We start from the raw sequence: 57,671 nt of genomic DNA on the forward strand, positions 1-57,671 counted from the left end.
GGATTTGCTACAGGCGGTGGAGCGGGCTTTTATTGAGTATATTATTTAGGGTGGACGGCTATATAGCCAAACAAAAGCCCGCCATATTGGCGGGCTTTTTGCGGGCGTCGTTATGCGCTCAATAGCGACTGCGCGCCATACCGAGGACGATGAGCGATATGCCGTTGGAGAGCAGCTCGATGGCGAGGAACAGGCCGAGGATGACGTTCGCCGATTGCGGGAAATCCGCAAAAATCAGCACGGCGAGGACGAACGAGAGCAGACCGGAAACCAGCAGCGTGCCGCGAAAATAGCCGTAGAGGCGCAGCGCGGCACTGATGCGAAGGATGCCCGCGACCAGCAGCAGGCTGCCGACGGCGGCGGTGAGCGAGACCACGCCCCGCAGCGGGTCAAAGACAAGATGCACGCCAAGCGCCAGCACCAGCAGGCCGAGGAGGAACACGGCGAGATGGAAGCCAAGCGGGTGGTTGGCGGCGATGAGCATCAGTGTGCCGACGGCGATAAAGCTCCAACCGGCGAGTACGGTCGCGGTCAGGCTGGCGGCGAAGGGGTTGGCAAGCGCGAGGATGCCGCCGAGAAGCGACAATCCGCCAGCGAGGTAGCAAAAGGTGGTGTTTTTCATGGTTATCTCCTGTGATTGAAGGGACGGGCATTATGGCACGGTGGGGCAGTGCTCCGCACAGCGAAAAACCCCGCCGCAGCGGGGTTTTTGCCTTCACTTACAGCAGTGCCTCCGCCGATTCCGGCAGGATTTGCCCGCCGTCGATGATAATCGTCTGTCCGGTGATGTAGGCGGCTTCGCGGCTGGCGAGGAAGCAGGCGGCGTAGCCGATGTCTTCCGGCGTGCCGAGGGTGTGCGTCGGGATGGCAGCGCGCATCTGCGCAAGGTACGTCTCGCCTTGTGCTTTCAGCCCTTCGCTCAGCACGTTGCCCGGCATGACGGCGTTGATGGTAATGCCGAAGCGCGCGTATTCCAGCGCCGCCGAGCGCATGAAGCCCAGTTGCCCCGCCTTGCTTGCACCGTAGTGACTCCAGCCGGGGAATCCCGTCACCGGCCCGGTGATGGACGAGGTGATGACGATGCGGCCATAACCGCGCGGGCGCATCGCCTCTGCCGCCGCCTGCACCATGAAAAAGGTGCCTTTGAGGTTGATGCCGTGCGTTTCGTCCCAGTCCGCTTCCGTCATTTCAGCGAGTGTTTTTTGCGGAAAAATGCCGGTGTTGGAGCAGAGGATGTCCAGCGCGCCAAAGCGGGCGACGGCAGCGGCGATGGCAGCGCGGCAACTGTCCTGCGCGCGCACGTCCAGCGGCTGGTAATGCCCGCCCAGTACGGCGGCGGTCGCTTCGCCGTGTTCGCGGTCAATGTCGGCGATGATGACTTCCGCCCCCGCGCGGCGCAGCACGGTGGCGATGCCCTTGCCGATGCCCTTCGCGGCGCCGGTGACGAGCGCGGTTTGACCCTGTAACGAGAAAAGTTCCATGAGCGTTCTCCGGTTGAAAACTGCGGTGAGGATAGCGCAAAAAGCGCCGCCCTGCCCGGCGATTGCGCTACAATCCGCGCCCTTGTTTTCATAGCCAAAATCCCATGAGCGACATCCTTTCCAACGACTACCGCGACCGCCGCACCTTCGCCATCATCTCCCACCCCGACGCGGGCAAGACCACCCTCACCGAAAAACTGCTGCTCTTCGGCGGCGCCATCGCGCTCGCGGGCACCGTCAAAGGGCGCAAGGCGGCGCGCCACGCCACCTCCGACTGGATGAAAATGGAGCAGGAGCGCGGCATCTCCGTCACCAGCTCGGTGATGCAATTTCCGTATCAAGGCCGCGTCATCAACCTGCTCGACACCCCCGGCCACGAAGACTTCTCCGAAGACACCTACCGCACCCTGACCGCGGTGGACTCCGCGCTGATGGTCATCGACTGCGCCAAAGGCGTGGAAGAGCGCACCATCAAGCTGATGGAAGTCTGCCGCCTGCGCGACACGCCGATTTTTACCTTTATCAACAAGCTCGACCGCGAAGGACGCGAGCCGATGAGCCTGCTCGACGAAGTGGAAGACGTGCTGAAAATCCGCTGCGCGCCCGTCACCTGGCCGATCGGCATGGGGCGCACCCTGCGCGGCGTGTACCATCTCCTTGAAGACAAAGTCTATTTCTACGAGCCGGGCAAAGGCGCGCTGGTCAATAACGGCGAAGAAGTGCAGGGGCTTGATAACCCGCGCCTCGACGAATTGCTGCCGGACAGCATCGCCGCCTTCCGTGATGAAATCGAACTGCTGCGCGAAGCGGGCAACTCCTTTGACCACGACGCCTACTTGCGCGGCGAACTGACGCCGGTGTACTTCGGCTCGGCCATCGGCAACTTCGGCGTGCGCGAAATGCTGAACGGCTTTGCCGAGTACGCGCCACCGCCGCGCGCCCGCGCCACCACCGCCCGCGCCGTTACCCCAGAAGAAGGCAAATTCAGCGGCTTCGTCTTCAAAATACAAGCGAACATGGACCCGAAACACCGCGACCGCATCGCCTTCATGCGCATCAACTCCGGCACCTTCACGCCCGGCATGAAACTGCGTCAGGTGCGGCTTTCGCGCGACGTCAAAATCCCGGACGCGCTCACCTTCCTCGCCGCCGAACGCGAACACATCGACACCGCCGTCGCCGGTGACATCATCGGCATCCACAACCACGGCACCATCCGCATCGGCGACACCTTCACCGAAGGCGAAGAGCTGCAATTCACCGGCATCCCCGACTTCGCGCCGGAACTGTTCCGCCGCGTCCGCCTCAAAGACCCGCTGAAAATGAAAGCGCTGCTAAAAGGGCTGGAACAACTCTGCGAAGAAGGGGCGACCCAATTCTTCAAACCGCTGCTTGGCAACGATTTGATACTGGGTGCGGTCGGCGTGCTGCAATTTGACGTGGTGCAGGAGCGATTGAAGACGGAATACAACGTGGAATGCCAGTTTGAAGGGGTGAACGTCGCCACCGCGCGCTGGGTGGAAGCGCCGGACGACAAGGCACTGAAAGCCTTTACCGACAAAAACCAGGCGAACCTCGCCCACGACCACTACGGCCAACTGGTGTACGTCGCCCCCAGCCGCGTCAATTTGCAACTGACGCAGGAGCGCCATCCCGATATCCGCTTCGCCGCGACGCGCGACCATTTGGCGTAATGCCCATCGCGATAGCCGAAAAAAGCCGGAATCCTCCGGCTTTTTTCGCATGGCGCACGCCACCGTCCGCCCGCAGCGCTATCATGACCGCTCCATTCATCTCAAGGAAACACCATGACCCCTGCCGACCTGAAACAGCCCCTGCTCGCGCGCCTGTTGCGCTACGTCCAGGTTCATACCACCTCCGACGCGAAAAGCTCCACCGTCCCCAGCACGCCGCAGCAATGGGATTTGCTCCATCTGCTGCACAGCGAGCTGACGGCGATGGGATTGTCCGACATCACCCTGGACGACAAGGGCTACCTTTTCGCCACCCTGCCCGCCACCACCGACCGCGCCGTGCCGGTGCTGGGACTGCTCGCGCACGTCGATACCGCGCCGGATTTCAGCGGCGAGAACGTCCGCCCGCAAGTCGTCGAACACTACGACGGCGGCGACATCCGGCTTGCAGGCAGCGGCGCGGTGCTGTCGCCGCAGGACTTCCCGCAGCTCGGCGAACTGCGCGGGCACACGCTCGTCACCAGCGACGGCACAACGCTGCTCGGCGCGGACGACAAATCCGGCATCGCCATCATCCTTGCTGCCATCGAATATTTGCAGGCGCACCCGGAAATCGCGCACGGCAAAATCCGCATCGCCTTCACCCCGGACGAAGAAATTGGCCGTGGCCCGAATCACTTTGACGTCGCCGCCTTTGGCGCGGACGTCGCCTACACCATTGACGGCAGCCGCCTCGGCGAATTGCAGTACGAAAACTTCAACGCCGACGAAGCGGTCGTCACCCTCTACGGCCGCAGCGTCCACCCCGGCACGGCGAAAGGGGTGACGGTGAACGGCTGGGCGCGCGCCTGCGAATTCCAAAGCCGCCTGCCCGCGCACCCCGCGCCGGAAACCAGCGGTGGCCGCGAAGGCTTCATCTTCCTGCGCAAAATCGAAGGCTCGCTCGAAGCCTGCCGCCTGCTCTACGCGCTGCGCAGCTTTACCCGCGAAGAGCTCGCCGCCTGGGGCAAAATGCTGACCGACACCATGAGCGCGATGCAGCGCGACTACGGCGCGGACTGCGGCACGGTGGAAATCCACGAGCATTACCGCAATATGCGCGAGAAAGTCGAACCGCACCGCTACCTGATTGAAATTGCGGAAAACGTGATGCGCGCGCAGGGCATCGAGCCGGTGATTGAGCCCATTCGCGGCGGCACCGACGGCGCGCGCCTCTCCTTCATGGGACTGCCGACGCCGAACCTCTTCACCGGCGGCGCCAATTTCCACGGCCCGCTGGAATACATCTCGCTGGACGTGATGGAGCAGGCGGCGAACGTTGTCATCGGCATCGCCGCCGCCTTCGCCGAACGGGAGGGGTGAACGACTATAGCGATACTCGCAAAATGTCGGGCATAAATGCCCGACCTTATGCGGCTCTGCCGATGCAAGTAGGGTGGGGCTTGACCCACTATGATGAAACACCCGGAAGCTAACGGTGGGACAAGCCCCACCCTACAAAAAAAAATCCCGCCAGCACGGCGGGATTTTCTTTGCGCGATCTCACAGCACAAAGCGACTCAGGTCTTCGTTTTGCGACAACTCACCGAGGGCGTTTTCCACATAGGCGGCGTCAATGCGGATGCGGTCGCCGTCCGGGCGGTCGGCGGCGTCGAACGACAGGCTTTCGGTCAGCCGCTCCATCAGCGTGTGCAGGCGGCGCGCGCCGATGTTTTCTGTGGTTTTGTTGACGTGGTAGGCGATTTCCGCGATTTTTTCGATGCCGTCGTCGCTGAATTCGAGGTGCAGCGATTCGGTGGCGAGCAGCGCGGTGTACTGCTTGATCAGGCTGTGGTCCGGCTCGGTGAGGATGCGGCGGAAGTCATCCACGCCGAGTGCGTCCAGTTCGACCCGCACCGGCATCCGCCCTTGCAGCTCAGGGATGAGGTCGGACGGTTTGGCGAGGTGGAAGGCACCAGAGGCGATGAACAAGATATGGTCGGTCTTGATCATGCCGTATTTGGTGGAGACGGTGGAGCCTTCCACCAGCGGCAACAGGTCGCGCTGCACGCCTTCGCGCGAGACGTCCGCGCCGCCGACGTCGCTGCGTTTCGCCACCTTGTCAATTTCGTCGATGAAGACGATGCCGTTCTGTTCGGCATTCGCTATCGCCTGCTGTTTGATGTCCGCTTCGGAGACGAGTTTGTCCGCTTCTTCTTCGGCAAGCTGGACGAGGGCGTCGGCGATTTTGATTTTCTGCTTGCTGGTGCGCTGTTTGCCGAGGTTCTGGAACAGTTCGGAGAGCTGGCTGCTCATGTCCTCCATCCCCGGCGGCGCCATGATTTCCACGTGCGAGGCGGTGGGCATATCGCGCACTTCGATTTCGATGACCTTGTCGTTCAGCTCTTCGCGCAGGATGCGTTCGCGGTAGGTTTTGCGCGCCGGGTTGTCTTCCGGGACGTTGGCGCCGTCGTGCCAACTGCTGGCGCCTTTGGCGGGCGGGACGAGGGCATCGAGTACGCGCTCCAGCGCCGCTTCGCGCGCCTTGGTCTGCACCTGCTTGCGCGCGCGTTCGCGTTCCAGCTTGATGCTGGTTTCGACCAAATCGCGGACGATGCTGTCCACGTCGCGGCCAACGTAGCCGACTTCGGTGAATTTGGTCGCCTCAACCTTGACGAACGGCGCTTCGGCGAGTTTGGCGAGACGGCGCGCGATTTCGGTTTTGCCGACGCCGGTCGGGCCAATCATCAGGATGTTTTTCGGCGTGATTTCGCTGCGCATCGGCTCCGGGATTTGGCGGCGGCGCCAGCGGCTGCGCAGGGCGTTGGCGACGGCGCGCTTCGCCGCTTTCTGGCCGATGATGTGGCGGTCAAGTTCTTCTACGATTTCACGCGGGGTCATGTTGAGGTCGCGGTATTCGGTTTTGTTATCCATGTGGGATTCCTCAAAATTTTTGGTTGGCACCGCGTGCGCTCGTGCGCGCGGTACGGGAGGGTAAATGGCGGTCGTGCATGATTCAGTAATGCAGACGGCTTGGGATGGTCAAACCGATACCGCGCGCCCTCGTGTCACTTGGGGTCATGTTGAGGTCGCGGTATTCGGTTTTGTTATCCATTTTGGGTGTCCTTTTGCGAGGTCGGTGTTAATTTCTCCCTCCCCTGCAGGGCGAAGCCCGCAGCGGGGGAGGGCCGGGGTGGGGGTAGCAATAGGGTTCGCAAATGTGAATTTTCTGTTGTTCACGTTTGCTCTCCTCTCCCCAACCCTTTCTTGCTTCGCAAGCAATGCTTGTCGCTGCGCGAGTTGTTCCAGTCCCACAGTGAGAGGGAGCAGCATTTAGCCCTTCAATTCGTCGGTAATGATGTTGTGGTTGGTATAGACGCAGATGTCGCTGGCGATTTCCAGGCTCTTGCGGGCGATGGTGAGCGCGTCCATCTCGGTGTTGTGATACAGCGCGCGCGCGGCGGACAGCGCAAACATCCCGCCGGAGCCAATGGCGGCGATGCTGTCTTCCGGCTCGACCACGTCGCCGTTGCCGGAAAGAATCAGCGTGCTGGTTTCATCGGCGACAATCAGCATCGCCTCCAGCCGCCGCAGCATCCGGTCGGTGCGCCAGTCTTTGGCGAGTTCGACCGCCGCGCGCAGCAGTTGCCCGTCCTGCTCCTCCAGCTTGCCCTCGAAGCGCTCAAAGAGTGTAAAGGCGTCCGCCGTGCCCCCGGCGAAGCCGGCGAGGATGCGGTTCTTGTACAGGCGGCGAATTTTGCGGGCGTTGCCCTTCATGATGGTATTGCCGAGCGAGACCTGGCCGTCGCCGGCGATGGCAACGTGCCGCCCACGGCGCACGGAAAGGATGGTAGTGGAGTGTGCGTCAAACATGATGGTTCCTGTAGGGTGAAGATGTTTGACGAATTGGGGGCGCGGCGGGGGGATTCAAGGGCGACGCGGCGCATTGCCGCGCTTCGCGCCCGCGCCTATACTCGCAGGCACACCGTAGCGGCATCTCAATCCTTGTGCCGCTCAAGACAAAACAGCAAAACCGTAGCGCTGAAAAAGATGAAAAATCTCACACACACCATACTGCTTGCCTTGCTCGCCCTTGCTGCCAACAGCCATGCGCAAGAATCCCTCTACCCGCGCATCACATACCAAACCCACCGCGCAGCCACCGCACCGCCGCCCAGCACCATCGCGCAAACTGGTGAATTACACGTCCAGACACCGCGCTATACATTCCATTTTGATGACGCTTCAGAACTTGCCCAGGAATTTGCGGAACAGGCAGAACGGAAAAACCTGGAACGCGCCAAAGAATACATCGAAAAAATACAGTGGAATACCTACAACCGACTTTATGACGAAAGTGCCAATGAAATGGGCGACGAAAGCGACATAGACGTCGAAAAAGAATCCTCGCCTGCGCAGCGTGTCGCCGAACATCTGCTTCGTGATAGCCGCTGGCAGGGATTATTCCTGCAACCTGTAGCGCAAATACAATGGCATCGCGCCAATAAAAATTGGCCTGTCCCTTACCATCATCTAAAAACATATGTCTGGCTTTGGCGCCACCTGGATATTCATTTCATCGAAGGCAAAAGCCGCCTGATTGGATTTCCCAAATTCAAAAAACGTCCGCTGACGCAAGCGGGCAAAAAATTTCCCGCTATCGGTGGCGATGCGGGCAAAGGCAACTTTAGCGCATGGACAAAAAACAAAGAAGACATCAAAAGCGCCAGCTTCACCATATTTTATGCCTGCCGTAGCCATAAAGAATGCGAAACCATACTGCGCCGCCAATTCAAAAAAGAGGTTGTCATCACACCCATCACTGGCTATTGCGACGAAGGCGCAGACTTTCCGTATCCTGCTTTGCTCCGTTATTATCGCCTTGCTCTTGGCAGACATTATTTATTCCTGAAACTCTATGCCGAGCTGGATGGCAGTCAGGGAATGGGCGAATGGGGTTATACCGAACTGGAGTTTTATCCCAAACTGGACAGCCGGAATCTCGATAATATAAAAAAAGAATGCCCGCTGTTGCCGCTAATCAAAAAATATCCGCACGTCCACTAAACACCCAAAATCACCATGCACAAAATCCTGTATATTACCGCCTTGCTCGCCCTTGCCATTCATGCTGCGGCATACCCTGTAAAATTCTCTTTCCCGCAGGATGCCGGTGAAGACCAAACATCCAGGCTGGGGCGTATCCATTTTTTTCATTCTGACCCGGAGCAGGAAAAAAGAGACAAGGAATACCAGGCAAAACTGGAACGCGCCGAAGACTTTATCCGCAAAGTAGAGTTTGATACCTTTGAGCGGCTGCGCATTGCGGGCGCGGATGAAATCGGTGACGAAAGCGATATTGACGTCGAAAAAGAATCCTCGTCCATGCAGCGCGTCGCCGAATGGATGGCAAAGCGTAGCCACTGGCATGATTTGGCGGATATAAAAGGCATTGTCTGGGAAATAGACAATAAACCGGTAGCGCATAAAGCGCGCAAGAAATTGCGCAAAGCGTTTGACCATACGAACGAATTTGACGGGCGCAGCCGTCTGGTTGGCTTTCCCAAATATAAGCGGCGGCTTACCGTGCAGCTCGGTTATCCAACCCCTTCCATCGGTGGCGATACCGGGAATGCCTGGATAAAGGCATTCGCGGATAATCATCAACGGATTGCCCGGATATGGTTTGAAAGCTTTCATCATTGCGAAACCCTGGCGCTGTGCGAGAAATATCTGCGCCGCCAGTTCAAGGCATCCACCATTATGGAACCCATCACCGAACCCTGCCCCAAAGATGAACCCGACATGATTGTGAGCCGCTATTATCAGCTGGACATTCAGGGAAAACCGCTATTCCTGTCGCTTTATGCCAATGAATCCCCGCAAGGCTCATTCAAAGCCCCGGATGGAATCACCGTCATCACGCTATACACAGACTATCCCGCAGATAGCATTGGCGACAGTCAATGTGCCCTGCTTCCCGCCGCCAAATCCTGGCAAAAACGGCATTAAACTTGTTTATCAAAACTGGAATTACTCATGCTCGTTTTAATTAAACGGGCGGTTACGGCTTTGCCTAACCGCCCCTACGCGCTGTGGTAATTACGCGCGTATAAAAACCGCCCCGAAGGGCGGTTTTTTTTCATTAGCACGCGCCTCAATCTTCTGGCGGAAACGGAATTGGCTCGCCGTAATGGCGCGCTTCTTTGCCGGAAACCACGTCCCACACCGCGCGCATTCGTGCGCCGATTTCGCGTACCTGCGTTTTCAGGCGATAGCGCAACTGCATCGGGTCGGCGGCGTTGAGCGCAATCACCGCCTGGCCGTGGTGGCGGGCGAGGAATACCGCGCGCGCGTTGTGAAAGGGCTGGCTGACGATGATGTAGTCGCGGTTGCCAAAGACGCGGTCGGCGCGCAAGACGCTGTCGAGCGTGCGCAGTCCGGCGTAATCGGGCTGGATGCGCGCGGCGGGAATGCCGGCGGCGATGAGGTCGGCGCGCATCTGCGCCGGTTCGTTATAGGAAAGGCTGCGGTTGTCGCCGCTGACGATGAAGTATTGCGCCTTGCCGCTGCGGTAGAGCGCCGCCGCCGCGTCAATGCGGGCGCGGTAATAGAGATTGACGCGGCCATCGGTGGTGTATTTCGCCGTGCCGAGTACCAGCGCCAGCGGTCGCGCCGGGATTTCTGCCACGCTGTCATAGAGATAGCTGCGGCTGCTCCAGGAAATCCAGGCATAGCATCCCGCCGGCACCGCGAGCGCCAGCGCCAGCAACAACAATCCCCAGTAAATCAATCGACGTAACACAGGCTCCTCCAAACAAGCGCTCATGTTAGCGCGAAACCGCCGCAAAGTCCGCCATGATGCGGTTTCCGCCCGCCTCAGGACGTCCGCGTTGCTAAGGTAGGCCGCCCGTCATGCCGTTTGGCGCTATCATGCGCGCAGATTTTTTTATGAAGGAGAGCGTTATGTCCTGGCTGTTTTTTGCTTTGTTATCAGCGGTGTTCGCCGCGCTGACCGCCATTTTTGCCAAAATCGGGCTGGAGGGGCTGGACAGCGATTTTGCGACGTTTATCCGCACGGTGTTCATCGTCGGCATTGTCGCGCTGTGGGTCAGTTTTCTCGGCAAGTGGCAGTCGCCCGCCACTGTCGGCGGCAAGCAGTGGCTGTTTCTCGCGCTGTCGGCGACGGCGACAGGGTTGTCGTGGCTCTTTTATTTCAAGGCGTTGCAACTGGGGCAGGCGGCGCACGTCGCCCCGGTGGACAAGCTGTCGGTGGTGTTCGTCGCCTTTTTCGCCGTTGCTTTCCTCGGTGAGCGGCTGAGCGCGCGCGAGTGGTTTGGCATCGCGCTGATCGTCTGCGGGGTGGTGTGTCTGACGCTGAAGCCGTCTGCACCCGCGCCCGTGTCTTCTTTGGTTCAGGTGGAGCAGGGTCATGAGTAAGTGTTTGCAATTATTGGTGATTGGCAACGAGATTTTGAGCGGGCGGCGGCAGGACGTGCATTTTGCCAACACGCGGGCGGCGTGCGAGGCGCGCGGGCTGCGTCTTGCCGCAGCGCATTTTTTGGGCGATGACGCGGCGGCGCTGGTCGCCCATTACCGCCGCGCGCTGGAAGCGGGCGAGGTGGTCTTGAGTTTTGGCGGCATCGGCGCGACGCCGGATGACCGCACGCGGCAGGCGGTCGCCGAGGCCTGCGGCGTGCCGCTCGAATTTCACCCGGAGGGCGAGGCGCTGCTGCTCGCCAAATATGGCGCGGCGGATTTCACCCCGGCGCGGCGCGAGCTGATTCATTTTCCGCAGGGCGCCAGCCTGATTCCCAATCCGGTCAATGGCATTCCGGGCTTCTCGCTGCGCGGCATTCACTGCGTGCCGGGCTTTCCGCAGATGGCGCAGCCGATGATGGACTGGGTGCTGGATACGTTTTACCGCGCCGATGGCCGCGCGCGGCACTATGCGGCACTGGATGTGTTCGCGCCGGAAAGCCAGCTGGCGCCGGTGATGAGTGCGCTGGAAGCGCGTTTCCCGCAGGTGGCGGTGTCCAGCCTGCCGAAGCTGCATTTTGAAAGCGAGCTGGGTTTTGACGGCGAACCGGCGGCGGTGGAATCCGCGCTTGCCGCCGCGCGGGAGTTGCTGGATGCGGCACAGCTCAAGTGGCAGGCGCATTCTGCATGATGACGGCAGGCGGGTGACGGGGCAGGCGGCATTCAGAAGTCTTGCAGTCCGCTTTACGTCTATAATGGCTTGACATTTCCCCGCCAGCAGGTGCCGCCATGACTGATGTCTTTGAAAAACATTACCTTCTTTCCCCGCTGTCGCCGGAAGACCGCCAGCGTCTGACCCGGCACCAGCACCGTCGCCGTTATTCGGCAGGTAGCATGATTTTCTCCAAAAATCAGAAGACTACCGATTTTTTCCTCGTCCTTTCCGGCACGGTGCGCCTTTATTTTTCCGCGCCGGATGGCAAGGAGAAGACGATCAAGCTGTTCAGCCGTGGCCAGAGTTTTGGCGAAGCGCTGATGTTCATGCGTCATGACACCTACCCCGCCAACGCCATCGCCACCGAAGACACCGAGCTGCTGGTCATCAATAACCGCGAGTTCCGCGAGATTCTTTTGAAAAACGCGGAGCTGTGTCTCGCCATCATGGGCGCGTTGTCGGAATATGTGCAGATTTTGAGTACGCAAATCGAGATGCTGAGCGTGTTCGATGCGCGCACCCGCCTTTTGCATTATCTGCGCGACCATATGCAGGGCGAGCGCAAGAACGGCGCGCTGTATCCGCTCGACATCAACAAGAAAGACCTCGCCGAATACCTCGCCATCCGCGCGGAGACGCTGTCGCGCCTGCTCAAGCAACTGGAGCAGGAAGCAGTGCTGACTTGGGATCAGCGCGGGGTGACGGTGCATGACTGGGCGAAGCTGAAGGACGCCTGATTTCGCCGCGACTGTCCCCGTTCGCGATAAAATACCGTTTTTTAATATCGCCCGCGAGGACTGTCCATGCACTGGCTCACCCAGCTATTCACCCAACACGAGAGCGTCGCTTACACCGCCGTCATCTACGCCCTCACCATCTTCAGCGGCGCCGCACTTGGCCGCCTGCGCATTTTCGGCATCACCTTCGGCGTGACGCTGGTGCTGTTCACCGGCATCATCCTCTCCTACCTCGGCTTTACCATCAATGAACATATCGCCCATTTCGTCAAAGAGTTTGGGCTGATTCTCTTCGTTTACACCATCGGTTTGCAGGTCGGCCCCGGCTTCTTCGCCTCGTTCCATCGCGAAGGGCTGAAGCTGAACGCGCTGATGCTCGTCGTGGTGCTGTTTGACGTGCTGATTGTCCTCGCCTTTTACCAGATGGGCAGCGGCGACCTGCCCATCCTCGTCGGCATCATGCAGGGCGCAGTTACCAACACCCCCGGCCTCGGCGCGGCGCAGCAGACGCTGACCAACCTCGTCGGTGACGGCAGCCAAGCGATGCAAATGGCCGCTGGTTACGCCGCAGCCTATCCGGGCGGGGTGATGGGGCTGATTGCCGCCATCTTCCTCGTCAAATACGGCTTCCGCATCAACGTACAGGCCGAAAAACGCCTGACCCTGCGCCGCCTGCGCGCGGGAACCGCCTCCGTCACCCGCATCGCGCTGCAAGTCGAAAACCCGATGCTGGCGGGCAAAACCGTCGCCGCCGTGCGGCAGATCCTGCCGACCAGCTTCGCCGTCTCGCGCCTCGCCCGCAATGGCGAAATCACCCTCGCCGACGACAGCAAACACATCCAGCAGGGCGACATCCTCCTCGTCATCGCCCGCGACGACGAAACCGACCGGCTGATGACCCTCATCGGCGGTCAGGTCAGCACCAGCATCTTCAGCGAAAACCCGCGCACCACCTCGCCCGCCTACATCAACTCGATGCGGGTGAACGTCACCCAAAGCGGCGTTTGCAACAAAAAACTCTCCAGCCTCAACATCCACGAACGCTACGGCGTGAACATCAGCCGCGTCCGCCGCGCCGGGATTGAATTTGTCCCCGACCGCAACACCCGCCTGCAATTCGGCGACTCCATCACCCTCATCGGCGACGACAGCCACCTCCGCCACGCCGTCAGCGCCTTCGGCAACTCCAAGCGCGACCTGCAAATCCCGCACATTGCCGAACTCTTCCTCGGCATCACCCTCGGCATCGTCTTGGGCGCCATCCCCATCCCGATTCCCGGCGTGCCGGTGCCGGTCAAACTGGGGCTTGCCGGAGGGCCGCTGATTGTCGCCATTCTGATTAGCCGCTACGGCGGACGCTTCTCCGTCACCCACTACGTCTCGCAAAGCGCCAACCTGATGGTGCGCGAACTCGGCCTCGCGCTTTTCCTCGCCAGCGTCGGCTTAAGCGTTGGCCCGGCCTTCTTCGCCGCGCTCAAAGATGGCGACGGCCTCTACTGGATGGTGCTCGGCATCGCCATCACCACCGTGCCGCTCGTCGTCACCGCCATCACCGCCCGCCTCTGGGGCAAACTGACCTTCCCGGAAATCTGCGGCCTGCTCACCGGCTCGCACACCGGCGCGCCGGTACTGCCGTTTGCGACAGAAATCTCCCAATCCGACCAGACCGCGCTCAAATACGCCGCCGTCTATCCGCTTACCACCTTCATGCGCATCATGGTCGGTCAGGTGCTGATCGTGTTGTTTTACCACGCGCCGGTCGGCTGATACTGCTCCACTTAGAACCTGTTTAAAATCCCCCTCCCCTGCAGGGCGAAGCCCGCAGCGGGGGAGGGTCGGGGAGAGGGTGGAGGGATGTTGTTCATGAATCGAAATTCCGGTTTTTTCAATCGTTTGCTGCCCTCATCCCGGCCCTCTCTCGCTGCGCGAGCTGTTCCAGTCCCACAGGGAGAGGGGCATATTGGCTGTTTTCCCGGTTTTCAGTTTCCTACACAAGCACACGGAAAAATGCAGTTCTCCAAGATTTTAAACAGGCTCTTATACATACACGATCCCCGCTACCCTGTATGTATAGCCATCCACCGAAAGCCTCATACTGTGTTGCACCGCTTCGCCGTACAACCGCGTACTGTCTTCGCCTTGCCTGAAACTTTCGGTGGATGGCTATAAACCGGAAATAAAATATCGCCCTTCGGGGCGGTATCTGCGCTATCTATACGGGTAAATTGAGCCGCCGCCACACAAAAACGCAACGCGCGCGCAAGAAACGATGCGCTATAATCCGCGCCCTTTCCCCACAACAGAGAAAAATATGAAAAAAACCATAGCCCTGACCCTGCTAGCCCTGGCTGCCAGCGCGCACGCCGATGACGCCATCATCAGCAAAAAACTGCACGACTTCGGCCTGAAAAGCGTGGAAATCGGCGACAGCCCCATCCCCGGAATGCGCAGCGTCATCACCGAACAGGGCATTTTCTATGCCACCGAAGACGGCAAATACTACCTGCAAGGCGACCTGGTCGAACTGGGCGACAAGGGGCCGGTTGACCTCAGCAACCGCCCGCTTTTGCCCAAACTGGAAGCGCTGAAAGACGAGATGATCCTCTTCCCGGCGAAAAACGAAAAATACGCCATCACCGTTTTCTTCGACACCTCCTGCCACTACTGCCAACTGCTGCACAAGGACATCGGTGCGCTGAACGAGCGCGGCATCACCGTGCGCTACCTCGCCTTCCCGCGCAGCGGCGTCGGCAGCAAAATCGCACGGCAGATGGAAACCGTCTTTTCCGCCAAAGAAAACCGCGCGCAACTGCTCGCCGACCTCGAAAACGGCAAGGACATTGTCGAAACCCGCGCCGACAAGGTGAAAAAGCACTACCAGCTCGGCCACCAGTTTGGCGTGCAGGGTACCCCCGCCATCATTACCCCGAAAGGCACGCTTATTCCCGGCTATTACAAGCCGGACGATTTGCTGAAAATGTTGCAAAACGAGGCATCGTCCTGAAACCTGCCCAAAACAGGCGCCCGCAAGGGCGCTTTTTCGTTGTTGCGCGGTACCCGGCGACGCCTTGCACGGGCGGGCGCGAAAGGTGAAGCAGGTTCATGAAAGAGTGGAAATGTTTTATACTCGCCTGCGGTCATTGACCACCGGTTTATCAAGCAAAAAGGAGTGAATACATGAGTTCTGATGACAATTTGTACCGCGCGCCGCAGTCTTCCCTGCAGACAATTGCGCCGGACGGGGAGCTGACCCCGGCGATGGTGGAGTATTTGTCCAAGGGCGCTTTTTGGGCGCGGGTGCAAAGCGTGGGGTATTTTCTCGGTATTATCGCTGTTCCGGTAGGCATTGTGCTGTTGATAAAATCTGGTTCAGCCATTCTTGGAAGTCTGAAAGGAGAGGAGGCAGGGAAACTGCTGTTGATAGGGTTAATCGTGGGATTGCCCGCCATGATTATTTTTGGGGTGCTGGGGATGCGGATGCGGCGTTATGCCGATGCCAGCAAGGCGTTGCAGACAGACGGCAACATGGATGATGCGGAGCAGTGTTTTATCAGCAGCACTTCTTTTTTCAAGATAAGTGCCATCTTGACTATTATTGGCTTTGTTTTTGGTTTGCTGGGCGGGATACTTTCGTAACTGCCCTTCGCTTTTTTGTATTTGGGACAAGGAATTTTTATGAACAATATTTCGGAACATTTGCCTGCGGCCGCCCGCTGGAGCTTTGCCATGTTTGTTGTGATGATTATCAACGTCTTTTTTACACTGCTGTTGTTTTTTAGCAATAATGGCAAGGATCTTCTTTGGAATCTTTATTCGCTGGCGATGGGGATTTGGCAGATTGTTCTTTTTCGTGCTTATTACAAGGCGTGTACGGTGGCGATGGATAGCGGTGAGGCAGGCGATATTGAGCGCGCCTGCGAGGCACAGATGAAGATTATCCGCCTGCTCGGTGTGCTGATGTTGATCGCTATTATTTTTGGCACTATCGCCCTGTTTGGGTGGCTTGCCATGCTGGCAACGGCAGGCCGTTAATGCTCCTCGACGACGCGCTTTATGTGGAAACCCCGGAGGGGGTGCAACTGGTCGCGGTGCTGGCCGATCCGCTGTCGCGGGCGCAGGCGCTGTTGTGCGATGTGTTGTTGATTGTGGTCTGTGTTTTTGTGCTGGCTTTTTTGTCGGTGCGGCTCTTTGGCGGCAGCGCGGCGGCGCACGGCATTTTTCTCGCGCTCACTTTTGTCCTCATTTGGGGGTATTTCTTTTTGTTTGAGTGGTTGTGTGCCGGGGTAACACCGGGCAAGCGCTGGTGCAATTTGCAGGTGATTGGCGCGGATTTGATGCCGCTTTCGGCGGCGCAGGCGGCGTGGCGCAATGTGTTGCGTTATTTGGACTGGCTGCCCGCGTTTTTTGCTGTCGGCACGCTCGCCTTGTTGGTGAGCCCGAAGAATCAGCGCCTCGGCGACTGGATGGCGGGGACGGTGGTGATTTTCAGGAAGGCGCCCGCGCCCGCCGCGCGGGTGTTGCAGCCGGGCGAGGTGTTGCCGCCGCCGTGGCGGCTGTCGCGGCAGGAGCAGCGGGTGTTGATGGATTTTGCCGCGTATGCGGACGCGCACCGTGAGGAGCGGCTGGTCGAGTTGAGCGCGCCGCTCGCGGCGAAGTTGCCCGATTGTGACGGGCGCGAGCGGGTGCGGCTGTTGCGCGCCTGGGGGCGGTTTTTGCGCGGGATGCGTGCGGCATGAAGGAGCAGCAGTTTGTCGAGGTGCATGAGTCGCAGTGGCAGGCGCTGGAGCATTTTTTTTGGCAACGCGAACGCGGCACGCGCCAGCAGGCGTTGTTGACGGATTTTCCGCCCGCCTACCGCGCCTTGTGCGAGCAGCTTGTTTATGCGGAGAATGCCGGGTTTTCGCCCGCGCTCCTGGCGCGTTTGCAGCGTCTCGCCATGCAGGGGCATCAGTTGTTGTACCGCCGTCAGCGCGGCAGCGGCGCGAAGGTTGCCGCTTATTTTTTGTATGAGTTGCCGCAGGCGGTGCGGCGCGAGTGGCGCTATGTAGCGCTGGCGACGGCGCTGTTTGTGTTGCCGATGTTGGCCGCGCTTGGCGTCGGCCTGCTGTTGCCGGAGGTGGCGGCGGAGCAGGCGCAGGAATACGCGGAGATGTACAAGCCGGATGAGGGCAAGCGTATCGGCGAGAGTCGCGGCGCGGACAGCGATGTGCTGATGTTCGGCCATTATTTGAGCAATAACACCGGCATCGGCCTGCGCACGGTGGCAGGCGGCGCGTTGCTCGGCATCGGCGTCTTTGTCGCGCTGATTTATAACGGCTGGCTCTTCGGCATCGTCAGCGCACACATGATTACCCTCGGCTATGCCGGGGTGACGTTTTTTCCCTTTGTGATTACTCACGCGGCGTTTGAGCTGACGGCGATTGTTTTTTCCGGTGCCTGCGGGCTGGCGCTGGCGCGCGGGTTGTTTATGCCCGGCCGGCAGCGGCGCGGCGATGCGGTGCGCGCGTTGTTGCAGCGCTTTTTCCCGATTTTGGTGGCGCTGGTGTTGCTCTTTTTTGTCGCGGCGCTGGTAGAGGCGTTCTGGTCGGCGATTTGGCTGCCGCCGGCGCTGAAGTATTTGAGCGGTGCGGTCTGCTGGGCGCTGGTCATCGCGTATTTTTCGCTGGCGGGTCGCGGTTATGCGCCAATTGTCGATTAAGGTGCGTGCCCGCACGCCGAAGGAGGCGCTCAATCTCGGTTTTATGGTGGCGCGGCTGTATGGTTTCAGCCTGCTGCGCACGCTGTTGCCGCTGTGGGGCGTGGCGGTTTTGCTCGCGCTCGTGGTGTGGGCGGCAAGCGGCGATCCGCTGTGGGCGATTGTGGTGGTGTGGTGGCTGAAGCCGCTGTATGAGCGCCCGCCGCTCGTGCGCCTGAGCCGTCTGGTTTTTCATGAGGAGGCGGATTTTTGGCGCGAGCAGAAATCTGCCTTTGCCCCCGGCATTGTCGCCGAGCTGACGCTGCTGCGTTTCTCGCGGGCAATGGCACCGGTGCGTCATGCGCTACGCCTGCTGGAAGAAGTTGATGGCCGCGCCTACCGCGAGCGGCTGCGTTTTTTCCGCGGTAGCGGCGCAAGTAACGGGCTGCTGTTTTTGTTGATGTTGCTGGAGGCGGTGTGGCTGCTCGCCATGTTGTATGTGTTGCCGCCGTTTGAGATTGACTGGTCGCTGTATCTGCAGGACTACGCCGCCTTTCATGAAGCGGCCTACTGGCTCTATGCCAGTCTCGCCGTGCTCTATTTTCCGCTGGCGGCGCTGACGACGCTGCTCTATGTCGCCTGCGGTTTCATGTTTTATCTGAATCGCCGCATTATCAGCGAGGGCTGGGCGCTGGCGCTGGATTTGCAGGCGTTGGCGGCGCGGCTACCCGCGCTGTTGCTCGCCGCCGGGCTGGCGTTTGCCGTGCTGCACGCGCCCCCGGCGCAGGCGGTGGACGCACAGGCGGACAAGGCCTGGGTGGAGGCGCGGGTCAATGACGCGCAGCAGGGCCCGTATGAAATGCGCGTCGTCCCCCGGCGTGCGGCTTCCGGCGGCGGTAATGGCAATAGTGGTGGAAGCTGGTCGGGTCATCTGCCGCGCAGTAGCGGCTTCGGCGAACTGTCGCGCATCCTCCTCATTGGCGGGGCGCTGGCGCTCGCGGCGTGGCTGTTTGTCATCATCGCCCCCTACAGCGGCGACGGCAGGCGGAAGCAGGCGAAAGCGGCGGCAGGCGACACCGCCGATTTGCACGTCTGGCACGACGGCAAGGCACCGCCGCGCGATGCCGCGCTGGAACAATGGCATTCCGGCAACATGATTGCCGCGCTCGCCGTCCTCTATGCGCGCCTCGTTGCCGCGCCCGAACGGCACCGCCTGCCCGCTTTCATCCGTGGCGAGAGCGAAAGCGAATACCTGCAACGCGCGCAGCCGGGGCTTCCCGCCGCGCAGCAACAATTCCTGCGCGAGCTGTTCGCGCTGTGGCAACGCGGCGTTTACGGCCACGAGACGCTGGCGCGTGAAGCAGTACGCGGCGTGATTGAGCGCTATCTGGCGCTGTGGCAGGGCGTATGAAACCGCGCGCCGGAATCATCGCGGCCGCGCTCATCGTCGCGCTGCTATTGCTGGCAACCTTCCTGCCCGCACACGATGGCAGCGGCACGCGGGAACAAGTCTGGCGCGGCTGGCCGGGTACGGCGGCACACCGCCCCTACGCGCTGGCGCAAGACTTCCTGCGCGAACGCGGCACCGAACTGGAACTGGCCGACCGCCCGCGTGGCGCCTTCCCCCCGCCAGACAAAGACGCGCTGCTGCTGGAAAACAACGGCGCGGATTTGCCAAAATCCCAACAAACCCGCCTGCGCGAATGGGTGACAGCGGGCGGCCTCTTGGTGCTGGAAAGCGGCCACGCGGCGGGTGAAGCCTTCGGTCTGAAATGGCAGACGCTGGAAGAAAAAAGCGACGGCTTCACCTGGCGCACGCGCGACGGCAGCGCCCTGCACATCATCGCCCCGGTCGCGCGCCGCATTGACTACAGCGGCACCGCCACCACACACAAAGATGCGGACGGCAACACCGTAGCGTTGGAGCTCACCGTGGGCCGTGGCCGCGTCGTCGCCCTCGGCCACGACTTCGGCCTGTGGGCGAACCGCGCCGCCTTCGCCTACCCCGGCCAGACCGCCAAAGACGCCCCGGTACCGCTGGCGCAGGGTGACAACGCCGCCTACCTGCACGACCTGCTGCAACAGCACAAACAGGCGCTGCTTATCCAAGGCGGCCTGCCTGGCGAACGCCCGCCGTGGCACTGGCCGGGCGCGCGCTGGTGGCCGCTGCTGGCGACCGCCGCCCTCGCCCTCATCGCGTTGCTCTACTACCACGGGCGGCGCTTCGGCACATTGCTGTTGCCCCCGGCGGGTGCGGCGCGCGACATCGCCCGCCACCTCCGCGCGGCAGGCGGCTACTGGGCGGACAACCGCGACGGCTACACCTTCCTCGGCGAACAAGTGCAAATGCGCCTTGCCGCCGACCTCGCCGCCGGACAACACCACTACCCCGACCGCGCGGCACAACTGGCCGACCTTGCCGACAAAAGCGGCATCAGCGCCGCCACCATCGAAACCCTGCTGACGGCACAAGTGCCGTCGGACGAATCCGAATTTACCGCATACATGACCGCCATCGCGCGGCTAAGGAGCACAATGTGAATGCAGCCCTGGAAGAACTCTGCGCCACCGGAGCCGCCCTGCGCGAAGCCGTGCAGCGCGTCATCATCGGCCAGGAACAAGTCGTCGAAGAAGCGCTGATTGCGCTGCTCTGCGGCGGCCACGTCCTCATCGAAGGCGTGCCGGGACTGGGCAAAACCCTGCTCGTCGAAAGCCTTGCCAAAGCCATCAACGGCCAGTTCCAGCGCATCCAGTTCACCCCCGACCTGCTGCCCGCCGACATCACCGGCAGCATGATTTACGACCCCGGCGAAAGCCGCTTCAAATTCCGCCGCGGCCCGGTCTTCACCAACCTGCTGCTCGCCGACGAAATCAACCGCGCCCCGGCCAAAACCCAGGCGGCGCTGCTCGAAGTCATGCAAGAGCGGCAAGTCACCATCGAAGGCAAAACCCTGCCGCTCGCCGCGCCGTTCATGGTACTCGCCACACAAAACCCCTTCGAGCAGGAAGGCACCTACCACCTGCCCGAAGCGCAGCTTGACCGCTTCCTCCTCAACAGCCGCATCGACTACCCCGCAGAAGCGCAAGAAAAAGCACTGCTCGCCCGCCTGCTCGGCTTTGACACCCCGCTCGCCAACAACACCAGCGCCATCACCCCGCTCCTGGACGCCGCCGCCCTGCCTGCCCTGCAAAAAGCGCTGCTGGAAGTACAAGTGGACGAACGCATCATTGACTACGCGCTGGCGCTGGTGCGCAAAACCCGCGCCATGCCGCAATTCTCCGCGGGCGCCGGGCCGCGCGCGGGCATCGCCCTGCTCGTCACCGCCCGCGCCCGCGCCGTCCTGCAAAAACGCGGCTACGTCATCCCCGAAGACATCAAGGCGCTCGCCCCCGCCGTACTGCGCCACCGCGTGCAGCGTTCGGCAGAAGCCGAAATCGACGACATCAGCACCGACAGCCTGCTGGCACAACTGCTGCAAACCGTGCCCGTGCCACGACAATAACATAAAAGCCCCTCGCCCTTTGGGAGAGAGGACAGGGATGGATCTCGACCCACCATCACAAAACAACCGGCGATATAGCGATACTCACAAAGTTCTGTACAAGGCGCGCCGCCGAAGGCAGTACAGTTTAGTACGGCGAGGCGGCGCAACGCTGTACAGGGCTTTGTGAGGATTGCTATAACGGTGGGGCAAGCCCCACCCTACGGATACGGCAACCGTCGCCCAAACACCCGTCGAAACACTCCCCCCAGGGGAAGCCCGCAGCCCCGCCGCCGATTCGCCAATCCTGTTTACAGATACCTTCTCCGCTCCCCTGAAAGTATAGCCATCCACCGAAAGTTTCAGACAAGGCGCATCGCCGAAGACAGTACGCGGTTGTACGGCGAGGTGATGCAACACCGTATGAGGCTTTTGGTGGATGGCTATAATGGCAGCAGGGTAGGGCAGGGCGATGGCATCCCGTTGCGGTGCGGTATGGCGCCGATTTTGTCATCGCGCCGCGTGGGCGCTGGTGTAGAATTGCCTTCTTTCTTTTTGGGAGTTTCCGGTGGATGCTGTTCCTGCGCTGCAAGCGGTTGATATTCATAAGTCCTTTGGCGATGTCGAGGTGTTGAAAGGGATTTCCCTGACCGCGCACAAGGGCGATGTGGTCTCGATTCTCGGCTCGTCCGGTTCGGGCAAGAGTACTTTTCTGCGCTGCCTCAATTTTCTCGAAATGCCCGATCGCGGCGAGGTCCGCGTTGCCGGCGAGGTGGTGCAAATCAAGGAAAAGCGCCGCGGTCGCCGCGAGGCAGGCAGTCTGCGCCAGATTCAGCGGGTGCGCTCGAAGCTGGCGATGGTCTTCCAGAATTTCAACCTGTGGCAGCACAAGACGGTGTTGCAGAATCTGATTGAGGCGCCGGTGCACGTTTTGAAAGTGCCGAAGGCGGAAGCGACGGAACGCGCAGCGGCGCTGTTGCACAAGGTCGGTCTCTATGACCGGCGCGATTATTATCCGAACAGGCTTTCCGGCGGCCAGCAGCAGCGGGTAGCGATTGCCCGCGCGCTGGCGATGGAGCCCGACGCCTTGCTGTTTGATGAACCGACTTCGGCGCTCGACCCGGAACTGGTCGGCGATGTGCTGCGCTTGATGCAGGAACTGGCAGCCGAGGGGCGAACAATGGTCGTGGTCACGCACGAGATGGGGTTCGCCCGCGAGGTGTCCACCCATGTGATGTTTTTGCATCAGGGGCAGATCGAAGAAGAAGGGCGACCGGAAAAGCTGTTTTTCCACAGCGATTCTGAACGGGTTCGCCAATTCTTGTCCAACAGCCTTAAAGGCTGAACTTCCAAAAGGGGATACATTATGAAAAAAACACTCGTCCTTGCTCTCGCAGCAGGCTTTGCCGCCCAAACGTTCGCCGCTGGTGATGTCCTCATCCTCGCTGCTGAAGGCACTTACCCGCCCTTTTCCGAAATCAAAGACGGGAAAATGACCGGCTTCGATATCGACATTGGCCTCGCCCTCTGTGCAGAAATGAAGCGCGAATGCCGCTTCGAGCAAATCGACTGGGAAGGCCTGATTCCGGCGCTGAAAACCAACAAAATCGACGCCATCGTCGCCTCCATGAACGACACCCCGGAACGCCGCGAAAGCGTCGCCTTCACCGACCCGTATTACACCAACCCCGGCCTATTTGTCCGCGCCAAAGGCAGCAGTATTGAGCCAACTCCAGAGGGCGTAAAGGGCAAAAACGTCGGTGTCTTGCGCGCCTCCATCTTCGACAACTACGTCACCGATAAATTCCCCGAAGCGAATATCCTGCGCTATACCGGGCAGGAAGAAGCCAACCTTGATGCCGTCGCCGGACGCGTTGACCTGCTCTTCGCCGATAAAGTCGTGATGGAAGAAGGCTTCCTGCAACGCGACGAAGGCAAAGACTTCGAAGCCGTCGGCCCCGAAGAAAACGACAAAAAATACTTTGGCGAAGGCATCTCCATCGCCGTGCGCAAAGAAGACGACAAACTGCGCGAAGCCTTCAATACTGCGTTGAAAGCCATCAAAGAAAATGGTGAGTACAAAAAAATCAACGACAAATACTTCAAGTACGACATCTCCGGCGGTACCGCCAAATAACGCCTTTCCCTTTTATCCCACAGACATCAAGGTGCAAACATGAAAAAAATCCTGGCTCTCGCCCTCACTGCTGCCTTCGCCGCTCCGGCTTTCGCCGCTGACGACGTCCTGGTCTTCTCCACTGACGGCACCTATCCGCCATTCTCCGAAACCGGCAGCGACGGCAAAATGACCGGCTTTGACATAGACATCGGCCTCGCCCTCTGTGCCCAAATGAAGCGCGAATGCCGCTACGAACAAATGGACTGGGAAGGCCTGATTCCGGCGCTGAAAACGCACAAAATCGACGCCATCGTCGCCTCCATGAACGACACCCCGGAACGCCGCGAAAGCGTCGCCTTCACCGACCCGTATTACACCAATCCTGGCATCTTCGTCCGCGCCAAAGGCAGCAGCATTGAGCCAACCCCGGCAGGTGTGAAAGGCAAAACCGTAGGCGTACTGCGCGCCTCCATCTTCGACACCTACGTCACCGACAACTTCCCTGATGCCAACATCCAGCGCTACACCTCGCAAGAAGACGCCAACCAGGACGCCCTGGCCGGACGTGTTGACCTGCTCTTCGCCGACAAAATCGTGATGGAAGACGGCTTCCTGCAACGCGACGAAGGTAAAGAGTTCGAACAGGCAGGCGCCGACGTGGACGACAAAAAATACTTCGGCGCGGGCATCTCCATCGGCGTACGCAAAGACGACGACAAACTGCGCGAAGACCTGAATACCGCACTCAAAGCCATCAAAGAAAACGGCGAATACAAAAAAGTGAACGACAAATACTTCAAGTACGACATCTCCGGCGGGACAGCGAAATAAACCGCCCCAACCCCCCAACCCGCAACCACAAAGGTGGACCCATGAAAAAAATCCTGACCCTTGCCCTCGCGGTAGCCTTCACCGCCCCGGTCCTTGCCGCCGAGGACGTCCTCATCCTCGCCACCAACGGCACCTACCCGCCATTCTCTGAAATCGACAGCAGCGGCAAAATGATCGGTTTCGACATTGACATCGGCCTCGCCCTCTGCGCCCAGATGAAGCGCGAATGCCGTTACGAACAAATGGACTGGGAAAGCCTGATCCCGGCGCTGAAAGGCAAAAAAGTTGACGCCCTCGTCACCTCCATGAACGACACCCCCAAACGTCGCGAAAGCGTCTCCTTCACCGATCCGTATTACGCGAACCCCGGTCTCTTCGTCCGCGCCAAAGGTAGCAACATCGAGCCGACCCCGGAAGGCGTCAAGGGCAAAGTCATCGGCGTCTTGCGCGCCTCCATCTTCGACAACTACGTCACCGACAAATTCCCCGACGCCAATATCCAGCGCTACACCTCGCAAGAAGAAGCCAACCTTGATGCCGTCGCCGGACGCGTTGACCTGCTTTTTGCCGACAAAATCGTGATGGAAGACGGCTTCCTGCAACGCGAAGCCGGCAAAGACTTCGAACAGGCGGGCGCCGACGTGGACGACAAAACCTACTTCGGTGAAGGTATCTCCATTGCCGTGCGCAAAGAAGACGACAAACTGCGCGAAGACCTGAACGCCGCACTCAAAGCCATCAAAGAAAACGGTGTGTACAAAAAAGTAAACGACAAATACTTCAAGTACGACATCTCCGGCGGCACGGCGAAATAACCATGCACGGCTACACCATCCTGCTTGAATACAAAGAGCAACTGCTCAAGGGTGCGCTTGTCACCCTTGAGCTCGCCCTCTCCGGCCTCCTCGTCTCGCTCATCTTCGGCATCCTCGCCTGCCTCGGCAGCATGCACAAAAACCCGTGGCTGCGCCTGCCCGCTATCGCCTACACCACCCTCGTGCGCGGCGTGCCCGACCTCATCCAGCTCTTCCTCATCTACTACGGCGGCCAATACCTGCTGAACGCACTCACCACCCGCCTCGGCTGGTCGCATATCGATATCGACCCGCTCTACACCGGCATCTTCGTCATCGGCTTCGTCATGGGTGCCTACATGGCCGAATCCTTCCGTGGCGGCTTCCTTGCCATTCCCAAAGGGCAAATCGAAGCCGCGCGCGCCTACGGCTTCCCGCGTCGTACCATCTTCTGGCGTATCTCCTGGCCGCAAATGCTGCGCTATTCCCTGCCGTCCCTCGGCAACAACTGGCTGGTGCTGATGAAAAATACCGCGCTCGTCTCCATCATCGGCCTGCAAGACATCGTGCGCATCGCCAACGCTGCCGCGCGCACCGCCCAAAAAAAAGACCTCTACGCCGGCTTCTGGTTCTACGGCGCCATGGCGGGCTACTTCCTCCTCCTCACCACACTCTCCATCGCCATCCTCTGGTGGCTGCGGCGGCGCTACTCCGTGGGCTTTGAAGTACAAGGACAATAAATGGACAACACCCAACTCCTCATGTGGCTCGGCGGGCTGTGGCAGACCCTGTGGCTGGTCGGCCTCTCGCTCGCCATCGGCCTTACCATCGCTATCCCCTGCGGCGTCCTGCTCGCCGCGCGCTGCTCAATCATCTGGAAACTGCCCGTCCACATCTTCAGCTACATCTTTCGCGGCACCCCGATGCTTGTGCAGCTTTACGTCTTCTACTACGGCATCGGCCTCGTTATCGGCCGCATCCCCGGCGTGCGCGAGCTTGCCCTGTGGCCGCTCATGCGTCAGGCCTGGCCGTGGGTCATGCTCTCCTTCATATTGAACACCGCCGCCTACACCGCCGAAATCGTGCGCGGCGCGATTGAGACTACCCCGCGCGGCGAAATCGAAGCCGCCAAATCCCTCGGCATGAGCCGCAACCAAATCCGCACCCGCATCATCCTGCCGGGCGCCCTGCGCCGCGCACTGCCCGCCTACGGCAACGAAATCATCTTCATGCTGCACGGCTCGGCGATTGCCAGCACCGCGACCCTGCTTGATATCACCGGCGTCGCCAATACCCTCTTCACCAAAACCTACGAACCCTTCCAACCCTTCCTCATCGCCGCTGGCATCTACCTTGCCATCACCCTGTGCATCGTCGGTTGCTTCCGCCTCATCGAAAAACGGTTGAGCGCCTCATCCTGACCTGATAGCCCGCCAAAAGAGACAACAGCGGGCTTCTTAACATATAAAAACCGTAATCCCGACAGCGCATACAAATACATACATTAGGATGCGCAATCCTGCACAAATCCATTTGGGAGACCACAATGAAACGTACCCTGCTCGCCGCATTCTTCAGCACCAGCATTCTGCTCACCACACCGCAAGTCCAGGCACAAATACTTTACGATTGGAGCGATACCTTCTGGATTGACAAGGTAGTAAACGAGAACATCGAACGCAACAAAAAAGCCCTAGAAAAATTAAAAAGTGAAAATAGCCATTCAACCAGCAGCGAATCTGCCAAACAGGCTACGACCACACAAAACGTCCACAAATACAAACATAGCGACAGCACGACGCACGAAGTCAATGAAGCCATGTTCGCCGCACTCGCGCAGCAACTCAAAAACAAGGGCAGTTATAACGATCAAAGCGAACAGCAACTCACCGCCCTGAAAAACGCCAATCTCATCAAACAGGTCCGGCAGGCTCTCGAATCTGATGGCTACGACACAACCAGCATTGCCACTGCAACCGCCTATGCGATTACTATCAGCTACGGCATCGCCAACAACCTCGATCTCAGCCAGCTCAAAGCCCACGGGCTGGTGCACCAGTTGCAGGAAGTCATGGAAGAAGACAGCACCATGCAAAGCCTGTCCAATACCGACAAACAGAAAATGGCCGACACCCTGTACTGGATAGGCAGCCTGGAAATGGCGATGTACATGGAAGCCCAAAAAAATGGCGACAGCCAGGCGCTTGGCATCATTGCCAACGATGCCCGCTCGATACTCTCCATGCTGGGCGTATCCGGCGACCAGATTACCCAAGGCAGCAACGGCCTGGAAATCCGCTGATGGCCTGAACAGACTGCCTCGCACGGCGGGCCCAAACCCGCCGTCTTGCGTTACCACCATAAACGCCAACACCCGCCAAGCGGGATAACTACGCGGTTTTTACCCAAACAACCAAGAGAAACACATGCGCCATATCCTGCCCACAACCCTCACCGCCTGCCTGCTCGTCGCCTGTGCCACAGGATTTTGCATCGGCAACCGCGTGCGTGCCTGCGGCACACACCCTACGCGCAGCGGAGCTATAGCGATACACTCAAAGTTCTGTACAAGGCGCACCGCTGAAGACTTACGCGGTTGTACGGCGCAAAATGGTTTCGCCATTTTTTTAGGGTGCTCGGTCAGGCGACGCAACACAGTTATGGGGCTTTCGGTGGATGACTATAAATTCCGATAACGGTTAATGCGGCTGCCGCTGAACGGCTCCCTCCCCCTGTGGGGGAGGGCTGGGGTGGGGTTTATTAATCCGCGCGCCGATGGGCTGTAGCGAGTGTAGGGTGGGGCTTGCCCCACCATTAAACTCCAGCGTTCCGGCACGGTGGGGCAAGCCCCACCTTGTATGTTTCCCCGATATATGATGTCAACCAAACAGGTCGCCCGCCTCGGTCCCCACCCTTGGATTAACCACATCCGCATCGTAGTCCACGAGCGGGCGGCCACCCATCAACACAACCGAACAGTTGAAAACTACAACCGAATGCAAGGAAGGTTTATTGATGAGCAACAAAAACTACGGCGGCATTGATGTCGCCAAACAAAACGTCGTTATCGGCATCTTTGGCTACCCAAAAACCAAAACCGAAGCGAACAACCCAAACGGCCACACCAATACCGTCGAATACCTGAAAAAACATAACGTTAACCTTGTCGTACTCGAAAGCACGGGTGGTCTGGAAGTGCCGTTGGCCAATGCGTTGTATGCGGCTGGTATGCGCGTCGTCATCGCCAATCCGCAGCGTACTCACAAATATGCTGAAAGTTTCTCGTTGGGCAAGACCGATCATCTCGACGCCAAAATGCTCGCCGATTACGCGCAGGCGCTGGATGCGAGAAAGATGGTTGACGACATACTTTACGTCCCGCCAAGTGCGGAAATCCAGGAGCTGGAGGCGTTGGTGAAGCGCCGCAGCCAGTTGGTGGAGATGCGCAAGATGGAGAAGAACCGCCTTGAGCAGACCCATGCCAGCCAGAAGGCCAGCGTGACGGCGCTGATTGCGCATTTGGGCGAACTGATTGCCGCGCTGGACAAAGACATCGACAGGTACAACAAGAACGGCTTCGACGGCAAAGGCGAAATTCTCAGCGAGACGAAGGGAGTAGGAAACACGACCTGCGCCACCCTACTGTCGATGATGCCGGAGCTGGGCAAGGTGTCGCACAAACGCGCGGCGGCGTTGGCAGGCGTTGTGCCGCTACCGCACCAGAGCGGCGACAAGGAGAAAAAGACCGGCTGCATCGGCGGGCGCAAGATAGTGCGCAACGCGTTGTACATGGCGGCGCTGACGGCGACGCGCTTTGAGCCGAAAATCAAGGAGTTTTACGAGCGGCTGATGAACCGTGGCAAGCCGTTCAAGGTGGCGATAAATGCGTGTATGCACAAACTGCTGCGGATTTTGAACGCGCGGATGCGGGACTATCTCGCAAGCCTTGAACAGACGGAGGAATCCGGGCCGTAAACCGCATAATTACCGGGTTTGGTTTCCCCAACCGACGGGTTGGGGAACACAGTTGACTACAGATTTATAGCCATCACCGAAAGTTTCAGACAAGGCGCGTCGCCGAAGACAGTACGCGGTGTACGACGCGGGTTTTCCCGCCCTTTTGGTGTTGGCTCGTCTAGCCGGTATTGCGCAGGCCGGCGGCGAGTGCGTTGATGGAGCGAATCAGCGGGTCGTTGATGTCCGCGTCTTCGTTGTTTTTCGCGCGGCTGCGGCGCAAGAGTTCGATCTGGATGTGGTTGATCGGGTCGAGGTAGGGGTCGCGCCAGCGCAGGGATTCGGCGAGGCGCGGCTGGTGCTCCAGCAGGTGGCGCTGTTTGAGGATGGTGTTGAGGCCGGCGAGGGTTTTTTGGTATTCGTCGCCGATGGCGGCCATTACCGTTTGCCGCAGGGTTTCGTCGGCACAGAGGTGGCTGTAGGCGTCGGCGGTCGCCAGTTCGGTTTTGGCAAATGCCATTTCGATGTTGCTGATGAAGGCGTCGAAGAATGGCCATTGTTCGAGCATTTCGTCGATGAGCGGCAGGTCTTCGGCGCGGATGGCGGCGAGCGCGCTGCCGACGCCGTACCACGCGGGCAGGGTGAAGCGGGCGAGCGACCAGCCGAACACCCACGGGATGGCGCGGATGGTTTGTTTGGTCGGTGTGCCTTTGCGGCGGTGCGCCGGGCGCGAGCCGATGTTGAGCAGGCTGATTTCGCGTACCGGGGTGGTATCGGCAAAGAATTGGTAGAGGCCTTCGGTGCGGTCGGTGAGGTCGCGGTAGCGTTGTTCGCAGGCATCGGCGAGGCGTTCGGCCAGTTGTTCGTATTGGGCGAGTTTGACCGGGGTTTTGGCAAAGCGGGTGCTGCTGGCTTTCAGCGCGCCGGTGATGCCCATGGTGAGTTCGTACACCGCGGTTTCGGGGTTGGCGTATTTGGCGTAGAGGACTTCGCCTTGTTCGGTGAATTTGATTTCGCCTTGCAGGGTGCCGGGCGGTTGTGCGGCGATGGCGTGGTGGGTGGAGCCGCCACCGCGGCTGACCGAGCCGCCGCGCCCGTGGAAGAGGCGGGTTTTGATGTGGTAACGGCGGGCGATGTCGAGGATGGTTTGTTGGGCGCGGTAGAGTTGCCAGGCGCTGGTGAGGATGCCGCCGTCTTTGCTGCTGTCGGAGTAGCCGAGCATGATTTCCTGGGTGTCGTTTTGGCTTTTGAGCAGGGCGCGATAGGTGGGGTTGTCGAGCAGTTGTGGCAGTACGGTGTCGATGTTTTTCAGGTCTTCGATGGTTTCAAAGAGTGGCGCGATGGGCAGCGCGGCGTAGGGGCGGCCTTCGCTGTCGATGCCGGAGAGGCCGGCGAAGCGCATCAGGAACAGCACTTCGAGGATGTGGCTGGCGCGGTTGGTCATCGAGATGTTGTAGCTGCCGAAGGTGCGCGCGCCGACGAGTTCGCGCAGGCGGGCGATGGTGCGCATTAGCGCCAGTTGTTCTTCGGTTTCGGGCGAGAGGTTTTGTTCGTAGAGCAGCGGCGCGCCGGGGGCGGCGATGAGCTGGCTGAGGATGGCAAGGCGGCCGGCTTCATCCAGCGCGTTATAGTCGGGCAGGTTGGGCGCGTGGGCGAAGAGGTCGGCGACGACGTTGGTGTGCCAGGTGGATTCTTGGCGGATGTCGAGTGATGCCATGTGGAAGCCGCAGCTGCGCACAAGGCGGATTAAATCCTGGATGTCGCCGCGTGCCTGGTCGGGGTCGTGTTGTTTTAAGGAATTGCGGATGAGGATGAGGTCGTCGAGGAAGGCTTCGGCGTTGGGGTAGGCGTGTTCGGCAGCGGCCTGGTCGGCGCCCATGCTCTGGATGTAGCGGTTGGTGTGCTGGATTTTGGCACGCATCAGTGCGAGCAGGCGGCGGTAGGGTTCGTTGTTGTAGTCTTCGGGGTTGTAGTCGAAGACGGTGACGCCGAGGCGGGCGTAGTGTTCGTTGCGTGCTTCGATGGCGGGGTCGATGGCGACGATGCTGGCGCAGTGCAGCAGGCGTTTGCGCAGGTGTTTGAGTTGTTTGCTGTAGTAGCGCAGCACGTTGTCGGCGTGCATCAGCACCGCCTGTTCGGTGGTTTCGTGGGTGACAAAGGGGTTGCCGTCGCGGTCGCCGCCTATCCAGGAGCCGAAGCGCAGCAGCGGCGGCAGCACGGTATGTTGCAGTTCTGGGTAGATGTCGTTCAGCGCGCTGCGCAGGTTGCGGTAAACCTGCGGGATGGCCTGAAAGAGGCTGACGTTGAAGTAGTGCAGGCCGTTGTTGATTTCGTCGTAAACCAGCGTCTTGCGGGTGCGTACTTCGTCGGATGACCACAAGAGGTCTATCAGGTCGGCGATTTCTTTTTCGGCATGGATTCGCGCCGGGCTGTTGGCGGCGGTGTGGTCAAGTGCCTCACACTGGCGGTAGATTTCCTGCAGGACGCTCATGGTGGTGCGGCGGCGCGCTTCGGTCGGGTGTGCGGTGAAGACGGGGATGAAGCGCAGTTGTGCGATGAGTTCGCCGAGCTGTTCCGGGGAGAGGTCGTTGTCGCGGCATTGTTGCAGGGTGTGGCGGAAGGAGCCTTCCCAAAGGGCGCCGCCACGCGCGCGCAGGTCGGCGCGCTCCTGCCGCAGCAGGTCTTCTTCGGCGAGGTTGGCAAGCGCGAAGTAGAGGCTGAAGCCACGGATGACGTTTTTCAGGCGGTCGTTGTCGAGCGCGGCGATGGTGCGCATCAGCGCGGCGCGGCGCTCCGGGTCGGGGTTGTTGCGCTCTTCGATAAAGCCCTGGCGCAGGTATTCGATGGTTTGCAGGGTGTCGCTGCCTGCCTGGCGTTCGATGACTTTGCCGAGCAGGTTGCCGAGCAGGCGGATGCGTTCACGCAGTTGGTCGGGGTTGGGGGCGGTGGGCATCATGATGATTCTCCTCTGTTACTGAAATGTCCGGCACGGGATATTAAACTTTTTTTATAACGTTCTCACGGTTTTTTGGCGGAGCGGGGCAGGGAAGGGCGCGGATGGTGGGCGGAAATCGGCGTGCGCGGTTTTTCGCGTCATTTCGCGGCGGTTGGCGGGGATTTTGTCGCGCCTGGCGGCACGTTCGCCGTGGTTCAGTTAGGTGTGCGCGTCCGCGTAAAAATATAAATTCAAACAAGATTGACTATTATTAAAGGCGCTCTTTATGCTGCGCGCGTTTTCCGCTTCTCCCTGTTTTTTATGCTTTCTCTCGATAGCGTCTCTTTTCGCTCTGGCGACCGCGTTTTGCTTGACGCGGTTTCTTTTTCTCTGCCGTCCGGCCAGCTTTATGGCGTGATTGGCCACAATGGCGCGGGCAAGTCCACCCTTATCCGTCTGCTCGGCGGCGAGTTGTTGCCGTCAAGTGGCGCGGTGTTGCTCGATGGCACGGCGGTACACACGCTGCCGCCGAAGGCGCGGGCGCGGCGCATTGCCGCGTTGCCGCGTTGCCGCAGAAGTTGCCGGATGCGGCGGATTTTCTCGTGCGCGAGTTGGTGATGCTGGGGCGCTTTCCCTGGCAGGGCAGGTTGCAGCGGCCGTCGCCGGAGGATGTCGCTCATGTGGAGGCGGCGATGGTGCAGACGGATGTGGCGCGTTTTGCCGAGCAGCCGGTGCATACGCTGTCCGGCGGCGAGCGGCAGCGCGCCTGGCTGGCGATGTGTCTGGCGCAGCAGAGCGAGGTGCTGCTGCTCGATGAGCCGCTGGCGGCGCTGGATATTGTTTATTAGGTGGAGGTGCTGCAATTGGTGCGGCAGCTCATCGCCGCGCGCGGGCTGACGGTGGTGGTGATTATTCATGACATCAATCTGGCGGCGCGTTTTTGTGATGCGTTGATTGCGCTGAAGGGCGGGCGGCTGTGCCGTTTTGCCCCGGTCGGCGAGGTGATGTCGGCAGCGGCGTTGCAGGAGGTCTTCGGCGTGCGGTTGCATTTGCTGGATCATCCCGACGGCAAGCACCGGGTGGCGGTGGTATGAGGGCGGTTCTGGCGCTGTTGTGCGCGTTTGCCCTGCCGCTGTTTGCTGCGGAACGGGTGATTACGCCGGACTGGTCGCTGGCGTCCAGTCTGACCGCGATGGGTTTTCCGCCGCTGGCGATGGGCGACAAGCGGATTTATCCGGTGTGGATGAGCGACCCGGTGCAACCGCCGTCGGTGGTGGATTTGGGCGAGCGCTATCGCCCGAACCGCAAGTTGCTGGCGCAGTTGCCGTTTTCACGGGTGGTGGACAATTTTTTCTACGCGCATTTGCGCGAGGTCTATCCGCCGAGCGTGCCGGTGGTTGATGTGCTGTTTGACGGCGGCAATGAGGCGCCGCAGCAAAGCTGGGCGACGTATGTCGCGGCGACGCAAAAGCTGGGCGATGCCATCGGCGAACGCGCGGCGGCGGAGGGTTATTTGCAACGGGTGGAGGCGGCGCTCGCGGGTTATGGGCGCGAGATTCGCGCGGCGGCGCCGGAGGTGAAGCGTTATGCGGTGGTGCAGTTTGTCGATGCGCGCCAGTTGCGGATTTTCGCGCCGAACAGTTTGTTCCGCGTCGCTTTTGCGTTGATGGGGCTGGAGCAGGCGGATTTGGGCGCGGGCAACCGCTGGGGCAGCCGCCTCATCGCTCTGCCGGAGCTGGCGCAGTTGCCGGAGGATACGTGTCTCATCATCGTCGGCCCGTTCCCGCAGATGACCGAGGCGGAGCTTTCGCGCAGTTATTTGTGGCGGCGCATCGGGTTTGGCCGCGAGCGCTGTTTGCGCAAGGTGCCTGCGGTGTGGCTGTTCGGCGGGCCGGAGTCGGTGGAGCTGTTTGGCCGCTATTTGCGCGGGGCGATGGTGGGGGATGGCGGTGAGTGAAGGGGTGATTGTAGGTCGGGCATTGATGCCCGACATAAAAGCGTCGGCCATAAATGGCCGACCTACGGCGCTATCCTGCATCGGCGGCGACTTCAAGGACGCTACCCCCTCCCCAACCCTTTCTCGCACTTCGCGCGAGCTGTTCCAGTCCCGCTGCGGACGCTGGCGCGTCCTGCGAGGGAGGGGGCGTTTCGGCGGGGAAGCGGAGTTTGGCGCACTATCCAGGTGCATTGCATTGTGCGAAAGATTCGCCAACCGTTACCGCGACTGCAACCTGTCTGCCCCCTCCCCCGCTGCGGGCTTCGCCCTGCAGGGGAGGGGGTAGTTCGGCGCATTTCGCCACACCCGTTCACTGATTCATTTACATACACCTGAGCGCTCAACCTGTATGTAAATGACCCGACACCCTAACCCTTCCTGATTTATGACCCCCAGCAAAACCCTTTCTCTCTTTTCCCTGCTCGCCCTCGTCCTCGCCGCCGTTTGGCTGGCGCTGGTCTGGTACTGGCCGTGGGCGGATTTGTTGCGCGACCCGGACACGCTCCCCATCGCCGAAGCGGCGGTGCAAATGGCGGTGTTGCCGGAAATCGTCGCCGCGTTTCTCGCCGGTGGCCTGCTCGCGCTCGCCAGTAGCGCCTTGCAGCAAATCGTGCATAACCCGCTCGCCTCGGACAGCACCCTCGCCGTCGCGGGCGGTGCGCAGTTGTCGCTGATGCTGGTCACGCTCTTTTTCCCGGCGGCGGGGCTGTTCGGCAGCTTTTGGGTCGCCTTTGCCGGGGCGGTCGCCGCCATCGCGCTGGTGCTGCTGGTCGCGGACGCGGGCGGGATGAATGCGTTGTCGCTGATTCTCGCCGGGTTGATTGCCAATATGGTCTTCGCCGCTGTCGCCGCCGTCATCGTCCAGTTTTATCACGACGTGCTGCTGGGGGTGATGGTCTGGGGCGCGGGCTCGCTGTTGCAGGACGGCTGGGCGACGGTCGCCGCACTGTGCTGGACGACGCTTGCCGCCGCTGTCGCCTTCGCCCTGTTGCAGCGCCCCTTGACCCTGCTCGCGCTGGATGATGAGCAGGCGCGCCGCCTCGGCGTCCCGGTCGGACTGTTGCGGTTGCTGGTATTGCTGTTGGCGGCAGGGATTACCGCGCAGGTGGTGAGCCGCGTCGGCGTTATCGGTTTTGCCGGACTGGCCGGGGCGAGCGTCGCCCACCTGCTGCGGCTGCGCGCGACCGGGGCGCGGCTGGCGGTGTCATTCGCGAGCGGTGGCCTGCTGCTGCTCATCGTCGATAGCCTGCTCAATGTCATCGGCCATTACAGCGGCACCCTGCTGCCCGCAGGCGCCATGACCGGCGTCCTCGGCGCGCCGTTCCTGATTTATCTGGTACTGCGCCAGCGCAAAAGCCAGGGCATCGCGCGCGAGGCGCCGCCATCCGCGCCCGCGCCGCGCCTCACCTCGTGGCAAAAACCGCTGCTCGGCCTCGCCGCGCTGGCCGCGCTCGCCATCCTGCTACAAGGATTTACCGCCGGGGCGGACGGCTGGGGCTGGCACTGGCAGGGCGACATCATCCTTGAACACCGCCTGCCGCGCAGCCTGAGCGCCGTTGCCGTCGGCATCCTGCTCGCCAGCGCGGGCGTACTGCTGCAAACGCTGACGCGCAACCCGATGGCCAGCCCGGAAGTGCTCGGCATCAGCTCCGGCGTGGCGCTGGCGGTACTCGCCGCCTTCATCGCCTTCCCCGCGCTCGGCAGCGGCGGCCTGCTGCTCGCGGGCGCGGGCGGGGCGCTCATCGTCGCCGTGCTTATCCTCTGGCTGTCGCGCCGCCTGCAACCGGCGTGGTTGCTGATAACCGGCGTCGCCATTGCCGCGCTGATGCACGGCGTGATGACGCTGATACAGGTCAGCGGCAACCCGCAACTGCAAAGCGTCCTGAGCTGGCTTTCCGGCAGCACTTACTACGCCCGCCCCTACACCGCGCCGCTGCTGGTACTGCTCGCGCTCGGCCTGCTTGCAGGCGCGCTGCTCTGCCTCAAACCGCTGCGCCTGCTGGCGCTGGGCGAAACCGTCGCCGGCAGCCTCGGCCTCGCCGTGCGCCGCAGCCACAGCGTGCTGCTCGTCCTCGTCGCGCTGATGAGCACCGCCGCCACCCTTGCCGTTGGCCCGCTCAGCTTCATCGGCCTGATGACCCCGCATCTGGCGCGGCGCAGCGGCGCGGTCAGCATCGACAAACAACTGCCGGTCGCCGCCCTCTACGGCGCGACGCTAATGCTCGTCGCCGACTGGCTTGGCCGCTACCTCATCTTCCCCTACGAGCTCGGCGCGGGCGTACTCGCCTCGCTCCTCGGCGGCGGATACTTCCTGCTGCACCTGCGGCAACCCCAACCATAAGGAAACCCCATGACATTACAACAAGCGATCCGCCTCGCCCTCTGTGGCGCGGCCAGCGTCAGCGTCGCCCACGCCGCCGACAACACCACCCTCGCGCCCGTCACCATCGCCGCCGACAAAAGCCGCGTCGCCAGCGAAGACACGCGCGACTACACCGTGCCCACCATGACGAGCGCCACCGGCATGGCGCTCTCCGCACAAGAAACCCCGCAAACCGTCAGCGTCGTCACCCAACAACAAATGCGCGACCAGAACCTCACCACCCTCGCCAAAACCCTGGAAAGCACGCCCGGCGTCTCCGTGCGCAAATTTGACCGGGGACGCAACACCTTCAGCGCGCGCGGCTTTGCCATCGACAAATACCAAATTGATGGCATGAATGTGAACTGGGCAGGCGCTTGGGTCGCGGGCGAAAGCGTCATTGACACCAGCATCTACGACCGCGTCGAAATCGTGCGCGGCGCGACCGGCCTCATGACCGGCGCGGGCAACCCGTCAGCCAGCGTCAATCTCGTGCGCAAACACGCCGACAGCAGCGAACGCAAAACCGCGCTGGAAGCAGGCGTCGGCCGCTACGGCGACCTCAAACTCAGCGCCGACCACAGCCAGCCGCTCACCGCCTCCGGTAACCTGCGCGGACGCATCATCGCCAACCACCAGGGCGGCAAAACCTTCGTTGACCGCGAAAAAGACAAAAGCAGCACCCTCTACGGCGTGCTGGATGCCGACATCACCCCGACCACCAGCGCCAGCCTCGGCATCAGCCACCAGCGCAACGACAAAGACGGCGCCATGTGGGGCGGCCTGCCCGTCACCTACACCGACGGCAGCTTCACCAACTGGAAACGCGGCAAAAGCGACAGCACCAACTGGTCATACTGGGACAGCCGCACCACCAACATCTTCCTCGAAGGCAAACAAGCGCTGAATGACAACTGGAACGTGAGCCTCAAAGCCGACCACCGCAACGCCACCGGCGACTCCGAACTCTTCTACTTCAGCGGCAGCAGCGTCAACCGCAACGGCCTTGACTGGACACCGTGGCCGGGCAAATTCCACACCGACGCCAAACAAAACACCATCCAGCTGCAAACCGACGGCAAAATCCAGGCCTGGGGACAAGAACACGACCTCATCGCCGGTATCCAATACAACCGCCACCACCGCAGCTCCTACAGCTGGGACAAAGGCGACATCGCCCCGGTCAGCGACTTCAACACCTGGAACGGCAACTACCCGCGGCCAAACTGGGGCGCGCGCAGCCTGAGCCACGACCAGACCGACACCGAAACCGCACTCTACGCCGCCACCCGCCTGCGCATCACCGACCAACTCAGCACCATCATCGGCACCCGCGTCTCCAACTGGAAAAGCACGGGCGAAAGCTACAACAAGCCATTTGCACAAAAAAACAGCGCCATCTGGACCCCGTACGCGGGCATCACCTACGACATCACCCCGAACCAAACCGTGTACGCCAGCTACGCCGACATCTACAAACCGCAGACCGAGCGCGACCGCAACAACAACCTGCTTGACCCCATCCGGGGCAGCACCTACGAACTGGGCTGGAAAGCCAACTGGCTCGACGGCCGCCTGAACACCCAAGCGAGCGCCTACCGCACCCGCCAGGACAACCTCGCGCAAAGCAGCGGCGAAAACATCATAGGCGTCACCCCGCCGACCACCGCCTACTACGCCGCCAAAGGCGCGAAAGTCAACGGCTTCGAGCTGGAAGCGAGCGGCAACATCGGCGAAAACCTACGCCTTGGCGCGGGCTACACCCAATGGAGCGGCAAAGACGCCAAAGGCAAAAAACTGAACACCACCCACCCGCGCAAACAACTCAAACTGTTCGCCACCTACGACGTCCCCGCCGTCAGCGGCCTGACCGTCGGCGGCGGCGTCGCCTGGCAAAGCCGCACCTGGACCGAGACCAAAAACCCGGCCACCGGCGCCAACATGGACTACGGCCAGAACAGCTACGCCGTGGTCAACCTGATGGGGCGCTACCAAATCACCGACCACTTCTCCGCGCAAATCAACGTCGACAACCTCTTCGACAAAAAATACCGCAACCAGCTCAGCTTCAACCAGTACGGCTACGGCGACCCGCGCTACATCAGCGCCAGCTTCAAATACGAATTCTGAAGCCGCCGCCTGCGCATAAAAAACCCCGCGAAAGCGGGGTTTTTCATTGCCAGCATCTCTGTAGGGTGGGGCTTGCCCCACCGTTATAGCCGTCCACCGAAAGCCTCATACGGTGTTGCGTCGCCTCGCCGTACAACCGCGTACTGTCTTCGGCGACGCGCCTTGTCTGAAACTTTCGGTGGATGGCTATACGACGGGTTTCTGCCGCAGTGCGTAGGGGCGGTTAGGACGAAGTCCGTAACCGCCCGTTTCGGCAACCCGTAGCGTGCGTGTCGGCTGCGCCGCCACACGCCCTACGATGAATGTGAAAACAGCGCCCGGAGGCGCTGTTGTTTTATGCGGTGCGGCATCATCTGGCCGGATGGATGCGGGCGGTTACGGCTTCGCCTAACCGCCCTACGGGTTATCGGTTTACCCGGCAAAGCCGTGGATGCCTTCCAGGTTCGGCGCGTCGTTCTGGCGGTAATCCACTTTGAGCCAGCCGCTTTTGCCGTCGGCGGTTTTGATGAGCAGCCAGGCGCTGTCGTCGCAGTCCGCCGGGGCGTTGTCGTAGCCGCAGAGTTGTTGTTTGCCCAGAATCAGCGCAACTTTGCCCTCCGGTGCAATTTCTGCGACGACCTTGTTGCCGTCAATACGGTCAAGCAGTTTGGCGGGGACGGCGCGGTTTTCGGCGGGCTTGTCGCCCTCTTCATGCCACTGGCTGTGATAGGTGCTGTCGAGGCCGAGGTAGTAGAAGGGCTGTGCGGCGGCTTCTTTGTCGCCGTTCTCCTTGATGCGCCATTTTTCACGCACCGGGAAGTAGTGGGTGCTGGCATCGTCGTCGTAGCTGTAAAGGTAGCCATTGCCGGGGATGGTGAGGTCGGTGGGCAGACCCTGGGTGCTGTCGTAGGCGGGCAGGGCGTCGCTTTTTTTGCTGAGGCTGAGGTAGCTGAGGTCGTTCGCGCCAATGTCGGCGTAAGCGAGGTTGTAGGCGGTGCCGCCCGGTTTGAGCGCGGTTTCGAGCAGGAAGTGGTAGTCGAAGGCGCCGTCGCCCGCATCTGCCGGGGCTTTGCCGGCGACGGCCTTGTTATTGGCGTCGTAGTGGTAGTAGCTGTCCTGTTTTTTGCCAAGCTGAGGGTTGTAGTGGATGCTGGCGAGGGTGTCGCCGTTGAAGGTTTCTGTGAGTGTCTCCAGCGCCGGGAAGGCCTCGCTGCCCGCCTCAAGTTTTTCGCCTTTTTGCGCCCAGCCGGTGATGCCGTAGTCGGTGCGCACCAGATGGTTGCCGTGGTCGTCGGCGAGCAGCACATGGACGCTGCTGTCCTGGGGCAGGTAGCCGATGGCATCGCCGCCGTCCGGTTTGGCGGTCAGGGTCAGAGCGGTGGCGGCGCGGGTGTCTTTGCCGATGTAGGCGAGCGGGATGCCTTCTGCCTTGGCGGGGATGCTGTCGGTGAAGGCATCGGCGGCGGCGTGGGCGCTACCTGTGGCGACAGCGAGGAGGAGGGCGAGGGTGTTGCGGTTCATGGTTTTCTTTATTTTGGGGAAGCGGAGGGGGTTGTGCGAATGCCCGGACGGCCAGCGCGCCATCCGGGCGGTGTACGGCGGCTTAGCCGGCGAAGCCGTGCAGTCCTTCGATATTGGGGAAGCCGTCGCCTGCGCCGATGTTGAACCAGCCGGTTTTGCCGTCGGCGGTTTTTACCAGAATCCAGGCGGGGATGCGGTCTTCGTAGTCGAGTTCTTCGCCTGCGCGTTCAACGAAGCGCTGCTGGACGAGGACGAGGGTAATTTTGCTGCCGGGCGCGACTTCGGCGACGGTTTTGTCGCCGCCGATGCGGTCGGTGAGCTTCAGCGATTCGGCGCGGTTTTCTGGCTCTTTTTCGCCGCTTTCGTCCTGGTACCAGCGCCCCTGGTAGGTGGTGTCCGCACCGAGGTAGTAGTAGGGCTGTTCGATGTTTTCGCGGTCGTTGCCCTTGATGCGCCATTTTTCGCGGGCGCGGAAGTAGCGGTTGCCGTCGTCTGCATCGCTATAGATGTAGCCGTTGCCGGGCAGGGTCAGGTTTTCGGGGAAACCGATGCCGTCTTCGCTTTTCGGCAGGGCTTTAGCCACCGGGATGAGGACGCAGTAAGGCCCGCCTTCAACGCCGGGGCTGCAATCAACGTTGTAGCGCGCGCCGTCGGGCTTGAGCGCGGTCTCAAGCAGGCGGTGGCGGGTCTCGGTGTAGTCGTCTTCGTCAGTTTTTTTCGGTTTGGGCGTTCCGGCGACGGCGGGATTGTCGTCGCTGTCGTTATTGTAGTAGTAGCGCTCGTCGCGTTTTTCCGCCAGTTGCGGGTTATAGTGGACGGTGGCGTAAGCGTCCTTGTCTTCGACGGTGGCGAGTGCGGGGAAGCTCTCGTCGCCCGCGTCCTTGCTCTCGCGCGCCTGCGCCCAGCCGACAATGCCGTATGCGCTGGCGACCAGATGGTTGCCTTTGTCATCGGCGAGCAGCACTTGCACTTTGCCGCCTTGGGGAATGGCACCGATGTCGTGGCCGCCATCGGGCTTGAAGGTCAGCGTCAAGGCGGTGGCGGCGGTGGTGTCCTTGCCGATGTAGGCGAGTGGCACGCCGTCAGCCTTTTCGGGAACGCTGTCGGCGAAGGACGTCGCGGCGGCGTGAGCGCTGCCCGCAGCGAGAGCGACGAGGATGGCGGGGATGTTGCGGTTCATGGAGGTTCCTTGCAGGTTGAAAAAATCGGCGCAAATTATATAGCGCGACACGGGGTACCACACAACGCCTGCACAAAAGCACCGCAACAGGAGCTTTTTCTTTTATGATGTACACGCTCATCGCGCCACAAACCCTGTATGGCTTCATCCATTACGGATAATGGTGAACTCCGGAATATTCATCCATCAAGGACATACGTCATTTTTTGTATTTGTCATTACCGGTATGGGCAATTCCAGTTATTTCTTCATGAGCGCAACCCGTTTCGTCTGCCGATATTTTATCAACAATCCTTTATAACCGGAGCAACTCCATGACCCCAAAAAGCCGCCTCTGGCTCATTATTGCTGCCCTTGTTTTTGTTGCCATCCTCGCCGCCCTGTTTATGAGCGGCGTCTTGCATGGCGCGGTAAATTTCATCCTCCATATTGACCGCCATTTGACCGAACTGAGCGCACAATACGGCGGCTGGATTTATGCCATTCTCTTTGTCATCGTCTTTTGCGAAACGGGGCTGGTCGTCACCCCTTTCTTGCCCGGTGATTCATTGCTCTTTGCCGCAGGCAGCATTGCTGCGCTGGGCAGCATGAATATTCATGCAATGGCTTTGGTACTGATGCTCGCCGCCATTCTTGGCGATGCGGTCAATTTTGCGATGGGCAAATACTTCGGCGAGCAGCTCTTTGCCAATCCCGATTCGCGCATTTTCCGCCGCAGCTATTTGCAGCGTACTGAAGCATTTTATGCCAAACATGGCGGCAAGACGATTATCCTCGCCCGCTTTGTCCCCATCGTCCGCACTTTCGCTCCCTTTGTCGCGGGCATGGGGCATATGCGCTATGGCCGCTTTTTCCGTTTTAACGTCATCGGCGGTATCGCCTGGGTGGCGCTGTTTTCTTATGCGGGATTCTGGTTTGGCCAGCAGCCAGTTGTCAAAGAGAACCTGACGCTGATTCTGCTCGCCATTATTGTCATTTCCATCCTTCCCGCCATGATTGAAATTATCCGGGCGCGTCGCCATTGACGCGCCACTTTATTGAAGGAGTTTATTTATGTCTGATGCCAAACAATGGCGCGCCCTTGATCCTTTTTACGCGCGCGAACAACAAAAATATGGCGACAATCCCCTGCCCAGCCGTGAATTTATTTTGAGCTGGCTGGAAGCGCAGGGCAAATTACTGACTTTCGCGCAAATTGCCCGTGCCTTTGGCATGGACAAGGCCGAAGGCGAAAAGCTGCAATTCCGCCTGAAGGCAATGCTGGGCGCGGGGCAACTCATGTGCAACCGTCAGGGACGGTTTGGCGTCGCCCGCAAAATGGATTTGGAGGCCGGATTCGTCGTTGCCCATCAGGAAGGCTATGGTTTCTTTAGTCCGGAGAATGGCGAAGCGGATGGCTTTATTCCGCCCAAATATATGGCGGAATTGATGCACGGCGACAAAATCCTCGCCCGCGTCAAGGATGTCGATGAACGCGGCCGCAAGGATTATGCGCCGGTGGAAATTCTGGAGCGCGCGCAAAAGCGCATTGTCGGCAAATTGACGGTGCAGCAGGGCGTGTGGTCGCTCATTCCCGATAACCGCCGCCTGACCCACCGCCTGATTATTCCGGCAGGCGCACTTGGCGGCGGCAAGGCGGGGCAGGTCGTCATTGGCGAAATTACCGCCTATCCGTCGCGCTACCAGCAGCCGATTGGCAAGGTGGTCGCAGTATTGGGCGAGGCAATGGCGGCGGGGATGGAAGTCGATATTGCCATTGAAAACCACAATATCCCGGCGGAATTTCCCGAAGCGGTGCGGGCGCAATGCGAGACCATTCCCGATGCCTTGCGCGACAGCGATTACGAAGGGCGGCTCGATTTGCGTCATTTGCCTTTTGTCACCATTGACGGCATTACCGCGCGCGATTTCGATGACGCCGTTTATGCGGAAAAGCGCGGCGAGAATTACCGCCTTTATGTCGCCATTGCCGATGTCGCCCATTATGTGCAGCCGGACAGCCCGCTCGATATTGAGGCTTACAATCGCGGCACTTCCGTTTATTTCCCCGACCGCGTCATTCCGATGTTGCCGGAAAAATTATCGAACGGCTTATGCTCGCTCAATCCCGAAGTCGATCGGCTGGCAATGGTGTGCGAAATGACCCTTGCCCCCGATGGCACTATCAAACGCAGCGCCTTTCACGATGCCGTCATTCATTCACACGCGCGCCTGACTTATGAAACGGTCGAAGAAATATTATTCCGCGACAATACCCTGTTGCGCGAATCTTTTTCCCATTTACAGCGCCCACTGGACAATCTGCAAGCCGTTTACCGTATTTTGCGGACGGCACGCTTGTCGCGCAGCGTCATTGATTTCCATGCGAGCGAGCCGGAATTTATTTACGACAGCGAAGGCAAGATTGAAACCATCAAGGCGCGCGACCGCCTCGAATCGCACCGCCTGATTGAAGAATGTATGATTGTCGCCAATATCTGCGCCGCCAAATATATTGGCCGCCACAAATTGCCAGCGCTTTACCGCGTGCATGATCATCCCAGCGCCGAACGCCTCGGCAAGCTGATTGATTTTCTCGGCAAGCGCGGCATTAAATGGCAGGGTTCGCTGGATAATGCCACGCCGGAACAATTTTCCGCCTTATTGGCGCAATGCAGCGACCGCCCCGATTTCGCACAAATAGAAATCATGGTCTTGCGCAGCATGAGTCAGGCAATCTACATCCCGGAAAACCGGGGGCATTTCGGCCTCGCCCTTGAGCACTATGCGCATTTCACCTCGCCCATCCGCCGCTATCCCGATTTGTTGGTGCATCGCGCCATCCGCCACCAATTACACGGCGGCAGCCGCGACAATTATCGCTATAGCGCGGAAAGCATGGTGGAGAAAGGCAAGCATTGCTCGATGACCGAACGCCGTGCCGATGAAGCAACACGCGATGCGATGGATTTCCTCAAATGCGAATTTATGAGCCACCGCATTGGCGAAACCTTCAGCGGGCGCATTGCCAACATTACCAATTTTGGTTTGTTCATTACGCTGGACGATATTTACATTGACGGACTGGTACACGTTTCGGCGCTGACCAACGATTATTATCACTACAACGCCGAAACCTTTACCCTGAACGGCGAACGCAGTGGCTACCGCTTCGCGCTGATGGATGCGGTAGAAATCCAGGTAGCGAAAGTCGATATTGACGACCGCAAAATCGATTTTGAATTGCTGTCGCATAAAGGCAAGGCGCTGCACGAAAGCGGCAAAAGCAAAAAGACAGCGAAAAAAGTGGCAAAAGCGGTTGTCGCCAAGGCAGAAAAAGCGGCAGATAAAAAAGCGACCAAAACCACGGTGAAAAAAACGGCCACCCCGCCGACCAAGGCAGAAAAACGGGAACAGGCGGCGAAAAAAACAGAGAAAACGGCGAAACCCGTCAAAACGGCTAAAGCCAAATCGACAAAAGCGAAAAAAACTACTGCAATCAAAACACAAAAGCGCAAACCGTAGGGGCGGTTAGCGCAGCGTAACCGCCCGCAACAATGCATCGGCCAGTTACAAAAATAACCACCCCACACATTCGGAGTATTTATGAAACGCGAAAAAATCAGCGGTGGCATTCACACCGTGCAGCAATTATTGGCAGACGGCAAGGCATTGCGCCTTTATGTCGCCGACAACAAAAAATCGAAAAATCTCGCCGCGCTGGTCGCCGAGGCGCAGGCGCGCGGCGTGCCGGTGGAGACGGTCGCGCTTTATGAGCTGGAAATGATGCTGCCCGGCGTGCGTCATCAGGGCGTGGCGGCGCTGAGCGAGGCGCGCGGGCAGGCGGCAGACTGGACAGACGCCATCGCCGGGGTGGAAAAGCCGCTGCTACTCGTGCTGGACAGCATCCAGGACCCGCACAATCTCGGCGCCTGCCTGCGCAGCGCGGCGGCGGCGGGGGCGCACGCGGTGCTGATTCCCAACAGCCGCGCGGCGGATGTGACGCCGGTGGTGGAAAAAGTCGCCTGCGGCGCGACGGAAATCCTGCCGCTGTTCCGTGTCAGCAATTTGCGGCGCGAGGTGGAGCGGATGCAGCGCCAGGGCATCTGGGTCGTCGGCGGTGCGGGCGGCGCGGCGCAATCGCTCTATGCGACGGATTTGACCGTACCGCTGGCGGTCATCGTCGGCAACGAAGGCGAGGGCATCCGCCACGGCCTGCGCGAGCAGTGCGATTTCCTCGTGCAGATTCCGATGGCGGACGGCATGGAAAGCCTCAATGTCTCGGTCGCCTGCGGCGTGATGCTGTTTGAGGCGCGGCGGCAGCGGCTGTTTGCCTGAAGGCTGTTTACAGACGCCTTCCCGCTATCCTGTATGTAAACGCCCGTCGCAGTGCGCTTTGGCGGCAAAAACCGACACCCGTGTTTGTGGCTTTCTGTTAAACTTACGCGACTTTTTCGTAACCCTTTGGAGATTTCAACATGAGCGATTCTTTGAAAGAAGAAGCCCTGCGTTATCACAGCTTTCCGACCGCAGGCAAGGTTTCCGTCACCCCGACCAAGGCGCTGGACAACCAGCGCGATTTGTCGCTCGCCTATTCTCCGGGGGTTGCCTATGCCTGTCAGGCGATTGAAGCCGACCCGCTGCAAGCCGATTACCTCACCTCCCGCGCCAATTTGGTCGCGGTGATTTCCAACGGCTCTGCCGTGCTGGGGCTGGGCAATATCGGCGCGCTCGCCGGTAAACCCGTCATGGAAGGCAAGGGCGTGCTCTTCAAAAAATTCGCCGGGATTGATGTCTTTGATATTGAAGTAAACCAGGCCGACCCGGAGAAGTTCATCGAGGCGGTCGCCGCGCTGGAGCCGACGTTTGGCGGCATCAACCTCGAAGACATCAAGGCGCCGGAGTGTTTTGAAATTGAAAACCGCCTGAAGGAGCGGATGAACATCCCGGTTTTCCACGACGACCAGCACGGCACCGCGATTATCGCCTCTGCCGCGCTGATTAACGCGCTGCGCTTGCAGGATAAGGACATTGGCAAGGTGCGTGTTGTTGCGTCCGGTGCGGGCGCGGCGGGGATGGCGTGCCTGGATATGTTTGTCAATTTGGGCGTGAAGAAGGAAAACATCATCGTCTGCGACTCCAAAGGGCCGATTTATGAAGGCCGCCCCGGCAAGCTCGACGGGCGCAAGGCGGAGTTTGTCGCCAAGACGGACGCGCGCAGTCTCGCTGAAGCGCTCGCTGGCGCGGATGTGTTCCTCGGTGTGTCGCAGGCGGGGCTGCTTACCGGCGAGATGATTAAAACGATGGCAGCGAAACCGCTGGTGCTGGCGCTCGCCAACCCGGTGCCGGAAATCATGCCGGAAGAAGTGCACGCGGTGCGTGATGACGCGATTGTCGCCACTGGCCGTTCCGATTATCCGAACCAGGTCAATAACGTCCTTTGCTTCCCCTATCTCTTCCGTGGCGCGCTGGACGTCGGCGCGACCACGATTAACGAAGCGATGAAAATGGCGGCGGTTTATGCCATCGCTGACCTCGCCAAATCCCCCGCCGGTGAAGAAGTGATGGCCGCTTATGGCGGTCAGGCGCTGGTTTATGGCAAGGATTACGTCATCCCGAAACCGTTTGACCCGCGCCTGATTTCGACGATTCCGGTCGCGGTCGCCAAGGCGGCGATGGAAAGCGGCGTCGCCCGCCGTCCGCTGGAAAATCTGGCGGAGTATCAGGAAAAACTGGCGCTGCTCTTCAACAAGAGTGGCTTTGCGATGAAGCCGATTGTGGATCGCGCCCGTGCCAACCCGCTGCGTGTTGCCTTTGCCGAAGGCGAGGATGTGCGCGTCATCCGTGCCGCCATTGCCTGCGTGCAGGAAGGCATCGCCAAACCGATTCTGATTGGCCGCCGCAAACGCATCGAGGAGCGCCTCGCCGAAGGCCATATGCAGCTTGACCTGGATCGCGACGTGCAGCTCATCGAGCCGATGAACAACCCGCATTACGAAGAATGCTGGCGCAAATACCACGAACTGCGGGCGCGCGAAGGCATTGATCCGGCGGAAGCGCGGGTACAGATGAACACCCGCCCGACCACCCTCGCCGCAATGCTGGTCAAACTGGGCTACGCTGACACCATGCTCTGCGGCGTCATTGGCCGCTACGAACGCCACCTGCGGCGCGTCTGCGGCGTCTTCGGCCTCCACGACGACATGAGCCAACCGGCCGCGCTCAGCCTGATGCTGACACCGAAAGGCCCGATATTCATCACCGACACCCAGGTGCATGAAAACCCGAACGCTGACGAACTCACCGCCATCACCCTGCACGCGGTGAAGATGATGGAAATGTTCGGCATCACCCCGAAAATCGCGCTGCTCTCCGCCTCCAACTTCGGCACCCGCGCCTACCTGCCGAGCGCACGCCATATGCGCGATGCGCTGGCGCGAATCCGCGCGCGCCGCCCCGACCTTGAAATCGAAGGCGAAATGAAGGCCGACTGCGCGCTGATTGAACAACTGCGTCAGGAAGCCTTCCCCGACAACCGCCTGCAAGGCATGGCGAACCTGCTCATCATGCCGAACATCGACGCGGGCAACATCAGCCTCAACCTGCTGAAAGCGGCGACCGATGCCACCATGATCGGGCCGATGCTGATTGGCGTGGACGCACCGGTACACGTGCTGTCCAACAACGCGACCACGCGCCGCATCATCAACATGGCGGCCATCGCCGTCGTGGAAGCGCAGACGAGCAAAAACCAGACCCACTAACCCCACCCATCACGGACGGAGCGAGATGACGGCACTGAAAACCATCCGGCTGGCGGACTACCGCCCGCCAGCCTTCACGGTCAAACACCACGAACTCAAATTTGACCTGCAAAACAGCGGAGAAGTCCTGGTCAGCCACAGCCAGCACATCGTGCGCAACCAGCCGAGCCACGACGAAAACGGCTGGGAACTGCCGCAGGACAAACACCTCGCGCTCAATGCCGAACACCTCGCCTTCGACGTGATAGAAATCGACGGCACAGCGCTCACCGCCGGACAATACGACTACGACGGCGAGCTGCTGCTGCTGAAAAACGTCGCCGACGACTTCACCCTGCACACCGTGGTGCGGCTGAAGCCGGACGACAACAAAGAACTCTCCGGCCTCTACCGCTCCAACGGCATCTACTGCACCCAATGCGAAGCCGAAGGCTTCCGCCGCATCACACCGACACTGGACCGCCCGGACGTACTCGCCACCTACCGCGTGCGCATCGAAGCCGACCAAAACACCTGCCCGGTGCTGCTCTCCAACGGCGACCCGGACGGCCAGGGCGAACTGCCCGGCGGCCGCCACTACGCGCAGTGGTACGACCCGCACCCCAAACCGAGCTACCTCTTCGCCCTCGTCGCCGGCAACCTCGCCCACATCAGCCGCCGTATCACCACGCCCAAAGGCAAAAAAATCAGCCTCAACATCTACACCGAACCGGCCTATATCAACCAGACCGACTTCGCGATGCAATCGCTGACAGACGCCATCCACTGGGACGAAGAACGCTTCGGTCTCTGCTACGACCTCAAACAATTCAACATCGTTGCCATCAGCGACTTCAACATGGGCGCGATGGAAAACAAATCCCTCAACATCTTCAACACCCGCTTCGTCCTCGCCGACACCGACACCGCGACCGACGAAGACTACCACGGCATCCGCTCGGTCATCGGCCACGAATACTTCCACAACTGGACGGGCAACCGCGTCACCTGCCGCGACTGGTTCCAGCTCTCGCTCAAAGAAGGCCTTACCGTCTTCCGCGACCAGGAATTTTCCGCCGACATGGGCGAACGCGCGCTGGAACGCATCGGCGACGTCATCCGCCTGCGCGCCATGCAATTCCCTGAAGACGCCGGGCCGATGAGCCACCCGGTACAACCGCAAGAATACGCCGCCATCGACAACTTCTACACCGCCACCGTGTACGAAAAAGGCGCGGAAATCATCAGGATGTACCACACCATCCTCGGCGAAGCCGCCTTCCAGCGCGGCATGAAACGCTACATCGAACGCCACGACGGCCAGGCCGTGCGCATCGAAGACTTCGCCCGCGCCATGAGCGACGGCGGCGAATACGACTTCACCGGCGAATACTTCAACTGGTACACCACGCGCGGCACCCCAAAAATCACCTTCACCTCCTCCTGGAACCAGCACGAACGCAGCTTCACTGTCGCCGCCATGCAAGACACGAGCGCCGTTACCCCGCCGCGCCCGCTGGTCATCCCCATCCGCCTCGCCCTCATCAGCCGCAACGGCCGCCTCTACCGCTTCGCCGACGGCAACTACGAACAAACCCTGCTCCTCGAAAAAAACAGCGCCACCTGGACCTTCGAGCGTGCCGAACCGGAACTCATCCCGGTACTCATGCAAAACTACTCCGCGCCGGTGTACTACCAGCACCGCTACGACAACGACGAACTCGCCGCCATCGTCGCGCACGCGCCGGACGGCTTTGCCCGCTTCGAGGCGATGCAAATCCTCTACCGCCGCCTCTTCGAGCAGGCACTCAAAAAACCGCGCGAACTGCGCGAACACAGCGCCGCCTTGAGCGACATCATGCAGAGTATCCTCGCCCACGACAAACGCAGCGAAGCCGAAAAAGCCCTGCTGCTCGAAATCCCGGCGCTGAACACCCTGCTCAATACCCTGCCCGACCCGGTGAACATGAGCGCGGCCATCGCCGCCCACGACCGCGTCGTCCGCATCCTGGCGCTGAAAATGCGGCGCGACTGGGTGGACTGGCTCGAAAACGCGCCCGAACCCGCCTCCGGCAAATACAGCATCAAAGACGCAGGCATCCGCAAACTGCGCGGCCTTGCCGCCCGCACCCTCGCCCTCTTTGAAGACGAACCCTACCGCCAACAACTGCTCGAACGGCACAACCGCGCCGACAACATGACCACGCGCATGAACGTCCTGCACGCGCTCAACCGCCGCCACGACCACTACCGCGAACAGGCGCTCGCCACCTACTACGCCAAATACCGCGACCAGCCGCTCGTCCTCGACAAATGGTTTGCGGTACAGGCACAAGAGCACAGCGAAGGCGCGCTGGCGCGCATCACCGCACTCGCCGAACACCCCGACTTCCACCCGGACAACCCCAACCGCTTCCGCGCGCTGGTCAGCACCCTGATGCAACAAAACCCCGCCATCTTCCACGCCGAAGACGGCAGCGGCTACCGCTTCGCCGCCAGCCAAATCCGCCGCATCCTCCTCAGCAACCCGCAAGTCGCGGCGAGAATGCTCAACGGCTACGCCATCGTCAGCCGCATGGACAACGAACGCAAAGCGCTGGTACGCGCCGAACTGGAAACACTCGCTGCCGTGGACGGCATCAGCGTGGACGTGCGCGAAAACCTCGAACGACTACAACGCGGCCTGCAATAACCCCACACAAACAAGGTGCGCCCCGGCGCACCTTTTTCATATAGTCATCCTCACAAAGCCCTGTACAGTGTTGCGTCGCCTCGCCGTACAACTGCGTACTGTCTTCGGCGACGCGCCTTGTCTGAGACTTTCGGTGGATGGCTATAAACCCCAATAACGCGACCGCATCTAACCCCCGGCATCACCATGTTTGCACCAATCCTCACCCTTGCCATATTGATTGGCACGCTCTCCGCGCCGCACCCTGCCGACGTCGCGCTGTTGCAAAACGCGTGTGCGCCGGTCAGCGGTGCCAGCGGTTACGCCGCATTGGCGGTGACGCTGGAGGCTACGGCACCGTTACCGAGGGAAATCCCACGGATGGAGCGGGATGAAGCGGCGCCGCTCGCCGTTGCGCGAAAAAACTTGCTATTGTGGCAGGCGCTGCCTGCGGTGGAGCGTGCCGCGTTGCTGCCGGATTTGCCGCCGTTGCTGCGCTTTGCCCATTTCCGCCGCGCGGCAAGCATTGAAGATTTGCCGAAATTTACGCGCCTCTTTGCCCTGAGCGAGGTTAACGCCTTCCGCTTTGTCAGCGGCGAACAAGAAGCAGCGCTGCAATCGGCGTGTGATGTGGCGGTTATCGGGCGGCGTTTGCTCCTGAGCGACAACCTGCTGCTGGATGCCATGGTGGGCGTGGCGCTGCTTGAGCAGAACGTACGCCCGCTGGCGGCGATGCGGGCGGAGCTGCCTGCGGATGCGCCACTGCCCGCAACGTGCGACGAATTGCAGCCACTGGCAAACGTGCAACTGGCGCTGGCGGCGCAGATGTATGGTGAGTGGCGCTTTTTCATGTCGGGCGAGGCGGAGGCGGTTGGCGACTGGATGACGGTCGCCTATTCCTTCGTACTGCGGCATCTGCCCCGCTATTCCATTCGCGGCTTTACCCGCTACGCCGCGCCGGAAGTATTGACAGCGGTCGCACGCGGCGAAGTGGCCGTGCCGCCCCGGCATCCCGTGTTTGATTTCTGCGCACCACGCGACGGATTGTGCAGGCTCACAACCATGGACGACTACCAGGCGCGCCTGTTGAACGTGAACCGCTATCTCGCCGCTTTTGCCACTCTGCGTGACCCGGTGCATTTGCCGAAAGGGATGCGCCGCGATGGCGCATTTCTGTATCTGGAGCTGCTGCCAACGCAGCGAGGCGTGCAGACGCTGGTCTTGCCACTACCGGGCAGTCAGGCGCGTTGAAAGCGCTATACTTCACACCTTGAATATGACTCGCTACTCTGCAAGCAAACCAATCGCCCGGAAAACCACGAATGAACACCGCCACCCACCCCGCCTGGCTCACCGCCGCCCAGGAACACTACACCGACACCGCCGCGCGCGAGCTCATTGCCGCCGCGTGGGAACTCGCCTCCCGCACCCCGACCCCGCCGGACGAACGCAGCCAGATGCTGCTTGACCTCCTGCTCGACCTGCGCGGCGATGCCAGCCTGCTTGCCGCCGGACTGCTCGTCGCGCCGTGGCGGAAAAAGCATCTCGACGCCGAAGCGCTCGCCGAAAGCCCCTGCAAGGCCGTCACCCCGCTGTTGCAAGCGCTGGACGACCTCTCCCTCATCGACCACCTGCACGAGCAGGAGCAAAGCGACCTTGAGCGCCTGCGCAAAATGCTGTTGGCGATGGCGAGCGATATGCGCGCCGTTATCTTGAAACTCGCGCTGCAAGTCGTGCTGATGCGCCACATGAACCAGTACAGCGCCGCCGAGCAACAGCGTCTCGCCCTGCAAACCCGCGACCTGCTGGCGCCGCTGGCGAACCGTCTCGGCATCGCCCAGCTCAAATGGGAGCTGGAAGACCGCGCGCTGCGCACCCTTGAACCGGATATTTATCAGGAAATATCGGGCGAACTCGAAGGCAAGCGCGTTGATCGCGAGCGCTACATCGCCCGCATCATCGACCTCTTGCGCTACCGCCTCACCGACGCGGGCGTCACCGTCAAACGCCTCTATGGTCGCGTCAAACACATCAACAGCATCTACCTGAAAATGAAGCGCAAAGGCCTGCGCTTCGAGCAGTTGAACGACATTCGCGCGGTGCGCGTCGAAGTGGAGACCGAAGCCGACTGCTACCACACCCTGTCGGTGGTGAACGAACTGTGGCAGCCCATCGCCGAAGAATTTGACGACTACATCGCCCACCCCAAGGCGAACGGCTACCAGTCGCTGCACACCTCGCTCATCGGCCCGGAAAACCGCGTCATCGAAGTGCAAATCCGCACCAGCAAAATGCACGAACACGCCGAGCTTGGCGTTGCCGCGCACTGGCTCTACAAAGAAAAAGGCATCCGCCACAGCAAACAGTTCGAGCAGCAAATCGAATGGCTGCGGCGGATGATCGAAAGCGGCGACCACAACCGGGGCGACGTCGTCTTTGACCAGTTCAAAAACGAAGCCTTCCGCGACCGCGTTTACGCCGTCTCGCCGCAAGGCCGCGTCGTCGATTTGCCCGAAGGCGCGACGCCGCTCGACTTCGCCTACCACATCCACACCCAGCTCGGCCACTGCTGCCGGGGCGCCAAAGTAAACGGGCAAATCGTGCCGCTGACCACCGCGCTGAAAAACGGCGACAGCGTCGAAATCCTCACCCAAAAAGAAGCCAACCCCAGCCGCGACTGGCTCAACGACCACCTCGGCTACCTGCAAAGCGCGCGCGCCAAAGCCAAAGTACGCAGCTACTTCAAAAAACTGGAAAAAGAAAAAAGCGTCCAGGCCGGACAAGAAATGTTGGAGCGCGAAAGCCGCCGCTTCGGCATCACCCCGGACAACAAACTGCTGAACGACCTCGCGCAACACTTCAACACCCACAGCATCACCGACCTCTACGCAGGCATCGGCTTCGGCGACATCGGCGTCTTGAGCGTTATCCACGAACTCTCGCTGCGCCAACAAAAAAACGCCGAACAACCGACGCTGGACGAACGTCTCGCCCGCATCCCGGTGAAAGCGCCACGCAAACAAAGCCGGCAAAACATCGACGTCGCCGGCGTGGACAACCTGCTGGTGAACTTCGCCACCTGCTGCCAGCCGGTGCCGCCGGTGCCAATACGCGGCTTCATCAGCCAGGGGCGGGGGGTGAACATCCACCGCGCCGACTGCCCCAACCTGCAACACCTCGCCAAGGCGCACCCGGCGCGCATCATGGACGTGCACTGGAACGAAAACGCGGGCGGGCAGTTCGCGGTGGACATCGCGATAGAGGCCTTCGACCGCCCGCACCTGCTGCGCGACGTCAGTCAAATACTCGCCAACGAAAAAATTCCCATCCTTGACATCAAAATGCAACAGGACGACCGTAACCGCATCTACGGCAGCTTCAGCCTGGAAATCACCGACATGGAGCAGCTCTCGCGCGTCATTGACCGCATCGCGCAAGTCAAAGACATCGCGAGCGTCAGACGGGTGCAGAAATAACCCCATAACACAATGGATGGCCAAATCTTTACAGACACCAACCCGCCTGCGGAATTTGAATTGATATAGCCATCCACCGAAAGCCTCATACGGTGTTGCGCCGCTTCGCCGTACAACCGCGTACTGTCTTCAGCGGCGCGCCTTGTCTGAAACTTTCGGTGAACGGCTATAAATACGGGGCGGTTTAGTGGGGCGAACTTTGATTTTATAGCCATCCACCGAAAGTTTCAGACAAGGCGCGTCGCCGAAGACAGTACGCTTTTGTACGGCGAGGCGACGCAACACAGTATGAGGCTTTCGGTGGATGGCTATATAGTCTGGATGTCCCACAGATTGCGTGGGATACAATGGGACGCGGCGGGATGATATGGCAATCCGCAAAACAAAAAACCGCCGTAAATACAGCGGTTTTTTTGGGAGATACGAGACGCTATGGTAAAGCGTGATGGGGTGGATGATGGGAATCGAACCCACGACCTCCGGAATCACAATCCGGCGCTCTAACCATCTGAGCTACACCCACCATTGAAAAGAAATCCTGCTTGGCGCACCCGACAGGACTCGAACCTGTAACCTACGGCTTAGAAGGCCGTTGCTCTATCCGGTTGAGCTACGGGCACGTTTCGGGTTGCTGGTCGGAGTAGAGGGATTTGAACCCCCGACCCCCTGGTCCCAAACCAGATGCGCTACCAGACTGCGCTATACTCCGCCAAAGGATGAGGCGCGCATTTTAGTGAGCGCCTCCGGTGCCGTCAAGCGGTTTTCGTGGTTTTTCTGCGCGCGTGTTTAATCCGGCAAATTGGCGATATCGTCCTTGTTCTCGACATGGAATGCTTCCGCCGGTTTTTCTGGGACGGTGGCGGTATGGCGCGTTTTTTCTTCGGCGCGGTGGCGTATATGCAATGGCGGTGCGTTGCCGTCCTTGTCCTGGCCAAAATAGATTTCCATATGCGGGAATGGCATTTCAATGCCCGCCGCATCGAAATAGATTTTCACCAGACGGTTATAGGCGCGACCAACCACCCATTGGTCGCCCGGCGTGGTTTTGATGGAAACGCGCAGCATCACCGCGCTATCTGCCAATTGCGATACGCCCTGAATGTTAATCGGCTCCAGAATGTAGCGCTTCATGTCGCCCTTGACCAGTTCGTTGAATGCCGCACGTAATTGTTCCATCGCTTCGTCGATATTTTCGCGGTAGGCAATGCCGTATTCGGCGATATGGTTGGCGTGGCCGCGCATATAATTAGAAACGCGGGTGACGTTGGAAAAGGGAATCAAGTGATAGGTGCCGGAGCTGTCGCGGATGCCAACCGAGCGGATGCCAACGTGTTCGGCGCGGCCGGTAATGCCATCGACGGTGACAATATCACCGGTGTTAATCGCGTTTTCAATCTGGAAAAATATCCCGGTAATAACATCTTTTACCAATGTTTGCGCGCCGAAACCGACCGCCAAACCGAATACCCCGGCACCGGCAATCAGCGGGCCAATGTTGATACCGATTTCGGTAAGAATCATGATAACGGTGCTGGTAAATATCACCACCGCCCAGGCGCTGCGAAAGAGCGACAACAGCGTTTGTGTGCGCACGCTTGGCGCGACACCGATTTCCGCGCTCAAATAGCGTTCGATGAAGACCACCGACACCAGCCACATCATGATGGCGACCAGCAGGATAATAAAGATATTCCAGAATTTTCCCATTAACAGCATTCCGCGCGGCGATGCTGCCCAGGCATCCAAATCAATGACTTCCCAGGCACCGAGCAGGTTGAAAAAGACCAGCCAGATGAGGATAAAGCGCAACAGGCGCAATGCAAGCGGTACATAGAAATTCAGCCGTCGCTCAATGCCCGGCAAACGTCGTGCTGTTTCCGGAGAAAAGCGAATGGTGCGGTGAATGTATTGCGTCATCAGCGCGGATAATAGCAAGCCGCTGCCGACCCAAAGAATGGTATAAGAAGTCGCGCGCAAGACAAACGGCAATTCTTTTTCACCGCTGAGCAGGTTCAGAATGAGCAGCATGAAGAAATAGGCAATTGCCAGCAAATGCCAAATGGAGGCAAAGATACGCAATGCGCCGGCATAAATGACGCTATTGGTTTCTTCCGCATAATGGCGTAATGCTAACCGCACCGCACTGCGCTGGCGAATAACGACCACCATGCCGTAAATAAAAGCGGTCAGTGCCAATAGTGCGGAAAAGACCATGCCCAATGATGGCGACAAATTGATTTTAATCAGCGGGAATGCCACCAGATAGCCATAGCCCAGCAAATGCAGCAAATTGGCAAACCAGCGGTTCCAATAGGCGGCGACATTATCGGTGCAAGGCAGAAGGCGTAATCCCGGATAGCGCGGATAGAAAACGGTACGGATACCAATCTTCAATAATTCAATGGAAACAAAAGCGCGCATAAAAAAGGCCGCCTGCGTACTCAACACGCCGCCTTCGCCGACGACAAACAGCGCGACGACGTTGCCGAATACCAGCGACAGCAGCAATACCAGGCCGTCAAACAGCGCCACGCCAACCACGCCAATCAGCCGCCGCACCAGCGGCGCCAGGCGTCCCTCGCGCAGCGCCCGCTCCTGCAAGCGCCGCTTGACCGGGCGGCTCGCCAACTGTAACCCGCGCAAAAACAACAGGGTAGCGCCGATAATCAGCGCCAGATTAAGCGTCGCCTGCGCGAAGGTATCGAAATTGACGGTGCGCAGCATCACGTCGCGCCCGGAAAACGCGCCGACCAGCGCATCCCAACTGTCGCTGATGCGCGTGCCGACCTCGCGCAGCACCTGCACGCCCGCCTCGGCCACCTTTTTCGGCCACGCCGCCGCCGAAACCACCGCCGCGCGCGCGTTTTCCGCCACCGATTTCAGCGCCTCCGCCTCGGCCTGTTTCTCGTCCTTGGGCGCATCACCCTTGTCCGGCGCGGCTTCCTCCGCTTTTGCCGCATCATCGCCGGCAGGCGTGTCGTCCGCCGCTGCGGCGGGCGCCTCTGCCTTGTCCTTGCCGTCCGCCGCCGGGGTTTCCGCCTTTGTGGCGGCTTTCTCCGGCGCGTTCAACTGCCGCAGTTGCGCAATCAGCGCCTTGCGCTGCGCCGGATTTTCCAGCACATCCGCCAGCGCGGCGAGCGCCGCGTTGTCATCCGCCTTCGCCGCCTCATTTCCCGCCGCGAAAGCCGTCACCCCAAACAATACCAGTAAAAAAAGGCAGAAACGCCGCATGGTCTTCTCCTGTCAAAAGCCGTTTACATACACAATAGCGGGAAACGTGTATGTATAAATCTATGCCTGCGCCAGCGCGCACAGGCGCAGCGGGAATAGCCGCCCGTCGCGCCCCTCGCCGACACCGAAAAACTGCGCGCCGTCGTACAGCGCCACCTCGCCGCGTGGGGCGTCGCAGGCGATGTCGTTGCCGTTGCGGATAAAGCGCAGCTTCTCCGGCGGCACCACCACGCGCGGCAAATGGGCGACGCAGCAATCGAGCGGCAACAGCACCGCCTGCAACGCAGCGACGTCGCCCGCTTCCTGCCAGCCGCGCAGCATCGCCAGCGGTGTCATCGAGTGCAGTCCGGCGACTTCCATCCGCCGCAACGCGCGCGTATGCCCGGCGCTGCCGAGTGCCGCCGCCATGTCGCGCAGCAGGCTGCGGATGTACGTCCCCTTGCCACAGCGCACGAAAAAGCGCGCGCTGTCGCCGTTCACACCGAGCAAACGCAATTCGTGAATGACCACTTCGCGCGCTTCCAACTGC

At 60.3% G+C, this 57,671-nt stretch carries 47 protein-coding genes and 3 tRNA genes (1 of these 50 running past the window's edge); 37 read left to right on the forward strand and 13 right to left on the reverse strand.

The features are described 5' to 3' along the window. Window positions 1–118: 118 nt before the first annotated feature. The gene (locus tag ACO54Z_RS03150) at window positions 119–622 is read right to left on the reverse strand and encodes an HdeD family acid-resistance protein (protein WP_485995712.1); all 504 of its coding nucleotides are present in this window, start codon (window positions 620–622) and stop codon (window positions 119–121) included. 97 nt (window positions 623–719) lie between these two features. After that, window positions 720–1,481 (reverse strand): 3-oxoacyl-ACP reductase FabG, encoded by a 762-nt coding sequence (fabG, locus tag ACO54Z_RS03155; protein ID WP_485995713.1) that lies wholly within the window; start codon window positions 1,479–1,481, stop codon window positions 720–722. A 104-nt stretch (window positions 1,482–1,585) separates the two neighbouring features. Between fabG and ACO54Z_RS03160 the strand changes: the two genes are divergently transcribed. Beyond that, the gene (locus ACO54Z_RS03160; protein WP_485995714.1) at window positions 1,586–3,175 is read left to right on the forward strand and encodes a peptide chain release factor 3; all 1,590 of its coding nucleotides are present in this window, start codon (window positions 1,586–1,588) and stop codon (window positions 3,173–3,175) included. A gap of 129 nt (window positions 3,176–3,304) precedes the next feature. After that, the gene (gene pepT / locus ACO54Z_RS03165) at window positions 3,305–4,537 is read left to right on the forward strand and encodes a peptidase T (RefSeq protein WP_485995790.1); all 1,233 of its coding nucleotides are present in this window, start codon (window positions 3,305–3,307) and stop codon (window positions 4,535–4,537) included. A gap of 180 nt (window positions 4,538–4,717) precedes the next feature. Here pepT and hslU read toward each other — a convergent pair whose 3' ends face one another. Together hslU and hslV are read right to left on the reverse strand one after the other, a co-directional pair. Next, the gene (gene hslU / locus ACO54Z_RS03170; protein WP_485995715.1) at window positions 4,718–6,088 is read right to left on the reverse strand and encodes an ATP-dependent protease ATPase subunit HslU; all 1,371 of its coding nucleotides are present in this window, start codon (window positions 6,086–6,088) and stop codon (window positions 4,718–4,720) included. Between the two features lie 399 nt (window positions 6,089–6,487). Further along, window positions 6,488–7,027, reverse strand: coding sequence for an ATP-dependent protease subunit HslV (gene hslV, locus ACO54Z_RS03175; RefSeq protein WP_006985110.1), 540 nt, complete (start codon window positions 7,025–7,027; stop codon window positions 6,488–6,490). Between hslV and ACO54Z_RS03180 the strand changes: the two genes are divergently transcribed. Both ACO54Z_RS03180 and ACO54Z_RS03185 read left to right on the forward strand, forming a co-directional pair. Next, the gene (locus tag ACO54Z_RS03180) at window positions 6,977–8,221 is read left to right on the forward strand and encodes a hypothetical protein (RefSeq protein ID WP_485995716.1); all 1,245 of its coding nucleotides are present in this window, start codon (window positions 6,977–6,979) and stop codon (window positions 8,219–8,221) included. The genes hslV and ACO54Z_RS03180 overlap by 51 nt on opposite strands. A gap of 15 nt (window positions 8,222–8,236) precedes the next feature. Continuing rightward, a complete protein-coding gene (locus ACO54Z_RS03185) occupies window positions 8,237–9,166 on the forward strand; it encodes a hypothetical protein (RefSeq protein WP_485995717.1) in 930 nt (309 codons plus the stop codon). Window positions 9,167–9,311: 145 nt separating this feature from the next. Here ACO54Z_RS03185 and ACO54Z_RS03190 read toward each other — a convergent pair whose 3' ends face one another. Next, window positions 9,312–9,959: a SanA/YdcF family protein gene (locus tag ACO54Z_RS03190; protein WP_485995718.1), complete on the reverse strand. Its 648-nt coding sequence runs from the start codon at window positions 9,957–9,959 to the stop codon at window positions 9,312–9,314. A gap of 146 nt (window positions 9,960–10,105) precedes the next feature. Here ACO54Z_RS03190 and ACO54Z_RS03195 point away from each other — a divergent pair, with 146 nt between their 5' ends. The 20 genes from ACO54Z_RS03195 (at window position 10,106) to ACO54Z_RS03290 (ending at window position 28,960) form a co-directional block, all read left to right on the forward strand. Beyond that, on the forward strand, window positions 10,106–10,594 hold the full coding sequence (locus ACO54Z_RS03195; protein WP_485995719.1) for an EamA family transporter: 489 nt from the start codon (window positions 10,106–10,108) through the stop codon (window positions 10,592–10,594). Next, on the forward strand, window positions 10,587–11,324 hold the full coding sequence (locus tag ACO54Z_RS03200; RefSeq protein WP_485995720.1) for a competence/damage-inducible protein A: 738 nt from the start codon (window positions 10,587–10,589) through the stop codon (window positions 11,322–11,324). The genes ACO54Z_RS03195 and ACO54Z_RS03200 overlap by 8 nt, the downstream gene beginning before the upstream one ends. A 98-nt stretch (window positions 11,325–11,422) precedes the next feature. Then, window positions 11,423–12,085 carry a Crp/Fnr family transcriptional regulator gene (locus ACO54Z_RS03205; RefSeq protein ID WP_298081407.1) on the forward strand — a complete coding sequence of 221 codons (663 nt, stop codon included), beginning with the start codon at window positions 11,423–11,425 and terminating at the stop codon, window positions 12,083–12,085. A gap of 66 nt (window positions 12,086–12,151) precedes the next feature. Beyond that, window positions 12,152–13,852 carry a putative transporter gene (locus ACO54Z_RS03210; RefSeq protein ID WP_485995721.1) on the forward strand — a complete coding sequence of 567 codons (1,701 nt, stop codon included), beginning with the start codon at window positions 12,152–12,154 and terminating at the stop codon, window positions 13,850–13,852. 544 nt (window positions 13,853–14,396) lie between these two features. After that, complete coding sequence (gene dsbC, locus ACO54Z_RS03215) at window positions 14,397–15,089, forward strand: bifunctional protein-disulfide isomerase/oxidoreductase DsbC (protein WP_485995722.1); 693 nt, start codon at window positions 14,397–14,399, stop codon at window positions 15,087–15,089. A 173-nt stretch (window positions 15,090–15,262) separates the two neighbouring features. Further along, complete coding sequence (locus ACO54Z_RS03220; protein WP_485995723.1) at window positions 15,263–15,721, forward strand: hypothetical protein; 459 nt, start codon at window positions 15,263–15,265, stop codon at window positions 15,719–15,721. Window positions 15,722–15,760: 39 nt separating this feature from the next. After that, on the forward strand, window positions 15,761–16,117 hold the full coding sequence (locus ACO54Z_RS03225; RefSeq protein ID WP_485995724.1) for a hypothetical protein: 357 nt from the start codon (window positions 15,761–15,763) through the stop codon (window positions 16,115–16,117). Further along, complete coding sequence (locus ACO54Z_RS03230) at window positions 16,117–16,821, forward strand: RDD family protein (RefSeq protein WP_485995725.1); 705 nt, start codon at window positions 16,117–16,119, stop codon at window positions 16,819–16,821. Before ACO54Z_RS03225 ends, ACO54Z_RS03230 begins: the two co-directional genes overlap by 1 nt. Further along, the gene (locus ACO54Z_RS03235; protein ID WP_485995726.1) at window positions 16,818–17,783 is read left to right on the forward strand and encodes a stage II sporulation protein M; all 966 of its coding nucleotides are present in this window, start codon (window positions 16,818–16,820) and stop codon (window positions 17,781–17,783) included. Before ACO54Z_RS03230 ends, ACO54Z_RS03235 begins: the two co-directional genes overlap by 4 nt. Next, window positions 17,764–19,170, forward strand: coding sequence for a hypothetical protein (locus tag ACO54Z_RS03240; protein ID WP_485995727.1), 1,407 nt, complete (start codon window positions 17,764–17,766; stop codon window positions 19,168–19,170). The genes ACO54Z_RS03235 and ACO54Z_RS03240 overlap by 20 nt, the downstream gene beginning before the upstream one ends. Then, window positions 19,167–20,300, forward strand: coding sequence for a DUF4350 domain-containing protein (locus ACO54Z_RS03245; RefSeq protein ID WP_485995728.1), 1,134 nt, complete (start codon window positions 19,167–19,169; stop codon window positions 20,298–20,300). The genes ACO54Z_RS03240 and ACO54Z_RS03245 overlap by 4 nt, the downstream gene beginning before the upstream one ends. Beyond that, window positions 20,297–21,262, forward strand: coding sequence for an AAA family ATPase (locus ACO54Z_RS03250; RefSeq protein ID WP_485995729.1), 966 nt, complete (start codon window positions 20,297–20,299; stop codon window positions 21,260–21,262). The genes ACO54Z_RS03245 and ACO54Z_RS03250 overlap by 4 nt, the downstream gene beginning before the upstream one ends. Before the next feature lie 547 nt (window positions 21,263–21,809). Beyond that, on the forward strand, window positions 21,810–22,586 hold the full coding sequence (locus ACO54Z_RS03255) for an ABC transporter ATP-binding protein (protein ID WP_485995730.1): 777 nt from the start codon (window positions 21,810–21,812) through the stop codon (window positions 22,584–22,586). A 21-nt stretch (window positions 22,587–22,607) separates the two neighbouring features. After that, a complete protein-coding gene (locus tag ACO54Z_RS03260; protein ID WP_485995731.1) occupies window positions 22,608–23,378 on the forward strand; it encodes a transporter substrate-binding domain-containing protein in 771 nt (256 codons plus the stop codon). Between the two features lie 39 nt (window positions 23,379–23,417). Then, the gene (locus tag ACO54Z_RS03265; protein WP_485995732.1) at window positions 23,418–24,191 is read left to right on the forward strand and encodes a transporter substrate-binding domain-containing protein; all 774 of its coding nucleotides are present in this window, start codon (window positions 23,418–23,420) and stop codon (window positions 24,189–24,191) included. Between the two features lie 41 nt (window positions 24,192–24,232). After that, window positions 24,233–25,006, forward strand: coding sequence for a transporter substrate-binding domain-containing protein (locus ACO54Z_RS03270; RefSeq protein ID WP_485995733.1), 774 nt, complete (start codon window positions 24,233–24,235; stop codon window positions 25,004–25,006). Window positions 25,007–25,023: 17 nt separating this feature from the next. Next, a complete protein-coding gene (locus ACO54Z_RS03275) occupies window positions 25,024–25,725 on the forward strand; it encodes an ABC transporter permease (RefSeq protein ID WP_366916329.1) in 702 nt (233 codons plus the stop codon). After that, window positions 25,726–26,406, forward strand: a complete 681-nt coding sequence (locus tag ACO54Z_RS03280) for an ABC transporter permease (protein WP_485995734.1) — start codon at window positions 25,726–25,728, stop codon at window positions 26,404–26,406. 125 nt (window positions 26,407–26,531) lie between these two features. Then, window positions 26,532–27,287, forward strand: a complete 756-nt coding sequence (locus ACO54Z_RS03285; RefSeq protein WP_485995735.1) for a DUF6683 family protein — start codon at window positions 26,532–26,534, stop codon at window positions 27,285–27,287. A 713-nt stretch (window positions 27,288–28,000) separates the two neighbouring features. Beyond that, window positions 28,001–28,960: an IS110 family RNA-guided transposase gene (locus ACO54Z_RS03290; protein WP_485995736.1), complete on the forward strand. Its 960-nt coding sequence runs from the start codon at window positions 28,001–28,003 to the stop codon at window positions 28,958–28,960. A 160-nt stretch (window positions 28,961–29,120) separates the two neighbouring features. Here the strand turns inward: ACO54Z_RS03290 and ppc are convergent, their stop codons facing one another. After that, window positions 29,121–31,895: a phosphoenolpyruvate carboxylase gene (ppc, locus tag ACO54Z_RS03295; RefSeq protein WP_485995737.1), complete on the reverse strand. Its 2,775-nt coding sequence runs from the start codon at window positions 31,893–31,895 to the stop codon at window positions 29,121–29,123. 300 nt (window positions 31,896–32,195) lie between these two features. Here ppc and ACO54Z_RS03300 point away from each other — a divergent pair, with 300 nt between their 5' ends. The 6 genes from ACO54Z_RS03300 (at window position 32,196) to ACO54Z_RS03325 (ending at window position 38,362) form a co-directional block, all read left to right on the forward strand. After that, on the forward strand, window positions 32,196–32,492 hold the full coding sequence (locus tag ACO54Z_RS03300) for an ATP-binding cassette domain-containing protein (RefSeq protein WP_485995738.1): 297 nt from the start codon (window positions 32,196–32,198) through the stop codon (window positions 32,490–32,492). Next, the gene (locus ACO54Z_RS03305; RefSeq protein WP_485995739.1) at window positions 32,477–32,722 is read left to right on the forward strand and encodes an ATP-binding cassette domain-containing protein; all 246 of its coding nucleotides are present in this window, start codon (window positions 32,477–32,479) and stop codon (window positions 32,720–32,722) included. The genes ACO54Z_RS03300 and ACO54Z_RS03305 overlap by 16 nt, the downstream gene beginning before the upstream one ends. Next, window positions 32,723–32,968 carry an ABC transporter ATP-binding protein gene (locus ACO54Z_RS03310; RefSeq protein WP_485995740.1) on the forward strand — a complete coding sequence of 82 codons (246 nt, stop codon included), beginning with the start codon at window positions 32,723–32,725 and terminating at the stop codon, window positions 32,966–32,968. Beyond that, window positions 32,965–33,831, forward strand: a complete 867-nt coding sequence (locus ACO54Z_RS03315; RefSeq protein ID WP_485995741.1) for a TroA family protein — start codon at window positions 32,965–32,967, stop codon at window positions 33,829–33,831. Before ACO54Z_RS03310 ends, ACO54Z_RS03315 begins: the two co-directional genes overlap by 4 nt. Before the next feature lie 424 nt (window positions 33,832–34,255). Continuing rightward, window positions 34,256–36,211, forward strand: coding sequence for a Fe(3+)-hydroxamate ABC transporter permease FhuB (fhuB, locus tag ACO54Z_RS03320; protein WP_485995742.1), 1,956 nt, complete (start codon window positions 34,256–34,258; stop codon window positions 36,209–36,211). 9 nt (window positions 36,212–36,220) lie between these two features. Continuing rightward, complete coding sequence (locus ACO54Z_RS03325) at window positions 36,221–38,362, forward strand: TonB-dependent siderophore receptor (protein ID WP_485995743.1); 2,142 nt, start codon at window positions 36,221–36,223, stop codon at window positions 38,360–38,362. A gap of 411 nt (window positions 38,363–38,773) precedes the next feature. Here ACO54Z_RS03325 and ACO54Z_RS03330 read toward each other — a convergent pair whose 3' ends face one another. Both ACO54Z_RS03330 and ACO54Z_RS03335 read right to left on the reverse strand, forming a co-directional pair. Then, window positions 38,774–39,862 carry a hypothetical protein gene (locus ACO54Z_RS03330; protein WP_485995744.1) on the reverse strand — a complete coding sequence of 363 codons (1,089 nt, stop codon included), beginning with the start codon at window positions 39,860–39,862 and terminating at the stop codon, window positions 38,774–38,776. Window positions 39,863–39,944: 82 nt separating this feature from the next. After that, window positions 39,945–41,042: a hypothetical protein gene (locus ACO54Z_RS03335; RefSeq protein WP_485995745.1), complete on the reverse strand. Its 1,098-nt coding sequence runs from the start codon at window positions 41,040–41,042 to the stop codon at window positions 39,945–39,947. Window positions 41,043–41,428: 386 nt separating this feature from the next. Here ACO54Z_RS03335 and ACO54Z_RS03340 point away from each other — a divergent pair, with 386 nt between their 5' ends. The 7 genes from ACO54Z_RS03340 to ACO54Z_RS03370 all read left to right on the forward strand — a co-directional run bounded on the left by ACO54Z_RS03340 (window position 41,429) and on the right by ACO54Z_RS03370 (window position 53,911). Next, complete coding sequence (locus tag ACO54Z_RS03340; RefSeq protein ID WP_485995791.1) at window positions 41,429–42,067, forward strand: DedA family protein; 639 nt, start codon at window positions 41,429–41,431, stop codon at window positions 42,065–42,067. 28 nt (window positions 42,068–42,095) lie between these two features. Then, entirely contained in the window at window positions 42,096–44,546 is a 2,451-nt protein-coding gene (gene rnr, locus ACO54Z_RS03345) for a ribonuclease R (RefSeq protein WP_485995746.1), read from the forward strand. Window positions 44,547–44,627: 81 nt separating this feature from the next. Further along, window positions 44,628–45,359, forward strand: a complete 732-nt coding sequence (gene rlmB, locus ACO54Z_RS03350) for a 23S rRNA (guanosine(2251)-2'-O)-methyltransferase RlmB (protein WP_485995747.1) — start codon at window positions 44,628–44,630, stop codon at window positions 45,357–45,359. A 140-nt stretch (window positions 45,360–45,499) separates the two neighbouring features. After that, the gene (locus ACO54Z_RS03355) at window positions 45,500–47,785 is read left to right on the forward strand and encodes an NADP-dependent malic enzyme (RefSeq protein ID WP_485995748.1); all 2,286 of its coding nucleotides are present in this window, start codon (window positions 45,500–45,502) and stop codon (window positions 47,783–47,785) included. Between the two features lie 25 nt (window positions 47,786–47,810). Beyond that, window positions 47,811–50,456 (forward strand): aminopeptidase N, encoded by a 2,646-nt coding sequence (gene pepN, locus ACO54Z_RS03360; RefSeq protein ID WP_485995749.1) that lies wholly within the window; start codon window positions 47,811–47,813, stop codon window positions 50,454–50,456. Window positions 50,457–50,642: 186 nt separating this feature from the next. Further along, window positions 50,643–51,686: a hypothetical protein gene (locus ACO54Z_RS03365; protein ID WP_485995750.1), complete on the forward strand. Its 1,044-nt coding sequence runs from the start codon at window positions 50,643–50,645 to the stop codon at window positions 51,684–51,686. A 71-nt stretch (window positions 51,687–51,757) separates the two neighbouring features. Beyond that, on the forward strand, window positions 51,758–53,911 hold the full coding sequence (locus ACO54Z_RS03370) for a RelA/SpoT family protein (RefSeq protein WP_485995751.1): 2,154 nt from the start codon (window positions 51,758–51,760) through the stop codon (window positions 53,909–53,911). Between the two features lie 446 nt (window positions 53,912–54,357). Here ACO54Z_RS03370 and ACO54Z_RS03375 read toward each other — a convergent pair. The 5 genes from ACO54Z_RS03375 to truB form a co-directional block, all read right to left on the reverse strand. Then, a tRNA-His gene (locus ACO54Z_RS03375) sits at window positions 54,358–54,434 on the reverse strand. A gap of 20 nt (window positions 54,435–54,454) precedes the next feature. Further along, window positions 54,455–54,531: transfer RNA gene (locus ACO54Z_RS03380), tRNA-Arg, on the reverse strand. A gap of 12 nt (window positions 54,532–54,543) precedes the next feature. Continuing rightward, window positions 54,544–54,620: transfer RNA gene (locus tag ACO54Z_RS03385), tRNA-Pro, on the reverse strand. A gap of 77 nt (window positions 54,621–54,697) precedes the next feature. Continuing rightward, a complete protein-coding gene (locus tag ACO54Z_RS03390; protein WP_485995752.1) occupies window positions 54,698–57,142 on the reverse strand; it encodes a mechanosensitive ion channel domain-containing protein in 2,445 nt (814 codons plus the stop codon). A 60-nt stretch (window positions 57,143–57,202) separates the two neighbouring features. After that, a protein-coding gene (gene truB / locus ACO54Z_RS03395) for a tRNA pseudouridine(55) synthase TruB (protein ID WP_485995753.1) crosses the window boundary here: on the reverse strand, window positions 57,203–57,671 show its 3' portion. 431 nt of this gene lie beyond the right edge of the window; the window shows 469 of its 900 coding nt (coding positions 432–900); its start codon lies beyond the right edge, outside the window; the stop codon is at window positions 57,203–57,205.

Source organism: Cardiobacterium sp. (assembly GCF_057314735.1).

Excerpts from the sequence above, each read along its gene's own strand:
- ACO54Z_RS03150 (WP_485995712.1), bottom strand. The coding sequence starts at position 622 with ATGAAAAACACCACCTTTTGCTACCTCGCTGGCGGATTGTCGCTTCTC.
- fabG (WP_485995713.1), bottom strand. The coding sequence starts at position 1,481 with ATGGAACTTTTCTCGTTACAGGGTCAAACCGCGCTCGTCACCGGCGCC.
- ACO54Z_RS03160 (WP_485995714.1), top strand. The coding sequence starts at position 1,586 with ATGAGCGACATCCTTTCCAACGACTACCGCGACCGCCGCACCTTCGCC.
- hslU (WP_485995715.1), bottom strand. The coding sequence starts at position 6,088 with ATGGATAACAAAACCGAATACCGCGACCTCAACATGACCCCGCGTGAA.
- hslV (WP_006985110.1), bottom strand. The coding sequence starts at position 7,027 with ATGTTTGACGCACACTCCACTACCATCCTTTCCGTGCGCCGTGGGCGG.
- ACO54Z_RS03185 (WP_485995717.1), top strand. The coding sequence starts at position 8,237 with ATGCACAAAATCCTGTATATTACCGCCTTGCTCGCCCTTGCCATTCAT.
- ACO54Z_RS03195 (WP_485995719.1), top strand. The coding sequence starts at position 10,106 with ATGAAGGAGAGCGTTATGTCCTGGCTGTTTTTTGCTTTGTTATCAGCG.
- ACO54Z_RS03200 (WP_485995720.1), top strand. The coding sequence starts at position 10,587 with ATGAGTAAGTGTTTGCAATTATTGGTGATTGGCAACGAGATTTTGAGC.
- ACO54Z_RS03205 (WP_298081407.1), top strand. The coding sequence starts at position 11,423 with ATGACTGATGTCTTTGAAAAACATTACCTTCTTTCCCCGCTGTCGCCG.
- ACO54Z_RS03210 (WP_485995721.1), top strand. The coding sequence starts at position 12,152 with ATGCACTGGCTCACCCAGCTATTCACCCAACACGAGAGCGTCGCTTAC.
- dsbC (WP_485995722.1), top strand. The coding sequence starts at position 14,397 with ATGAAAAAAACCATAGCCCTGACCCTGCTAGCCCTGGCTGCCAGCGCG.
- ACO54Z_RS03220 (WP_485995723.1), top strand. The coding sequence starts at position 15,263 with ATGAGTTCTGATGACAATTTGTACCGCGCGCCGCAGTCTTCCCTGCAG.
- ACO54Z_RS03225 (WP_485995724.1), top strand. The coding sequence starts at position 15,761 with ATGAACAATATTTCGGAACATTTGCCTGCGGCCGCCCGCTGGAGCTTT.
- ACO54Z_RS03230 (WP_485995725.1), top strand. The coding sequence starts at position 16,117 with ATGCTCCTCGACGACGCGCTTTATGTGGAAACCCCGGAGGGGGTGCAA.
- ACO54Z_RS03235 (WP_485995726.1), top strand. The coding sequence starts at position 16,818 with ATGAAGGAGCAGCAGTTTGTCGAGGTGCATGAGTCGCAGTGGCAGGCG.
- ACO54Z_RS03240 (WP_485995727.1), top strand. The coding sequence starts at position 17,764 with ATGCGCCAATTGTCGATTAAGGTGCGTGCCCGCACGCCGAAGGAGGCG.
- ACO54Z_RS03245 (WP_485995728.1), top strand. The coding sequence starts at position 19,167 with ATGAAACCGCGCGCCGGAATCATCGCGGCCGCGCTCATCGTCGCGCTG.
- ACO54Z_RS03260 (WP_485995731.1), top strand. The coding sequence starts at position 22,608 with ATGAAAAAAACACTCGTCCTTGCTCTCGCAGCAGGCTTTGCCGCCCAA.
- ACO54Z_RS03265 (WP_485995732.1), top strand. The coding sequence starts at position 23,418 with ATGAAAAAAATCCTGGCTCTCGCCCTCACTGCTGCCTTCGCCGCTCCG.
- ACO54Z_RS03270 (WP_485995733.1), top strand. The coding sequence starts at position 24,233 with ATGAAAAAAATCCTGACCCTTGCCCTCGCGGTAGCCTTCACCGCCCCG.
- ACO54Z_RS03280 (WP_485995734.1), top strand. The coding sequence starts at position 25,726 with ATGGACAACACCCAACTCCTCATGTGGCTCGGCGGGCTGTGGCAGACC.
- ACO54Z_RS03285 (WP_485995735.1), top strand. The coding sequence starts at position 26,532 with ATGAAACGTACCCTGCTCGCCGCATTCTTCAGCACCAGCATTCTGCTC.
- ACO54Z_RS03290 (WP_485995736.1), top strand. The coding sequence starts at position 28,001 with ATGAGCAACAAAAACTACGGCGGCATTGATGTCGCCAAACAAAACGTC.
- ppc (WP_485995737.1), bottom strand. The coding sequence starts at position 31,895 with ATGATGCCCACCGCCCCCAACCCCGACCAACTGCGTGAACGCATCCGC.
- ACO54Z_RS03300 (WP_485995738.1), top strand. The coding sequence starts at position 32,196 with ATGCTTTCTCTCGATAGCGTCTCTTTTCGCTCTGGCGACCGCGTTTTG.
- ACO54Z_RS03315 (WP_485995741.1), top strand. The coding sequence starts at position 32,965 with ATGAGGGCGGTTCTGGCGCTGTTGTGCGCGTTTGCCCTGCCGCTGTTT.
- fhuB (WP_485995742.1), top strand. The coding sequence starts at position 34,256 with ATGACCCCCAGCAAAACCCTTTCTCTCTTTTCCCTGCTCGCCCTCGTC.
- ACO54Z_RS03325 (WP_485995743.1), top strand. The coding sequence starts at position 36,221 with ATGACATTACAACAAGCGATCCGCCTCGCCCTCTGTGGCGCGGCCAGC.
- ACO54Z_RS03330 (WP_485995744.1), bottom strand. The coding sequence starts at position 39,862 with ATGAACCGCAACACCCTCGCCCTCCTCCTCGCTGTCGCCACAGGTAGC.
- ACO54Z_RS03335 (WP_485995745.1), bottom strand. The coding sequence starts at position 41,042 with ATGAACCGCAACATCCCCGCCATCCTCGTCGCTCTCGCTGCGGGCAGC.
- ACO54Z_RS03340 (WP_485995791.1), top strand. The coding sequence starts at position 41,429 with ATGAGCGGCGTCTTGCATGGCGCGGTAAATTTCATCCTCCATATTGAC.
- rnr (WP_485995746.1), top strand. The coding sequence starts at position 42,096 with ATGTCTGATGCCAAACAATGGCGCGCCCTTGATCCTTTTTACGCGCGC.
- rlmB (WP_485995747.1), top strand. The coding sequence starts at position 44,628 with ATGAAACGCGAAAAAATCAGCGGTGGCATTCACACCGTGCAGCAATTA.
- ACO54Z_RS03355 (WP_485995748.1), top strand. The coding sequence starts at position 45,500 with ATGAGCGATTCTTTGAAAGAAGAAGCCCTGCGTTATCACAGCTTTCCG.
- pepN (WP_485995749.1), top strand. The coding sequence starts at position 47,811 with ATGACGGCACTGAAAACCATCCGGCTGGCGGACTACCGCCCGCCAGCC.
- ACO54Z_RS03365 (WP_485995750.1), top strand. The coding sequence starts at position 50,643 with ATGTTTGCACCAATCCTCACCCTTGCCATATTGATTGGCACGCTCTCC.
- ACO54Z_RS03370 (WP_485995751.1), top strand. The coding sequence starts at position 51,758 with ATGAACACCGCCACCCACCCCGCCTGGCTCACCGCCGCCCAGGAACAC.
- ACO54Z_RS03390 (WP_485995752.1), bottom strand. The coding sequence starts at position 57,142 with ATGCGGCGTTTCTGCCTTTTTTTACTGGTATTGTTTGGGGTGACGGCT.